This is a genomic window from Polaromonas jejuensis NBRC 106434 (genome assembly GCF_001598235.1).
GTDB lineage: Bacteria > Pseudomonadota > Gammaproteobacteria > Burkholderiales > Burkholderiaceae_C > Polaromonas > Polaromonas jejuensis.
The window spans coordinates 278156-333625 of sequence record NZ_BCYO01000003.1; the positions used below are offsets into that span (position 1 = coordinate 278156).

Genomic DNA, 55470 nt, shown 5'->3' on the forward strand with positions numbered 1-55470 from the left:
ATGCATGGAGAGGTTGCCACTGTTCCATTCGGATACCCAGAGGCGGCCGCGGCTGTCGGACCAGACGCGGCGCGCGCCCTGGCGCGGCGTGGGCGGCTCGACGATGCGCGACGCGCCGGTCTTGCGGTCTAACTGCGCAATGAAGGAGCCGGCCAGCGAGCACCACCACACGTCGCCCCTGGGCGTGGCGCACATGCCGTAGGGTCCGTGCCCGCGCGGCGACTCTTTCACGCTGACCACGCCGTTGCGCACGGCCACTTTGCCGACGTAGCCGCTTTGCCCGGTAAACCACAGGTCGCCGTCGCCATCAAAGGCGCAGGTGTTGAGGTTGGCGTTGGGCGTGCCGGCGGGCAGGGGAAAGAGCTTGACCGTGCGCGCCGGCCAGCTCACGCGCGCGATGGCGTTTTGCCCGCCGTCGGTCAGCCAGGCCGCGCCGTCGGGCCCGGCAATGACGCCGTGCGGCGACGAGCCGCTGCCTAAAGCAATCAGTTCCGACTTGCCCGTGCGCGGGTCAAACCAGCCCAGGTGCCCGCTGCGCTGCGCAGAGAACCACACCCCGCCATCGGGCGCGGGCGCCAGGTCGTGAATGCCTGCGGTGCGCGGCGTGTTGAGCGGCCAGGATTGCAAGTGGGCGGAGTTGAGCACCTGCGCGCGCCCGGCGCCGGGCCAGAGCAGGGCGGCGGACAGCGCGCCCAGCGTTGTGCGGCGGGTGGGTTGGGTGAGGTGGAACGGGTGAGCGTTTATCGGCAAGGTCATGGCCATAGCTCCTGCGCATATACGGCTGGATCATTCTGGCGGCAATGCGTGACGGCCTGCAAGGACGTACGCGCTTGCCGCGTTGCCACAAGGGGAAATGAAGGGATATGAGGGAGAAATAGCGCGGCCCCGCTGCTCCATGACGGCCAGGGCCCCCTCAGCCGGGTTTTATCGGGCGCTCATTTCCAGGCAAAGGCCGGCTGCTCGAAATGCGCCACGCGGGTGGGCCGGCCCTCGATGCAGACCTCACGAAACTGGTAGAGGATGGCTGCCGTCGGCGCCGCGATCCAGTGGTCGCCGACGGGCATGCGCAGCACGGGGTGTGCGCCGTGCCCTTCATGCGCCAGCATGGGTGCGTCGGCGCGCAGGAACTCGGCGACAGGGATGCGGTGAATGCTGGCCACCTCGGCCGGGTTGGGCCGGATGTGCTGCGCCGCGCCGGCCCAGACGACGACCGGGGTGATGACGAAACCCGAGCGGGTGACGAAATCATCGAGCCGGCCCAGGATGGCGCTGGCATCGAGTTCCAGGTGCACCTCTTCGGCCAGCTCGCGCAGGGCGGCGCGCTCCGCCGTTTCGCCGGCATCGATGCGCCCTCCGGGCAGCGCCCACTGCCCCGCATGCTTGCGCAGCTGGCCGGAGCGCCGCGTCAGCAGCAGGGCCGCTTGCGTGCTCCACGCCGCATGCTGCGGGAAACCCGGCAGTTCGGCGCCATGGCCTTCGTCGGTAATGACCACGGCCACCGCCGCCGCATGTTGCTGATCGCGCTCGGCCGCCTGCAGGGTGAAGGCGCGCAGCTTGTCCTGGATGAGCGTTCTGAGGTATTGGTCTCGCTGCATGAGAAAGCGTATGGCGGCTCAGCCCCCCAGCCCCTTGGCAATCTTGTCGATGCCGGCCTGGGCACAGGCTGCGTCCTTGTCACCCCCCGGGGCGCCGGAGATGCCGACGGAGCCCACCAGTTCCTTGCCCGCGAAGATCGGCAGGCCGCCTTCGAGGGTGGTGATGCGGTCCAGCAGCAGGAAGCCGGACAGGCCGGGCTGGGGGCGCTTGCCCATGTCCACGGACGGCGCACGCGTGGTGAATGCCGTGTAGGCCTTGCGCATGCTGTTCTCGACGGTGTGCGGATTGACCCCGTCGTCGCTCAGCACCACGGCGGTGCGCGCATGGCGGTTCAGCACCGTCACGGTCACCTTGTAGCCGTCGGCGCGGCAGCGCTCCAGGCCGGTCGTGGCCAACTCCATCGCCGCGTTCAGCGAAATGCTGCGTTCGCTGACCAGGCTTTGTGCGCCGGCCAGGCCGCACGCCAGGGCGGCAGCCAAAATCATGCTCATTTTCATTTTTGTCATGAGAGTCTCCGGTGGGTTGAAAAAATACAGAATGGCTTGTGCGGCATTCACCACTGGTTGCGCAGTTCCCGCAGCTTGATGAACACCGTCTTGGCATCGGGTTCGTCAGGCAGGTCGGGAAAGCTTTCGCGCAGCCTGGCGATCACGCTGGGGCTGGTCAGGCGGAAGAAGGTGTTGAATTGTTTTTCTTGCCGCAGTGTGGTGACGACCGATTTCGCGGGGTCGTGGTCGGCCACGGTGGGCAGCAGGGCTTTCGCGGCGGCGTTGTCCGGCTCACGCGCCAGGGTGAATCGGAGGTTGTTCTCGATGTAGTCGTGGCCGGGATAGACCCGGGTGTTGTCGGGCAGCCTGGCCAGTTGCTCCACGAAGGTCGCATACAGCGCGCTCACGTCGCCGCCGTTGTGCACATTGCCGGCGCCCGCGTTGAAGAGCGTGTCGCCCGAAAACAGCGCCGGCTGGTCGGTATGCGAGCGCAGGCAGATGTGGCACATCGTATGGCCGGGCGTGTCCATGCATTCAAGCTCGACGGTCTTGCCGACCTTGATCACGTCGCCGGCTTTCACGCCCCGGTCCACCCGGGCAATGCGCCCGCCGGCCTTGTGGTGGGCGATCAGCTTGGCGCCGGTGGCCGCGATCACGGCCTCGTTGCCGCCGGTGTGGTCGTAGTGCTCGTGGGTGTTGAGGACCTGGGTGATCTGCCAGCCCTTGACCCTGGCGGTGGCCAGCGTCTTTTCATGGTCCAGCGGGTCGATGGCGAGCGCTTCGCCGGTTTCGGGGCAGGCGATCAGGTAATTGAAGTTGCGGTAGGCGTTACCGGTCCAGATGCGTTCGACGATCATCGCGGGCTCCAGGGGCTTGCTGACGGTGAGAGGACCATTGTAGGACGCGTGTTCGAAGTGGATCCGCGGTTGTGAATCGGCCCTATGCCTGCGCTTTCAGCAAGCACTAGGCTTCGCACGCAACGCAGCATCACATCATTTTTCCTGTCACCTTTCCCGGCCTGCTTGCATCCAATGGACAGCAACAGGAGAAACCGCGATGTTCATCAGGCTCAGACAAGCCGAGCGGCCTCAGCGCCCGCCTCTCGTTGAGCTGAGTGATGACGTGGATCTGCTCAGGCGGACCGGCGCAAATGATTCCAGTGCTTTCGAGCGCATCAAGCGGCGCCACAACCGCCTGCCGTTTCGCCGCGTGCGCGGCGTCGTGGCAGGCGATGCCGAAGCCCAGGATGTGGTGCAGGAAACCTATTGGTGGGCCTTTGGCGCCCGGCCGTCGTTTCGCGGTGATGCCGGCCCGGGAACCTGGCTGGCCCGCAGGCGCGATGCGCAAGCCCATGCGCCGCCCACCTTTGTATTTGCCGGGGCATGCTGCGACGCGGTGGTAGGTCAGGTGTTTGCTGAATTGCCGGTGCGAGGGCTGTTCCGGCCGCCTTGATCTCAGCGTCATCGCATGCTCTCACGGCCTGCCAGCCGGACCAATCCCCTTGAAATCTGATGCAAAAACAAGGAGAAACCTCATGAAAGCTGAACATCCTCATCCCGCCGAGTTGCAGGGACTTGCTGCGCGCCGCCGGCTCGCGGCAAGTCCCCTGCGGTTCATGCTGATCGCGGGTACCGTGGGCGCCGCCGCGGCGGTGCTGGGTGCCTGTGGCGGCGGTGGTTCGGACAATGCGGCCACAGGCACCGCAAGCGCTGCGGAGCAGGCCGCCCTGGTTGCGCAGGGTCAGCAGATTTTCCGTTTCGACACCTTTGGCGACGAGGCGCAATGGACCGATACCCTGAGAATGCACGAGGTCATCAGTGCCGCGGTCGATCCCGTCACGGCGCTCTCCGTGGGACTCAAGGTCGACGCCGAGGCGCTGCCTGCGGCGGTGGTGGCCGGTATCCAGAACGGAACGGTCGACCTCAAGAGTCCGGCCACGACCGTGGCCTTGCTCAAGCTGAACGCGGTCGTTGGGGTCAAGGGCACGGTAGGGACCGTCAACGGTGTCGACAAGCTGACCCATGTCGGCATCACCTGTGCCCTGTGCCATTCGACGGTTGACAACTCCTTCGCGGCGGGCATCGGCAAGCGGCTTGATGGCTGGCCCAACCGGGACCTCAACCCCGGCGCCATCATTGCGCTGTCGCCGGCGCTGACGCCGGCGCAGAAGCTGGTCTACAACGCTTGGGGCAAGGGCAAATTCGATCCCCGCTTCAATGTGGACGGCCTCAGCAAACCGGTGGTCATTCCGCCGGCTTACGGCCTGAACGGCATCCATCGCATCACCTTTACCGGTGACGGGGATGAGATTGCCTACTGGAATCGCTATGTGTCGGTGGTGGAAATGGGCGGGCAGGGCAGCATGACGGAGCCTCGCCTCAACCTGAGCGTGACCCATGGCACGGTCGATCTGGTCAGCAGCAAGCTTCCCGCCTTGCAGGCCTATCAGCTGAGCCTCGCGGCACCGCCCGCTCCGGCCGGCAGCTTTGACGCCGTCGCCGCGGCGCGGGGGCAACTGGTTTTTGAAAGCGGGGGCAAATGTGCGAGCTGCCATAGCGGAGCAACGTTCACCGACGCCAACTCCCGGCTGCACCCACCGGGGGACTCGATGGCGGAGCCCGAAACCCCGAGCTACGCGTCGCGCTCGGCCACCAAGCAATACCGCACCTCCCCGTTGCGGGGCGTCTGGCAGCACGCGCCTTATTTTCACGATGGGTCTGCGGCCACCCTGGGTGACGTGGCGCAAACCTACAACACGAAGCTGCAGCTTGGTTTGACGGCCCAGGAAGTGGCCGACCTGGCCGAGTACCTGAAATCCCTGTGAACCACGGCTTGCCGCTGCCCGGCCGTGAGCGCCAAGTCGCCATGGTCCGGTGCGGTTATTCGTGAGGGCCCTCATTGGCCTGGCGGCCTTTGGCCAGTTCTTTTTTTCTGGCCACGTGCGGCATGAGGTCCTTCACGGGGCCGGGTCCCTGGTCGCGCCGGGACATTGGATGGAGACATCCTGTTTTTTTTTTGGGGGGGGATGGGCGGGCGGCGAAGTCGCGCTGCATTCAGATCGTTCTGCGGCGCTTTTCCTCGCGTTGCTGCTCGATCAGACGGATGGTTGTCGCGACCCCGGCCATGTTCGGGTTCACCCTGAGCGCACGTTCGAGGTAGGGCTGGGCGCGGTCGGGGTCACCCAGGGCCAGGTAGATCTGTCCGTAGCCCGAGAGCGCCCCGAAGTGCTTGCTGTTGCGTTTGAGGACTTCGTCGCAGTCTTTCATCGACAGCTCGTACTGGCCGAGCAGGTAGTAAATGGTGGCGCGCTTGTTCCAGCCTTCGGCAAAGGCCGGCTTTTTGCGGATGATTTCGGAAAACGTGGCCAAAGCCTCGGTCAGCTCCGACGCCGCCATCTGCTGGACGCCGCGCAGGAACAAGGCATCGATTGCGCGGTCGCCGGAGCGGCTCCAGATCTGCCACAGCGCGGCTTCGGCGAGCTGGCGTACCGGCGCGTCATCGTCCCGCAGGTGGGCGACCAGCCGGTCGGCATCCATCATGGCGCCGATTTCGCTCAGGCGCACGACGGCGGCGCGCCGCACGGCGGGATCAGGGTTCTCGATCGCCTTGAGCGCCTGCTGCCGCGTCGACGGCGGGCTGGCCGCAGGCAGCGGCTGCGCAGCCGTGATGGTGGCCAGCACGATGCAAAGGATGAGTGCACGCAACATGAACCCATCCTACGCGCCGTGGGCCGCGCCGGCAAATCACGCGCTGGCGCCCGCCCGGCGCTGGTTCACGGCCGCCGCCAGCTGCTCCAGCACGGCGACGGTCGCCTCCCAGCCTATGCAGGCGTCGGTAACGCTCTGCCCGTAGCGCAGGCCCTTGCGGCCCTCGACGATGTCCTGCCGGCCCTCGACCAGGTGGCTTTCAATCATCAGGCCGCAGATGCGGGTCGAGCCGCTGGCGACCTGCTGCGCGATGTCGGCCGCCACGGCCGGCTGCCTGGAATAGTCCTTGTTGCTGTTGCCGTGGCTGCAGTCAATCACCAGGCGGGGCGGCAGGCCGGATTTCTCCAGGGCTTCGGTGGCGCGCTTGACGCTGGCGGCGTCGTAGTTCGGCCCGTCGCTGGCGCCGCGCAGCACCAGGTGGCCATCGGGGTTGCCGGTGGTCGTGATGACCATGGCCCTGCCTTCGAGCGAGATGGTGGGAAAGCGGTGCGGCTGGGCCGCCACATGAATGGCGTCTATGGCCGCGCCCACGCTGCCGTTGGTGGCGTTCTTGAAACCCACGGGCGCTGACAGGGCAGACGCCATCTGCCGGTGCAGCGGGCTTTCCACGGTGCGGGCGCCGATCGCGCCCCAGGTCAGCAGCTCGGCGTAATACTGTGGCGTCACCAGATCCAGTATTTCAGAGGCCGCCGGCACGCCCAGGCGCGCGCATTCCAGCAAAATGCGCCGCGCATGGCGCAGGCCCTCGCCGATGTCGCCCTGGCCGTCCAGCCCCGGGTCATAGATCAGGCCCTTCCAGCCCATGCGCGTGCGCGGCTTTTCGAAGTAGACGCGCATCACCAGCAGCAGCGATTCGCCCAAGCGGTCTGCCACCTGGCGCAGCCGTGCGGCGTACTCCAGCGCCGACTCAGGCTCGTGGATGGAGCATGGCCCCACGACGACCAGCAGCCGGTCATCCAGGCCACCCAATATGTTGCGGGTGGCGGCGCGCGAAGCGGCGATGAATTCGGCTTCAGCCTCGCCCGCCGGCAGTTCGTCACGCAACAGCCGGGGTTCCGGCAGCGGGTCGGCCTGGGCGATGTGGATGTCCGAGATTTGGGTGGGCATGGCGTCTCCGTGATTCGCAATTGTTCTTCAGCCCTTCACTTTATAGCCCACGCATTAGTCAATCCCTATTTTTATAGTTTCGCGTGATAAAATAGGCCTCCAGCCCTTGCGAATAGTGTGTAGGTAGCTATCAAATGAATAGCAATTCGGATTTGCATGGCAGCACAACAACAAAACCGGTGCATTGGCGACTGGTTGACGGGCTGATCTGGCGGTGGGGCAGGGCGGCCCGGACAAAATCACATGGCCTGCTTTTGCGAACGGCACGTGGCCTTGTGCCCTTGAAGCGGGAGGGCTACCATGACTTGCCGCCACCGCACAGGGCGTGTCTGGCGATCAGCATCTCCTAAATTAGGGGGCCCTATGCCGCAGCTCATCGCATCCGTCGAAGGCGTCGAAATCAGGCACGTTTATCTGAAAAATGACAGAACGACGTTGGGCCGCAAGCTTCATAACGACATTGTGTTTGACAACATGATCGTGAGCGGCGAGCACTGTGTGTTTGAGCTCGAGGGTCTTGCCGATGTCTACATCGAAGACCTCGGCAGCACCAACGGCACCTACATCAACGGCCACATGATCAAGTCCAGGCAGCAGTTGGAAGACGGCGACATCATCGCGATCGGCAATTTCAGGGTTCAGTTCCTCGCCACATCAGCGCCTGAGCAGCCCGGTTTCCAGAAAGAGACTGCCGCCATGTCGCTCGATGCGCTCGGTTTTCCAGGCACCAGCGGCGCGCTGCAGGCCAGCCTCAAGGTGCTGTCGGGTTCCTTGGCCGGGCTGGAGGTTCCCGTGGTCAAGGCGGTGACTACTTTTGGCCAGCCGGGCGTTGCCGTTGCGGCCATTTCCCATAGGCGTGATGGCTACTATGTGGCCTACATGAAAGGCGAGACCCCGCCCACACTCAATGGCCAACCCATTGGGCCGGAGGCGATTGCGTTGGCCCACCATGATGTGCTGAATCTGGCCGGAACCGAGATGGAGTTTTTGCTGAAAAACTGATACTCATTGCACACCCAGTCAGTGCTGAGCAAACCGCTTGAATTTCTGCGCTTAATGGGCCTGCCGGCGCGGATGCGCCAGGAAAAACCGCACCATCTCGGCGCTGGCGTCAGGTCCGTGGGTGTCGGTGTACGAACCTTTTGCGCGGCCGCCTGACCAGGCATGCGGCGCGCCGTGCACCAGCCAGTGCTCGGCCACTACCGCGCCATCGCTTGCGCGGTGCACGCGGCGCGTGGTCGAGCGACCGCCGGCCCCTTTCAAGCGCTCGACTTCGACGCTTGTCGCCGTGCCAACGCTGGCTGCGATGACCTGCTCGCCGTTGCTCGGGTGCACCGTGGTATCGGCGTCGCCGTGAAAGACGATGGTCGCCACGCCGCTGGCGGCATCGCGGGTGTTAGTGCCGCCGCCTTTCATCGCGCCCAAGGCCGACGGCAGGTCTGTTGCGCTGCCTGCCGCAAGCCCCGAGTGCACGCCCACCGCGGCGTAGAGGTCCGGATAGGCGTCGCCCAGGATGGCGGCCATGGCGCCGCCCGCAGACAGGCCGGCGACATAAACACGGTTCGGGTCGATCGCATGGCGCGCCATCACCTCGCGCGTCATGCCGGCCAGCAGCGCCGGCTCCCCGCGCCCGCGGACCTGGTGGTTGTGTTTGAACCAGTTCCAGCATCGCTGCGGATTCATCTGCTGAGACTGCGCCGGGTACAGCACGAAGAAGCCCTGCGCCAGCGCTGCATCGTTCATGGCGGTGCCCGCCGCAAAATCATCCGGATTCTGGGTACAGCCGTGCAGCATCACGACCAGTGGTAGCGGGCGCTCGCCGGCGCCCGGCGGAATATAGAGCTTGAAGTCGCGGTGCCCCGTTGCATCGCCATGGCTGCCGGCGATAAAGCGGCCGGAGTCGTAGACGTTGCCGGCCGGCGCCGCTGGCGCCACGTCGTCAAATGCCCGTGCGAAGTCGGGCACCTCGCGCGCTTCGACATCGATCACGTCGCGCCTATCCGTTGAGGCTGCTGCGGCAGGCACGCCGCCACGCAGCGCGGCCTGGATCGCGGCGGTTGCGGCTTGCAGGTCGCCGACACGGGTGAGCCGGGTGGCGTTGTTCATCAGACGCTGGAAGATAGGGTTCATCAGGTTCTTTCGGTTCAATTCGGTTCAGTTCATTGATTAGCGGATGCGCTGCATGAGTGCGGCTTTCACGGCGGGGCTCGCGTGCAGGGCACCCAGCACGGTCAGCGATTCGATGGTGGCGAGCGCCAGCGCGGGCGTAACGTCGGGCGCGATCGACGCCAGCCCCAGCACGCGGATCTGCAACTTCTCCCCGGACGCCTGCACGGCCAGCAGGTCGGCCTCGGTGTAGTGCTGGATGCCCAGCACCAGCGTCTTGCGCAAGACGACCTGGCGCACGACTTCGCTGTGCGTGCTGAGCTGGTTGCGAATCGCCGTACGGATCATGTCGGTCCGGTTCGCGTAAAAGCCTTCCTGCACCAGCAAGTCAATCTGGCCGAGGTCGACACAGCCGAGGTTGATCGTGATCTTTTCGTCGACCGGCTTGGGCGTTGCGATCTGTGAGGTTTTGCTGGGTTTTGGCATTCAACCATCTTAACACCATCCAAGTGGATGTTTTATGGATGGGTATTTTGGGTCTCAGGCCTGTTTTACAAGCCAGTTTTCAAAGGCAATCCTTGCTTCAATCAAAGCCTTCTGCCTTGGTGCTTGCGTGCAATTCCACTGGCGATCGATGACCCGACGATGCTGGCCCATTGGGTTCTGCAGACTATAAAAATGATAGCTGCTTGCGCTCATTGTGTATGGGCTGGAGCCTGATTTGGCTCTTAATGGAAGCCAAAAGCAGGCTTCACCCATCTCGGCGCCCAAACCCCTCTCGGCGGCGGGTTGCCACTGCCGGTCAGCGCGTTGTCGTGAATGAGTTTGCCAAGCGCGCGATTAAAAAGGCGAGGCGTTTGTGCCGGGGGCGCCGTTTTATGCGAGCAATCCGGATGTGGGTACGCTGCGGCTTAGCTTTGCTACGGCGAGGTCTCGATGATTCCGGGGAATGCGGGGCGAAAAAAGGGGGTTAGATTGCCTGTGTTTGGCTCGACAAAATTGCGGGGCAGTGTGCCGCAATTGTCTGCCTTAGCCGCTGTTTATTGCGCTTCTGAATGCCTGACCCAAGGCCGTGTAGCTGTACAGGCGCGGCATATTCCCGTCGAGCGATGCTATCGTCCCGTAGGGTTTTTCACGTGCGAGGCCAGCGGACACCAAATAGGGCATGCAACGCGCAGTCCCGACCAGGTCAACGTTGTGCGAATCGAGGCTCAAGTATTCCAGGAGATCATCGGGAAAGGCAACGTTAATTGCAAGGGCCAAGCGGCGAAAGTCTTGATTGTTCAGGCGCTGCTCAAGATAAGCACAGAACAGCTTACCCAAGAGGCTGCACTTTTCCAGCGCCGTGTAGCTCTCCAACGTGAGCAGCAACGTCTCGCCCATTTGCTCCACTTCCGGTGAATCATTGAACGCTTCTAGCATCTCCTGAACTTGCTCCGGCGATTTGTCGCCCAAGCCTTCAAGAAATGATTGGAACTTGGCGGTCATCATCCGTGCACGGAAATCGTCCCAGCCCTTTAAAACGGCCACGGCCGTACCAAGTACTGGCACGCCATCCAGCACTGTTAAAACCGCGTCGATGACAGGCGCTGCGCCCTCTGCCATGACCGTGCGGAGCTTGGTTTTTTTCATGATGTCTGCTCTTTGTTTGTCTTGGCCACTACAGTGTGAAAAATCTCCCAGGCATCTGCGCGAGTCGAGCCATCGAGTGTATTTTTGAGAATCGAAAAGACCGGGATGCAGATTTGTTGGCCCATGGGCTGCCTCAAGTTGATCCACCTAGCCCACCTCTTAGAGATGCCATGCCAATCGACACTGTAGCTCAACCCCCCAGTATTCGCCGCTTGCTAACAGTGACCGAAACACGAGCGCAGGCGCTTGCCAAACTGCTGATCGATTGTGTGGACGGCGGCGCATCAGTGAGTTTTATGCACCCATTGCCCTTGTCCAAGGCGCAGGCGTTCTGGCATGGCGTGGCTGAAGGTGTAGCCCAGGGCGAACGTGCCCTGTTGGTGGCCGAAGACGCCGAAGGCATCGTGGGGACCGTGCAACTGGTGCTGGACCAACCCGACAACCAGCCGCACCGTGCCGACGTGTCGAAGATGCTGGTGCACCGCCGGGCGCGGCGCCAGGGCTTGGGCGCGGCACTGATGCAAGCTGCCGAGAACACTGCGCGCGAGTGTGGCAGGTCACTGCTGGTGCTTGATACCGCAAGCGGCGATGCCGAGCGGCTTTATGCGCGGCTGGGCTGGCAACGCTGCGGCGTGATTCCCGGCTACGCGCTGCTGCCGCATGGCGGGCTGTGCGACACCACTTACTTTTACCGGCTACTGAACAGCTGAGCACCAGCTGGCTGCTTGGACAGCAACCGTGTCAGCCTGGATCGACAGATAAAAGCTGGGACGCGCCGGCAGGATCGCACTACCCTTCGTCCGCCGACCACTCCGGGCTGTAGCCCCCCAGCGTCGGGTGGTACATCTCGTCGCCCGTGTGCTGGGTGAACTCCACGTTCAGCCGGTCTTCGCGCAGGCCCAGCACCTCGACGCAGTCGTTGATCAGTTGTTTGGCCAGCTCCATCCGCAGCTCGGGCGGGCGGCCCTTGCGGATGTCGCACATCAGCACAGAGACCGGCGTGGGCTCGCCGGCTATGGTGCGCCACACGCCACCGTCGCCGCATTCGCGGATGGCAATGCTGATGCGGCGGATGTCCACCTTCATCAGGGCGGCGTAGCTGTTGCACAGCTTGCGGGCCAGGGCCTTCTTCTGGTCCACCGGGTAGCGGCCGTTGACGTCAAGTTGCAGGTAGGGCATGACGGTTTTCCTTTCTCGCTGTGGGCGGCTGACGGTGCCAGTGCCGGCATTCTGGGAAAATCATACTTGTCCCGTCCAACGAAGTCTCTTATGCCACTGCCTGCACCCCAGCCCGATCCCAGAACGTGGCTGGGCTGGAGGAAAGCGATCGTAGATCGCTCCAGCCAAGACGCCTGAGTTTTCAGCGTGTGCGGCGCGCTGCACCCCTCCGTCGGTGACGAATCGGTTCAAGCATCCGCCGCCAGCCGCCCTTCTTTTCGCAGGCGCGTGCCGATGCGCTGAATCTCGGCCTCGCCCTGGGCTAGCGCCGCCTTGCTCGTGTGCACCGAGTAGTAGCCCATCACCAGCTCATGCGGATGCTTCACCGCCGAGCCCAGGACGAACGCCGCGTCGCCGTGGGCCACGAAGTCGATGGCCTCGCCGGATTCCTCGAACACCGCGAGCTCGCCCGTGCCGACCGGGCCGCCCGTACTGTCGCCCGCATCGAGCCGGCCCGCGTTGACCGCGACCCAGCCCACCGTGTGGCCGGCGGGCGGCGTGTAACGCCAGCGCTCGCCGTCTTTCAGGCGCACGGCCAGATAGTTCATCGACGCCGGCGCCGCAATGGCGCTTTGCGCCGCACCATAGCGCCCGAGCAGCACGCGCGCCGGGCCCTCCTGCGGCACTTGCGAAGGCGCGAGGTAAAGGCTTTGCGCCGGCGCGTTTTCTTCCGAAGCCGGCAGCGCCACCCAAAGCTGGAAGCCCAGCACCGGCGAATCGCTCACGGGCGCGCCGGTATGCCAGACGCCGTTGCCGGCGCGCATCCACTCCACGCCGCCGGCGGGCAGCACGCCCTTCTTGCCGGTCGTGTCTTCATAGCCCACGTCGCCTTCGATCATGAAGGTCAGCGTGGCGATTCCCGAGTGCGGGTGCATGCCGAAACCCTTGTGGCCGGCCGCGGGCTTGAAGCCGAAGAGGTCGAGGAACACGAATGGCTTCAGGAACTCGCCCAGGTCGCTCGGGCTCACAAGCCGCGTGATTGGCCCATGCGTGCTGCCGCGCGTGCGGTAGACGATGGCGCGTGCTTTGGTGGCGACGGCGGTGGTCATGGGGCTGCCCTCGCGATCTTGAGGGCCTTGGCCCACCAGGCCATGTCGTCGAGCAGCCCGTTGGCGGCCTGCGCCAAATGCGGGAAGTCTTCGAAGCTCTTGCCCTGCTGCCAGATACCAAGGAATTCCACCATACCGATGTGCACGGCATTGCGCACCGGTGCCATCTGCAGCTCGGTCGCCACCAGGCGCAGCTGCTCGACGGCACGCGCCGCGCCCACGCCGCCATAGCCCACGAAGCCGATCGGCTTGCGGATGAATTCCTTGTAGGCGTAGTCGAAGGCGTTCTTCAGCACCGCGCTCGGGCCGTGGTTGTACTCGGGCGTGACCACGATCAGGCCGTCCAGCGTGGCGAGCTTGTCGGCCCAGCGCTGCGCGGCCTCGTTCTTCACCGGCGCCCAGGCCGGCGACATTGGTTCATTGAAGAAGGGCAGCGGGTGATCGCGCAGGTCGATCAGCTCGAAGGCGAGGTCGGTGCGCCGTTTGGCGATCTCATGGATCCAGCGCGCGGGCTTTTCGCCGAAGCGGCCTTCGCGGGTCGAGCCGATGATGATGCCGATACGGGGTGGTTGTGAGGTCATGGGGTGCTCCTGAAAAGAGATCGAGTGAAAAGGGAAAGAAGATGCGCAGTGCGTCAGCCCGCCGTGGCCAAACGGGGCACCGGCCGCTGCCGCCAAGCCACAAAGGACGACAGCAGGCCCAGCACCGCTGCGGGCGCAGGATTGCCGCCAATCAGCACGAGATGCGTCGCCACCGCGCCGACCATGGTGACGGCCAGCAGCAGGCCGCCGAAGAAGCCAGTGGCTGGCACGAGCAGCAGCACGGCGCCAACGACTTCGACAGCACCCGTCAGGTAGCGAAACCACTGACCGAAGCCGATGGCATCGAACACCTGGACCATCTGCGGCACGCCGGCCAGCTTGGAGGCGCCTGCCGCGCCGAAAGCCAGCGCCAGAAGAATGCGAAGGCCCCAGACGATGCGGCGCTGCACAGGAGAAACAGAAAAAGAAACAGAAGAGGAAGAAGCCATGGGAAAGCGATGTCCTTGCGTGTGCCTTGCGGCGTTGAAGGGCTTTGCGGCCCTGATGCGCAGAAGTTTAGGATTGCATCCATTGCTTTACTAGATGGCACAATTGGATTGCACTCATCCATCCATAGAAGGAATTGCCTGCCATGTTCGACCTGAACGACATCGCCATGTTTGTGCAGGTGGTGCGCTGCGGCAGTTTTGCCGAGGCGGCGCGGCGGCTGGGCTTGCCCCCCAACACCGTGAGCCGGCGCATCCAGCAGCTCGAAGCTCAGCTCGGCACGCGGCTGATGCAGCGCTCCACCCGCAAGCTCACGCTGACCAGCGCCGGCCAGGCTTTCCACGAGCGCTGCGCGGGCGCGGTCGACGGGCTGCTTGAAGCCGGCCAGGAGTTGGTGACGGGCAGCCAGGAACCCAGTGGCCTGGTGCGCGTGGCGGCGCCAGCTGATTTCTTCGACTTCTTCCCGATGGAGTGGGTGGCCGAATTTCTGGCCGCGCATCCGCGGGTGCGGCTCGACTTCGTGCTCAGTGATGCCAAGGCCGATTTGATTGCCGAGCAGATCGACGTCGCGTTTCGCGGCGGCACGTTGCGCGATTCGGGCTACGTCGGCCGCCAGCTCCTCGGCACTCGCAGCGACGGCCTGGTGGCCAGCCCGGCCTACATCGCCGCGCGCGGCGCGCCCGGCACGCTGCAAGACCTGGCGAACCATGACTGCGTGACCTCCGCCCACCCCAGCGGCCACACCACCTGGCGCCTGGCCGGTCCGGATGGGGTGGAGGAGGAAGTGCAGGTCGCCGGCCGCTTCAGCGGCAACACCGCCCAGGCGCTGCGCAAAGCCACCTTGGCCGGCCTCGGCATCGCGCTGCTGCCGCCCGCCATGGCCAGGCTCGACGTTCAGGCCGGCCTGCTCGTGCCGGTGCTGCCGCAATACCAGCGCACGAGCCAGGGCCTGAGCGTGCTCTATCCGAGCCGGCGGCACCTGCCATTGGCGGTGTCGGCGTTTATTGGGTTGGTGATGGAGAAGCTGAGTGCGGCGGAGGCGCTGCCCGAGGTGCTTCGATCTGGGCGAAATTGACACGGGACGGATGCAGGAGGCCAATCAATGTCCGGCATTGGAGGGCCTTGAACACCGACGCGAGCAGGGTGTTCACCGAAGCGCTTCTGAAGAACGCGTTCAGCGCGTTCCTTGACCTGCTCTTTAGCCCGTTGATCGTTGTGGTGTAGCGTGTCATCTTTTATCGGTCCATCGACCGCTTTGGGCTGCGGTCGGTGAGCACGGCGTCAGAAGCAACCCATCTTGCCCATTTCTCCGCGACTGCCGGACCTATTTCTCGGCGAGGAATCCCTGGGAATTGCGCGAGGTCGGATCGCTCACCAAGTCTTTGAACCAGACATATCTCGAATATATCGAGGTAGTCCAGGGTGACTCGTGGTCTCCCGCGCACGAAGCTTTGCAGGATTCTTGCGGATGTTTGCATGATCCTCCGGGCGGAGTGCAGGAGTCGAGACAAGTGGCGGCGAGAGGCTTAAGCTTCGGTCCATGCTGACATCCACTCATCAAGCACGGCGCGACGACCGATCTGCCAATCAACTGCAGGCCACGGTCATGCGGGCCGAACTGGCCGCCCTGATCGACCGGTTTACCGGTACCGACGGCGCCCATGCGACTTTGATCCCGCGCCTCACCCTGGCCCGCATCTCCAATACCCAGCATCCGGTCCACACGGTCTACGAACCGGCTTTCTGCGTGCTGGCGCAAGGCAGCAAACGCGTTTTGCTCGGTGACGAGGTCTACGTGTACGACAGCAGCCACTACCTGGTGGTCGCGCAGAACCTGCCCGTGGCCGGCCAGGTGGTCGACGCATCGCCGGAGGCGCCGTACCTGAGCCTGCGGCTGTTCTTTGACGTCAAGGATATTGCCGCACTGGCGCTGGACCTCCAGCTCGGCCAAGCCTTTCCCATGCGGGCCTCGCAGCGCGGGATATTCACCGGCGAGCTGTCCGCCACGCTGCTGGACCCGCTGTTGCGCCTGGTCAGGCTGCTGGACTCGCCCGAGGACGTGCCCGCGCTGGCACCGCTGATCACCCGCGAGATCCTGTACCGCCTGCTGAAGTCGCCCGATGGCTGGCGGCTGGTCCAGATGGCCATGGTGGACAGCCATAGCCAGCGCATCGCCCAGGCCATCAATCTGCTTTCGCAGCGCTTCCAGGAACCGTTGCGGGTCGACGATCTCGCCAACGAGGTGCACATGAGCGTGTCCTCGCTGCACCACCACTTCAAGGCCGTCACCGCGATGAGCCCGCTGCAGTTCCAGAAGCAGCTGCGCCTGCAGGAGGCGCGGCGCATCATGATCAGCGAACACGTGGACGCCGCCGCTGCAGGCCACCGGGTCGGCTACGAGAGCCAGTCGCAGTTCAACCGCGAATACAGCCGCTTTTTCGGCTCGCCCCCGGTACGCGACGTCAAGCGTCTGCGTGAACTTCAGCTAGGCCGCATGAGCGACTGACCAGGCCGGGGCACCGGCGCATTGGCGCAGGCCCGGGCTACATCGAACCCCACCGTGACACCCGTGGCGCCGCTCAGCGGCATGCCAGCGGGGACGTTCGTCCCTGCGATTACCCCTTTCCAACCTCATCAGGAGTTAATTTATGAAAACACGCCAACTTGGCAACAGTGGTCTTGAAGTCTCGGCCATCGGCCTGGGCTGCATGGGCCTGAGCTTCGGCCTTGGCCCTGCAACGGACCGCAAGGAAGCGATAGCGGTGATCCGGTCGGCGGTGGACCGCGGCGTGACGCTGTTTGACACCGCAGAAGGCTACGGCCCGTTCATCCGATGAAGACACTACTCGCGGCAAAATTTGTTGCGGCAACGATGCTGATGTCCCTGCTGGGCCCGCTGCATGCGCAGACCGCCCCGCTGAGCATTCATGAACAAGGCAGCTTCGCCGTCGGCGGCAGCGTCACCAGTAGCGCTGGCACCTTTGATTCGTTGAAGCCCAGCCCTGAAGGGCAAACGCTTCACGGCGACCACGCCTATGTGTTCTACCAGGTGCCGGAAAACGCGCGCCGACTGCCGCTGGTGTTGTGGCACGGCGCCGGGCAGTCATCGAAGACATGGGAGACCACACCGGACGGCCGCGAGGGCTACCAGAACATCTTTCTGCGCCGGGGCTTTTCGGTTTACCTGATCGACCAGCCACGCCGCGGCAAGGCCGGACGCAGCACCGTGCCGCTGGCGCTCACGGCCAGCGCCGACGAGCAACAGTGGTTCAACCAGTTCCGGCTCGGCGTGTGGCCCAACCTGTTCCCAGGGGTGCAGTTCTCGCGCGACCCGCAGGCGCTGGACCAGTACTTCCGCCAGATGACGCCGAACACCGGTCCGTTCGACGTCGAGGTCGTATCGGATGCCACGGTCGCGCTGTTCAAGAAGATCGGCCCAGGCGTTCTGGTCACCCATTCGCAAGCCGGCGGCCCGGGCTGGGTGACGGCGATGAAGACGTCCAATGTGCGCGCCGTCGTGGCCTATGAGCCGGGCAGTGGCTTCGTCTTCCCGCAGGACGAGCTGCCTGCGCCGATGGCGAGTTCCGGCGGTCCGCTGGAGGCGGTTGGCGTGCCAATGGCCGAGTTCATGAAGCTCACGCGGATCCCGATCATCGTCTTCTACGGCGACAACATTCCGGAGAAACCGACGGCGAACCCCGCCGAGGATTCCTGGCGCGTCAGGCTGGCGATGGCGAGACTCTGGCGGGACGCCGTGAACCGCCGAGGTGGTGACGTCACGTTTGTGCATTTACCGGAGCTCGGCATTCGCGGCAACACCCACTTCCCATTCTCCGATCTGAACAGTCGCGAGATTGCCGATCTGCTGTCGGACTTCCTGAAGACGAAGCATCTGGACTAGCCAACCAAACCATTGAAGGAGAAAGCAAATGCAAAAGCGCAAACTTGGAAACAGCAACCTGGAAGTCTCGGCTCTCGGGCTGGGCTGCATGGGGATGAGCGCCAACTACGGCCCACCCGCGGACAAACAGCAGATGCTCGCCCTGATCCGGGCGGCCGTGGAGCGAGGTGTCACCTTCTTCGATACGGCCGAGGTCTATGGCCCGTTCGTCAACGAGGAACTGGTGGGCGAGGCGCTCGCCCCCTTCAAGGGCCAGGTGGTGATCGCCACCAAGTTCGGCTTCGACCTCGATAAGGTGACGGCGCAGCGCCGGGGCGGCCTGGACAGCCGGCCGGAGCACATCAAGGCGGTCGCGGAGGCCTCGCTCAAGCGCCTCAGGGTCGACGCGATCGATCTGTTCTACCAGCACCGTGTCGACCCCAACGTGCCCATCGAGGACGTGGCAGGTGCGGTCAAGGACCTGATCGCGCAAGGCAAGGTCAAGCACTTCGGCCTTTCCGAGCCCGGTGCCGCGACGGTCCGCCGCGCCCATGCCGTCCAGCCCGTGACGGCGGTTCAGAGCGAATACTCCCTCTTTTACCGAGGCCCGGAGGCGGACATCCTGCCGACGCTCGAAGAGCTCGGCATCGGCTTCGTGCCTTTCAGCCCACTGGGCGCGGGCTTCCTTACCGGCAAGATGGACGAGAACACCCGGTTCGACAGCTCCGATTTCCGCGCGCGCGTTCCCCGCCTGGCCCCCGAGGCGCTGAAGGTGAACCTGGCGCTGGTGGACCTGCTGCGCGGCGTGGCGCAACGCAAGAGCGCTACCCCCGCACAGATCGCACTCGCCTGGCTGCTGGCGCAAAGGCCGTGGATTGTGCCCATCCCGGGAACGACGAAGCTGCATCGCCTCGACGAGAACCTGGGCGCGGCGGCGGTCGAACTCAGCGCCGACGAGCTGCGGGAGATCGATGCCGCCGCGGCCAAGCTCAGCTTGCAGGGGGCACGGCTGCCCGAGGCCGTGCTGCGCATGACCGGTGGCTGAAGCAGACATGAAGCTCACACTCCCCGATCCGGGCGCGACAGCGCCTCACCGCGCGGACGCGTTCCGCCGAACCGCCGTTCTCGCGATCGTCCTCACCAGCTATCTGATGATCGTGCTCGACATCTCCATCGTGATCACGGCGCTGCCTAAGATCCGCGAGAGCCTGGGATTCACGGTCACCGGCCTGTCCTGGGTGCAGAGCGCCTACACGCTGGCCTTCGGCGGCCTGCTGCTGTCAGCCGCGCGCGCCGGCGACATCCTCGGGCGGCGCGCCATGTTCATCGCCGGGCTGGCGCTGTTCACGGCGGCGTCGCTGGCCATCGGACTGGCTGTCTCCCCCGCCTGGCTGGTGGGCGCACGTGCCGTGCAGGGCGTTGGCGCGGCCATCCTGGCACCGTCGACGCTGGCGCTGCTGTCGACCCATTTTGTGGAAGGGCCCGAGCGCACGCGCGCGCTTGGCTACTACGGCGCCACAGCCGGCATCAGTGCGAGCGTGGGCCTGGTGCTGGGCGGGTTGCTGGCCGACCTGATCTCCTGGCGCGTCGGCTTCTTCCTGAACCTGCCGATTGGCCTGGCCCTGATAGTGGCCACACGCAAGTTCATCGTCGAAACGCCTCGGCGCTCGGGCCGGCTGGACCTGGCCGGTGCGGCCAGCTCAACCATCGGCATGACCGCGCTCGTCTATGGCCTGGTGCGCGCCGCAGGCAGCGGCTGGGGCGACGCGCTCACGGTCGCTGCGCTGGCGGTCGGCGCCGTCTTGCTGGCGCTGTTCGTGCTGAACGAGTCCCGTGTGCCGCAGCCCCTCTTGCCCCTGCACCTGTTCGCCAGCCGCGAACGCACCGGCGCCTATGCGGGCCGCTTGCTGTTCCTGGGCGGGATGATCGGCTTCTGGTTCTACACGACCCAGTTCCTGCAGGGGGTGCTGGGCATGCGTCCGCTGCAGGCGGGATTGGCCTTCTTGCCCGCGACGCTGGTGAACTTCGCTGTGGCGCTGGCCGTGCCCAGGCTGACCCAGCGCTTTGGCAATGCCCGGCTGCTCGCTGCAGGACTGTTGATCTCGGTGATCGGCATGGCCTGGCTGGGCCAGGTCACGGCCGACACGGTCTACCTCACCGGCGTGGCCTTGCCGATGCTGCTGGTCGGTGCGGGGCAGGGCGCTGCGCTCAGCCCGCTTACGGTTGCGGGCGTTGCGGGGGTCACGGCGAAAGATGCAGGCGCTGCTTCGGGCCTGGTCAACGTCGCGCACCAGCTGGGCGGCTCGCTGGGCCTGGCCGTGCTGGTCGTGGTGTTTGCGGCCGCTGGCCCCAGCAGCGCCGATGCCCGGGCCGACCTGGCCCATCGCATCGCCACGGCGCTGTCTGCGGGCGCAGTCCTGCTCGCCCTTGCGCTGGCCGTCGTCCTGCTCTGCATTGTTCGGCGACCCGCACCAACCGCGTTGACCGGCGCGGATGGGGCACGCTGAGTTCAACCTTCGTGAAGAAGACGCCTGCCGGCATCTCTTCGGCATTTCTGAAAGCTTCAAAGGAACACACCATGACACCCTCTCAAGTCTCATCAGCATCCTCCCAGGCGGTCCGCGTCAGACGGTGCGGATCGCTACCATCCGCCGCCGGTCCGGCTGACTGGTTCACCGGCACTGTACGTGTCGACCCACTGTTTTCCCCGACGGACCCCGCGCGTGCCTCAGGCGCGCTGGTCACCTTCGAGCCGGGTGCGCGGACCGCCTGGCACACCCATCCGCTGGGCCAGACGCTGGTCGTCACGGCGGGCTGCGGCCGCGTACAGCAGTGGGGCGGTCCCGTCGAGGAGATCCGGCCCGGCGATGTCGTCGCTATCCCGCCGGGTGTCAGGCACTGGCACGGCGCGGCACCGTCCACCGCGATGTCGCACCTCGCCATCCAGGAACAACAGGACGGCAAGTCGGCCGACTGGTTCGAGAAGGTCTCCGACGAGCAGTTTCTGCGCTGATTGCGCTTGCAGCGCCGAGGCGGGCGCCACAGACCAGCACTTTCGATGGCAGCGACCTCAGCGTCCTGCCGCTGTTGGCTGGTAAGGAAGCTGCGCAAGACCGTGCTGCTTGGGCTTCACCCCGATTCGATCTTAAAAAAATAGGTCAAAGTTCAGCCAGTCTGGGCCAGGCGGTGCCGTCTATTCGCCACCACTCCAGTCTGCTTATAGCTTCTGCGGCGGCGCAGTTCCTGTCTTGCTGGGAAAATGGCCCATCTGACCTGAACAGAAATATCCCATGCCACTGCCCGCACCCCAAGCCCGTTCCCACCTGCACACGCGCGCCGTTGTCTTTCGCGGCTACCACCGCGAGGACGGCCTGTGGGACATCGAGGCCGAGTTGACCGACACCAAGACCTATGCGTTGGAGCGCTTCGAGCGGGGCGACATGCCGCCGGGCACGCCCATCCACGGCATGGCGATTCGTGCAACGGTGGACGACACCATGACCATTCGTGAGATCGCCACCTCCATGGACTACACGCCCTTTGGCGAATGCCAGCAGGGCACGGACCCGATGCAGCAGATGGTGGGCGTGACCATGGGGCCGGGCTGGCGCCAGGCCATCGAGCGGGCGCTGGGCGGCATCCGCGGCTGCACGCATCTGCGCGAATTGCTGTTCAACATGGCGACCGCGGCCTACCAGACCATTCCCACCTACCGCGACCGCCTGCGCAGGCAGGCCGGGCTGCCCGAGCCTGAAAGCACCACGCCGCCGCACCACCTGGGCAAATGCATCGCCTGGGATTTCGACGGCCCGGTGGTGCAGCGGCGCCATCCCAAGTTTGCGGGCTGGCAGCCGCTGAAGCGCAAAGCCTGAGCTGATGAAGCCGGCGGCTTGTGCCGCGATTCAGGATTTGCTGGCCTTCGGTGATTGCGTCGCAGGCGAGTTCTGTTTGCTATAAAAACGGTAGCTTCCTGCGCCCATTGCACCTGGGCTGAAACCAGATTTAACCTTGAAAGTTGGCAAAGTTACAACCTGGGCTGACCACCCCCTTAAACTCCGCCCATGACCCCGACCCTGCACCGCGCAGCCACTTTCGCCACTGAACAGTTTCGCCATCTCACGAGCGTCGTCAAACGGCATCCCGTGCGGGCGGCTTTGGTGCTGCCGGCGCTGATGCTGCTGTGCGTGCTGGTGCTGATTCCGTTCACGCCCGGCATTGGCGACTTGCGCAAGGCCAAGTCTGAAACGCCCTCGGTGCTGCTGGCTTCTGACGGCACGGTGCTGGCCGAGTACCGGCGCATCAACCGCCAGTGGGTGACGCTGGACAAGATTTCACCCAACGTCGTGAACGCCTTGATCGCCACCGAAGACCACCGGTTTTACGACCACCACGGCATTGACTTTCGCCGCACGGCGGGGGCGGTGTTCGCTACCCTGTCGGGCGACTTGCAGGGCGGCTCGACGATTACGCAGCAGCTGGCGCGCAATCTTTACCCTGAGGAGATTGGCCGCGCCACCAGCGTCACGCGCAAGGTCAAGGAAGCGATCACCGCGCTGAAGATCGAGGCGGTGTATTCCAAGCGCGAGATCCTTGAGACCTATCTCAACACCGTGCCCTTTTTGTACAACGCCTTCGGCATCGAAATGGCCGCGCGCACTTATTTCGACAAGTCGGCCGACAAGCTGGACCTGCTGGAGAGCGCCACGCTGATCGGCATGCTCAAGGGCACGAGCTACTACAACCCGGTGCTCAACCCTGAGCGCGCGGTGCAGCGCCGCAACCTGGTGCTGGCGCAGATGGCCAAACACGGCAAGCTCGACCCGGCCCGGCTTGAGGCACTGGCCAGGCGGCCGCTGCGGCTGGACTTTGAGCGGCAGACCGAGGCGCTGGGCCCGGCGCCGCACGTGGCCCAGCATCTGCGCAAATGGCTGATCGCCTGGGCCGACCGCAAGGGCTACAACATTCATACCGATGGCCTCAGGGTGCGTACCACGCTCGACGCCAAGATCCAGAAAGCGGCCAACCAGGCGGTGGCGCGGCAGATGGCGCAACTGCAAACCCTGGCAGACGCGCGGCGCAAGGCCGGCCAGGCGCGTGCCGTGTTGCAGGCCGGCTTTTTGGCGCTGGACCCGCGCAACGGCGCCGTGCGGGCCTGGGTGGGCAGCCGCGACTTTGCGCAGGAGCAGTTTGACCATGTGAGCCAGGCGCGGCGCCAGCCGGGCTCGACCTTCAAGCCCTTTGTGTATGGCGCGGCCTTCATGCTGGGCTTCGACCCCTTGGACACCCTGATCGACCAGCCCGTGGCCATTACCTCGCAAGGCGGCGGGGTGTGGACGCCCAGCGATGCGACGCCGCCCACCTACCAGCCCACCACGCTGCGCGACGGGCTGGCGTATTCGAAAAACACCATCACGGCCCAGTTGATGCAGAAGGTGGGGCCAGCCAAAGTAGGGGCGCTGGCGCAGGCCCTGGGGGTGCGGCAGAGCAAACTTGACCTGGTGCCATCACTCGCCCTGGGCACCAGCCCCGTCACGCTGATGGAGATGGTCGCGGCCTACGGCAGCATCGCCAATGGCGGCAGCTACATGCAGCCGGTGCTGGTGCTGAGCGTGGAAGACCGCAACGGCCAGCTGCTGGAACAGTTTGAGCCCGTCAGGGAGCGCGAGCCGGCCATGCCGCGTGCGCAAGCGCTGACCCTGGTGAACGCCATGCGCGGCGTGATTGACGAGGGCACGGGCAGGGCCATTCGCCAGCGCTACGGCATCCAGGCCGACGTGGCGGGCAAGACCGGCACCACGCAAGACAACACCGACGGCTGGTTCATCATGATGAACCCGCAGCTGGTGGCGGGGGCCTGGGTCGGCTTTAACGACAACAGCGTGACGATGGGCTCATGGGGGCAGGGCGCCCGCAGCGCGCTGCCCATGGTGGGTGAAGTTTTTCAGCAGGCATTTCGCAACCGCTGGCTCGACCAGAACGCTGAATTCGACATTCCCCGCCCGCGGCCACCGCCGCCGCCGGAGCAGCGCCGCGACGACCCGATCGGGGAGATCGTGAACGGTCTGCTGGGCAGGATCTTGCGGCAACTGCGGGCGAACTGACCGAAATTGCTACTAAAAACGTAGCTGTTTGCGCCCGTTTTTATTGGGCTGAAGGCCAATTTCGTTACAAACCAGCATCGTCGGCGACGCTTTCCGCGGGCACAGGCAATTCGTCCCGCACGGCGGCCCACTTCAGCAACGAGTCCAGGGTGGGGCACAAGGCCTGCCCCCACCGGGTCAGCGTGTATTCCACTTTTGGGGGGACTTCGGGGTAAATCACGCGGCGCACCATGCCGTCGGCTTCCATCTGGCGGAGTTGCTGGATCAGCATTTTTTGCGAGACGGCCGGAATGGCACGCTCGAGTTCTGAAAAGCGAAGCACCTTTCCGCCGAAGAGCTGAAAAAGGATGGAAAGCTTCCAGCGTCCCTCCAGCATTTTGAGAATCTTCTCGACCCGTGCAGCCGCGGAAATGGGGGTGAGTTCAGCTGGCTTACCTTCAGGTGCGTAGCTCACCTTTTCGTGCGTTCTTGTCATGGCACCAGCTTAGCCATATCTTCAGAGAGGCGCAAACAGGCGCTCCTGCCGACATCGGCCAACACCCAAGGTGAATGACATGAACACATCGAACCCCGCAACACCATTACCTTCCTCGCCACCGCACAACCTGCCTGCGGCCATTGCCGGCTACATCGCAGCCGCCAACGCAGGGGACACCGACGCCGTGGCGGCTTGCTTCACCGAGGACGCGATCGTCAAGGACGAGGGGCAGGAAAGGCGAGGCATTTCCGCCATCGTGGCCTGGAAAGAGGAGGTGACGCTCAAGTACAGCCCCATCACCCAGGTCATCCGTGCGGAAGTCGTCAACGGCATCAACGTCGTGACGGCCTCCGTGTCGGGCGACTTCCCTGGCAGCCCGGTAGAGCTGAAGTACGCCTTCACGATGGATGGCGACAAAATCGCGCGACTGGATATCACGGTATGAGCAGCACACAGTTCTCATGTGATCCGGACGAGTTTTCGGGTAAACGCGTCCTGGTCACGGGCGGCACCAAAGGCATGGGCGAGGCGATCGTACGGCGGCTGGCCCGTGGCGGCGCCAGGGTGGCCACAACGGCGCGCTCGCCGCTTCCGCAAGGGCAGGCGCCCGAGCTTTTCGTCCAGGCAGACATCAGCACGGCTGAGGGCGTCAAGTTGGTGGTTGAGGCCGTATTGGCGCGCTTTGGTGGCCTGGACATTCTTGTCAACAATGTCGGCGGCTCGTCGGCTCCCAGCGGGGGCGTTCTGGCACTCAGTGATGACGACTGGCAGCGCACGCTGGAGGCCAACCTCTTCGCCGCCGTACGCCTTGATCGGGGATTTCTGCCGGGCCTGATAGCGCAGGGCCGTGGCGTCATCATTCATGTCTCTTCCATTCAGCGGCGCCTGCCCTTGTTTGAGGCCACGTTGGCCTACGCGGCCGCGAAAGCGGCCCTGACGACTTACAGCAAAGGTCTCTCCAAAGAGCTTGGGCCCAAAGGCATACGCGTCAATACCGTGGCGCCGGGGTTCATTGAGACGACGGCTGCGCACGGCCTGATCATGCGCATTGCGGAGCAGGCAGGAACCGACGAAGCCGGTGCGCGGCAGAGCCTCATGAATTCGCTGGGCGGCATCCCGATCGGCAGGCCCGGCCGCCCTGAGGAGGTTGCAGAGCTGGTGGGCTTCCTCGTGTCCGACCGCGCGGCTTCCATTCACGGCAGCGAATATGTCATTGACGGCGGCACGGTTCCCGTCGTGTAGCGGAGTGCAGCCTGACAGGCATCTGCCAAAAAAACCGGCCGATGTGTCCAAGCGCTGCTGTGTTACTGTTTTGGCTTCTGACCTGCCGGAGCGCTCCATGCCACGCCCTTTTCTTGACGAAGCCCACATTCACCCTGCCATCCGCAGCAATATTGCGATGCATCAGCAGGCCATCGTGCAGGAGGTGATGACGGCGATCAGGGACAACGACGTGGTCGTGGTGGGAATGGGGATGAACCCTTTTCCCAGAATGGCGCGCAAGGCGCTGGACGATGCCGGGCAGGCTTACCGGTACCTGGAATACGGCAACTATCTGAATACCTGGCGCGAGCGCAATGCGCTCAAGATGTGGACCGGCTGGCCTACCTTTCCGATGGTGTTCGTCAAGGGCACTCTGGTGGGCGGCGCTGCGAATTTACAGGCGCTGATCGACAGCGGCGAGCTCAAAAAGATGCTGGCATAAACTTCGTCTGGCGCTCCGGCAGCATCCCGATACTGCGCGAGTCAGGGGGGGCCGACTACGCGGGCAACGGCCCCAGAAGCCAAGCCTGCGGCCGGCTCTGGCATTGACCGGGGGCGTGAATGCTATTAAAAATATAGCTGTTCGCGCCCGTGGCTGTTGGGCGGTGTCAAGTCCAGGTGCAGCAGCCGACGACAAAGCAAGTAATGTGTGAGCTTGAAATCAGAGCCAAAGTACCAGCCGCTTGCCCCGTAGCCACGCGCAGGGGCCGTCACCCAAAACCACCTTGTTCACCTTGCCCGGTGGCGGCCGCTTGCGTGCACAATGGCAACCCATGCTGATTCACCCTCACATCAATCCCGTCGCCCTGCAACTCGGGCCCCTGGCCATCCACTGGTATGGCCTGACTTACCTGGCCGCTTTCGGCCTGTTCTTTTTTCTGGCCACCCGGCGGCTTCGGCATGAGCCCTATGCCTCCATCACCGGGCCGGGCGCCTGGTCGCGCCAGGACATTGAAGACATGCTGTTTCTGGGCGTCATGGGGGTGGTGATTGGCGGGCGGCTGGGTTACTGCCTTTTCTACAAGCCGGGTTACTACCTTGCCCATCCGCTGGAGATTCTGGCGGTGTGGCAGGGCGGCATGAGCTTTCATGGCGGCATGCTGGGGGTGCTGGTCTCACAAGTCTGGTTTGCCCGTTCGCGCCAGCGGCCCTGGCTGCAGGTGATGGACTTCATTGCGCCTTGCGTGCCCACGGGGCTGGCGGCAGGGCGTGTCGGCAACTTCATCAATGGCGAGCTTTGGGGCCGTTTCAGCGATCCGGCGCTCCCGTGGGGCATGGTGTTTCCGGGCAGCGGCTCCACCTTGCCGCGCCATCCCTCGCAGATTTACCAATTCCTGCTGGAAGGCCTGTTGCTCTTTGTGCTGCTCTGGCTGTACGCCCGCAAGCCGCGCAAGATGGGACAGGTCTCGGGCGCGTTTTTGCTGGGTTATGGCGTGTTCCGTTTCATCGCCGAGTTTTTCCGCGAGCCTGATGATTTTCTCGGCATCCTCGCCCTGGGCATGAGCATGGGCCAATGGCTGTGCGTGCCCATGATCGTGGCCGGCGCCGGCCTTTGGTGGTGGGCTTCGCGGCAGGTTGCCTCGGCGCCAGCAGCGCGCGCCTGAGCGGGGCGAACCGTTCGTCTCCCGCGCTGCGCAAGAAGGCCGGCGCGACCGGTTTGCGCCGGCTGTTGCTTTTTGGGGCGCAGGGGGGCAGACTGATACGCGGTGTACCGATTTCGCCGCCCCTTGCCAGGGGGATGAAAGCGAGCGCAGCGATGAAAGAAAAAGAGCTTCGGTTGGCCATCGTTTTCTTCGGCGGCGTATCGCTGGCGATTTACCAGCACGGCATCAACCGCGAAATCCTCAATCTGGTCCGAGCATCCAAGATCTGCCACAGCGACAAGTCCTACGAAGGCGATGAGAAATCAGCGTCCGGCTTTCATGACTACTACCCTGATGAGCCGGCAAGCTCGACCGGAGACATCTACCTCGAATTTCTGGAAGCCCTTGGGCGGGACATGGATCTTCGGGTCATCGTCGACGTCATAGCGGGAGCCTCTGCGGGGGGCATCAACGGCGTGGCCCTGGCCACGGCGCTGGCCCATGACCTGAGTCTGGCGCCGGTCACCGACATGTGGCTGACCGAAGCCGACATGCTCAATCTGCTGGCGCCCGAGGGCAGGGCGCGACTCTGGAGCAAATGGTATTTCTTGCCGTTGGTGCGCCCCTTGCTGACCCGGCTCGACCGCGAAGGCTTGCTGCCCGGCAAAGCCGACGCCGAGATGAAGGAGCGAATCTCGGTTTTTCTGCGCTCTCGCTGGTTCAGGCCACCGCTGGACGGTCGCCGCATGACCATGCTGATGCTGGATGGCCTCACGGCGATGGGGAAGTCCGGCCTGGCTTCGGAATCGCTGTTGCCCACGGGGACAAGGCTTGACCTTCTGGTCACCGCGACCGATTTCAGGGGGCTCCAGCGACCGATTTTCATCCACGATCCGCCAGTCGCCCATGAAAGGGAGCATCGCCAACTTCTGCGCTTCAGCCTGGACCATCGCAGAACAGGGCATCTGGAGAGCGACTTCGACGTCGACAATCTCCCGTCTCTGGCCTTTGCATGCCGCGCTTCGGCTTCATATCCCGGGGCGTTTCCGCCGGCCCAGATCCGTGAGATCGACGACATTCTGGCCGAGTGCCACAGGCCGTGGCCGGCGCGCACCCACTTCCTGGATCGCAATTTCCGGCGCTACCGTGAGCAGGGCGAAAACCCCGAGGACGCGGTGCTGGTCGATGGCAGCGTTCTGGACAACAAGCCGATCACGGCCTGTGTGGAGGCCATCCGCACCCATGGGGCCTTCCGCGAAGTGGATCGCCGCCTGATCTACATAGACCCGCGTCCCAGTCGCGACAAAGTGGCGGCAGGCAGGGGCGTTCCGGGTTTTTTCGCCACTTTGCGCGGGGCGCTCTCGGACCTGCCTCGCCACGACCCCGTCTACAACGAACTGGCGGTGATCAGTCGCTACAACCGGCAGGCGCGGCGCTTGAAGGCTGCGATCCTCGACGCCCGATCCCATGTCGCGAAGATGATCGAAGACTTGACCAAGGGCGGTCTCAGGGGCAAGTTCACGATCGACGACGTGCGGCACTGGCGGCTCTCATCCACCCAGGTGCTGTCCGGCACGGCGATCGTCTATGACGCCTGGATGCGTTCTCTTATTCTCGAAGGCGTGGATTTCATCGTTCAGGTCATTGTCAGTGCCTGCCAGTACGCCACAGATTCGCGGGAAGCGCGCCGCGTCCAGGAGACCGTCGAGGCATGGGCCAGAAATCAGGGAATCATCGCCGCCAGCTACGCGATGCCGCAAGATATTTACGAGTATTCCGGGTTACCGCGGTTTGCGAGGGTCATTGGGGATTTTGGCGTTATCTACAAAAAGAGACGATTGAATTTTGTCCTGCATGAAATCAATGATCTCTATCAAGATATTCAGGCGAATGGTTCCGGTGCGGCCAATCCTGAATCGCTGGATCTTTTGAAGTTAAAGGTGCAAAAATGCCTTGACGACTTGTCGGTTTATGACGGTATCGGTTTTTTGAGTCGTCAGGCCGTTTCCATGTGCCGAAAGTTGTTCGTTGGGAGTTTTGCCGATGAAAAGGCAAACATGATTTCTGCCGATATCGATTTTCTTCGCCAGGACGACATCGATGAAATATCGAAACTGGTCGCAAGGCTGGGCGAGGAATGCGACATGGAGCGGTCCATGGACAATGCGGATGCCGTCATGGCATCTCCATTGCTTCTGAATCTCGGTGAGCGCAGTCGCATTGCGATACTCACCGGATACCTGGGCTATTTTTACTGGGACATCATCCTGCGTCCAACGGCCAGTGCCCTGTCATTGGACGCAGGCCCGATGGAGGAAATTCTGATCGACCGCATCAGCCCTGACGATGCAACCACCCTCACGCTTCGCGATCGCAAGAACGTTCTGCAAGGCGGGTCATTCGCCGGCTTTGGCGGTTTTCTCAGCCGGTCGATCCGTGAAAATGACTATTTGTGGGGCCGGCTCCACGCGGTGGACCGGCTCTTCGATATTCTGGCCAGCACGGTTCCGGCGAACAGGCGCGGCGATTTCGATATTGCCGCCCTGAAAAAACGTGCGTTCGGGAATGTGCTTGAGGAGGAGGCCAAGCGGCTCCGGTTCATCCCGGAGTTGATGGCCCAACTCAGGGCGGCCGTCGCGCAACTTTGACACTATCCATGGACGCCATCGCCGCCGGTTGTCGTCGGTCCACGTCTCGTCTGCTGGCGCCGGGTGGGGACAGGGTTTGTCCGGATGAAACAAGACTTGCGTCACGCGTCGGCTTATTCATAATTACGCGTAATTACTTGAAATTATGGCCGTGATTTGCGGCGGTGATGGGAAGTCAGCCCAGGTGACCTAAAGGAATCCATGCCATGCGTCTTGTCCAGAGTTCATTGCACCAGGAAGTCGCCGACACCTTGCGCGAGCAGATTTTTGCGGGCCAGTTCGCGCCGGGCAGCTTTCTGGATGAGGTCGCCCTGTGTGAGCGGCTGGAAATTTCCCGCACACCGCTGCGCGAGGCGCTCAAGGTCTTGACCGCCGAAGGGCTGCTGCGCCACGAGCCGCGGCGCGGCTGCTTCGTCAAAGAAGTGACCGAGCAGGACCTGGACGATATCTTCCCGGTGATTGCGCTGCTGGAAGGGCGCTGTGCCTATGAAGCGGCGCGCAATGCCAGCGATGCCGACCTGGCGGCGCTTACCACCTTGCATGAGCGGCTGGCCGGCCACGCGCAGGCCGGCCGCATCAACGACTATTACGCGGTGAACTTCGCGATTCACGAGGCCATTATCTTGCTGGCCAACAACCGCTGGCTGGCGCAGGCAATTGCCGACTTGCGCAAGATATTGAAGCTGGCACGCCTGCAGTCGCTGCAGGCGCCGGGCCGGCTGGCGCAAAGCCTGTCCGAGCACATGACCGTGTTTGCCGCGCTGAAAAGCCGCGACAGCGAAGGCGCCGAGGCCGCCATGCGCACGCATTTGACGCGTCAGCGCGAAGCCCTGCGCGAGCTGGCCCGCAACCAGCGTTCACGGGTGGCGTCATGAGCGCGGCCGACTGGCTTAACCGCAGCGTGTCGCGTCTGGCGGGTGAGAAAAAGGCACCGAAAGTGCCCGCAGCCCAGGCTGTCAATGCGCAGACTGCTCCTAAAAAGATAGTGACAGAAGCTTCGCCCGATGGCGCCGGCACAGGCCGTTCGACGCGCGAGCGCCTGAAAGCCACGCTGCGGCACAAGGAAGAAGCCCTGTCGCCGCGCGTCTTGCGCCGCACGCTGGAGGAGTTGAAGGCGATTGTGGACCCGCAGGTCAGCGAGGTCGAGGGCGGACGCCGGGCCAAGGGCGTCGCCGGCTGGTACGCCGGCGCCACCCTGGACGAGCGCCGCGACATGTGGCTGCTGATGAGCGAGCAGTTTGTTGCCGATGCGCACAAGGTCAAGCTGGCGCAAGCCCAGTTTGCCGCCGCGGTGGGCACGCCCGACGAAGCGGTGGCCGAGGTGCGCTACCGCCGCGCCACGGTGTCGCCGCGCCGGCGCCTTCTGCAGCGCTTCAGCGCCTTCCCCGAGGGCATCCGCTTCCTGGTGGACATGCGCGCCGACATGCTGCCTTACCTGAAGGCGGACAAGCGGCTGCAGGCGCTCGACGTCGAGATGGAGTACATGTTCTCGACCTGGTTTGACGTGGGTTTTCTGGACCTGCGCCGCATCAGCTGGGATTCGCCCGCGTCGCTGATTGAAAAGCTGATCAAGTACGAGGCGGTGCATGACATCAAGAGCTGGGCCGATGTGAAGAACCGGCTCGACAGCGACCGCCGCTGCTATGGTTTTTTTCATCCGCGCCTGCCCGACGATCCGCTGATTTTTGTGGAGGTCGCGCTGATCGACACGATGGCTCAGGGCATCACGCCCTTGCTCGACGAATCAGCTGACGCGGCCGATTTGAACAAGGCCACCACCGCGATTTTTTACTCCATCAGCAACACGCAGCTGGGCTTGCGCGGTGTGAGCTTCGGTGACTCCCTGATCAAGCGCGTGGTCGAAACGCTCAAGGAAGAGTTTCCAAGGCTCAAGACCTTTGCCACGCTGTCGCCGATTCCGGGCTTTCGCAGCTGGCTGGGCAAGCATGCGACCGCCATGCTGGAGAAGCTGGACGACAAGGCGCGTGCGGCGCTGGGTCGGGCGGTGGGGTTTGAGCCGCCCACCGCAGGGCATTTTCTGCGTGCCGCCGACGATGCGCTGAACCTGGCCGAGAAATCGCCCGTGCGCTTGATGCTGCTGCAATGCGCGGCGCATTACCTCGGGCAGGCACTGGAAGAGGGCAAGCCCATCGATCCGGTGGCGCGTTTTCACCTGGGCAACGGTGCGCGCGTCGAACGGCTCAACTGGGCCGGTGACCCCTCGCCCAAAGGCCTCAAGCAGTCTTACGGCCTGATGGTGAATTATCTTTACGACCTCAAGCGCCTGGACAAGCACCGGGCTCTGCTGGCACAGGGAAAAATACCGGTGTCCAGCAGCATCGGGGACTTGCTTTAGAACTTGGCCGTGCGCCTGGTGGGGTTCAGTGTGGTGTGATTTCGGTTTTTTGATTCAACAACGACAGGAGACAACAATGACATTCAGCTTTGAAGCAAAGGCTTCCCGGCGCGAGGTGCTGCGCGCTGGCGCGGCCGGCCTTGCCGTGCTTTCCCTGGGCAGCCAGGCCCAGTCGGGCTGGCCCGCCAGGCCGGTCACGGTCGTGGTGCCCTTCCCGGCGGGCGGCGGCACCGATGCTTTTGCCCGGCCGCTGTCCGCTCAGTTTGCAAAACTCGCCGGCAAGCCGCTCATCATCGACAACCGCGGCGGCGCCGGCGGCACGCTGGGGGCCAGCATTGCGGCCAAGGCGCCACCCGACGGCTACACCCTGTTCATGGGGGCGGTCCACCATGCCATTGCGCCGTCGATGTACCCCAGGCTGGACTACGACATCCAGAAAGATTTTGTGCCGCTGGCCCTGGTGGCCAACGTGCCGCAGGTCGTGGTGGTCAACCCGAAACGTGCCGAAGCGCAAAACATCAAGGCCTTTATCGACTACGCCCGCAAAAATCCGGGCAAGCTCAACTACGCCTCTGCCGGTGCCGGCACGTCGCACCATCTGGCCGGCGAGCTGTTCAAGCAGCAGACCAAAACCTTCATCACGCACATTCCCTACCGCGGTGCCGGCCCGGCCTTGCAGGACCTGATGTCCGGCAATGTCGACATGATGTTTGACGGCCTGGGCTCTTCCGCCGCTCACATCAAGAGTGGCCGCATCAAGGCCCTGATGGTGTCGGGCAGCAAGCGCAACCCGGCTTTCCCGGATGTACCCTGCGCCGCCGAGGTCGGCCTGCCGGAGTACACCGTGACCACCTGGTATGGCATGTGGGCCCCCAAGGGCACGCCGGCCGATGTTCAGGCGCGCGTCGTGGAAGAGTTGCGCAAGGCGGCCGCCACCGACGAGCTCAAGACCATCTGGGCCAGCAATGGCGCGGAGTTTGGCAACCTGACGCCGCAGCAGTTCGGGGCTTTTGTCGGCGCTGAAGTCAAGCGCTGGGCCGCCGTGGTCAAGGAATCCGGGGCCAAGCTGGAATGACGGGTCAGGTTCAGCTGACGACCGAAGGGCCGCTGGCCTTTGTCACCCTGTCGCATCCGGCCAGGTTCAACGCCATGTCGCGTGCGATGTGGCGTGAGCTGCGCACTGTGTTTGAGGCCCTCCCTCAAGACAGCGCGCTGCGCTGCGTGCTGGTCCGGGGTGAGGGCGGGCATTTTTGTGCCGGGGGCGACATCTCTGAATACGCCGGGTTTCGCTTTGATGAAGCCAGCCTGCGCGACTTTCACGAGGGCGACGTGTGGGGCGGCCTGCAGGCCATGCTGGACTGCGACCTGCCGATCGTGGCCCGGATCGAGGGCAACTGCATGGGCGCCGGGCTGGAGATCGCCAGCTGCTGCGACTTGCGGCTGGCCAGCGACCAGGCCTGTTTCGGTGCGCCGATTGCCAAACTGGGCTTTCCGATGGCGCCGCGCGAGGCGGCGCTGGTCCTGCGTGCCGTGGGCGAGCTGACGGCGCGCGAGATGCTGCTGGCGGCGGCCGTGCTGGATGCGGCCGAGATGAAGCGGCGCGGCTTTCTGAACCAGGTGCTGCCCGCGCCCGAGCTGGACGCTGCCCTGTGTGGCCTGGTCGAGCGCATCAGCCAGCTGGCACCCCGGGCGGCGCGTCTGAATAAAGAGGCATTCAGGGTGCTAGCCCCCGTCCTTGCTGCGCAAGCAGCTTCTGATTTAATAGCGGATGCCTACCGCTACGCGCCCTCGGCCGAACACCGTGAGGGGGTGACGGCCTTTATTGAAAAACGCAAACCGCAGTTTGCCGGCTGAGCGCCCTTTAATTTCTACCTATCTTTCGAGAGTCCCGACTGCCATGAAAAACCACAACCTGTTTGCCGCGCTGCGCGCCGCTTTCCCCGCCTCGCTGGACGAGGTGGCCATTGAAACCGACAACGGCCTGACTTACTCATGGCGTGACCTGGAACGCGCCACGGCCATGATGGCCAACCTGCTGCAGTCCTTGCAGCTGCCGGCCGGCGCCCGCGTGGCGGTGCAGGTTGAGAAATCGGTAGAGGCCATGATGCTTTACCTGGCGACCTTGCGCGCCGGCTATGTGTTTCTGCCGCTCAACACCGCCTACCAGAGCGCCGAGATCGAGTATTTCATCGGCAACGCCGAGCCGGCCGTGGTGGTGTGCAGCCCTAAAAACTTTGGCTGGGTCAGCAAGATCGCCTTCAAGGCCGGCACGCAGAACGTGTTCACGCTGGGCGACGACCGCAGCGGCTCCCTCCTGGACCGGGCTGGTCACTGCAGCGACCAGCATGAGGTGGCCATCAGGCAGGAAGACGACCTGGCCGCGATCCTGTACACCAGTGGCACGACCGGACGCAGCAAGGGCGCGATGCTCTCGCACGGCAATCTGCTGAGCAACGCGCTGGTGCTGAAAGACTACTGGGCCTGGAGAACGCCGCAAGAGGGCGGCGATGTGCTGATTCATGCGCTGCCCATTTTTCATGTGCACGGCCTGTTTGTGGCCATTCACGGCGCGCTGATCAACGGCAGCAAGATGATCTGGCTGTCGAAATTCGACCCCAGGCTGGTGCTTGAAAAGCTGCCCGAAGCGACCGTCTTCATGGGCGTGCCTACGCTTTATGTCCGCCTGCTGGCCGAGCCCGGGCTGAACCGCGAAGCCTGTCGCCACATGCGCCTTTTCATCGCGGGTTCGGCGCCCTTGCTGATCGAAACCTTCCATGAGTGGCAGGCGCGCACCGGCCACACCATCCTGGAGCGTTACGGCATGTCGGAAACCGCCATGCTCACCTCCAACCCCTACCAAGGCGGCGAGCGGCGTGGCGGCACGGTCGGGTTTGCGCTGCCGGGCGTGAGCCTGCGCGTGCAGGGCGAAGACCATCTGGATGGCGGCCCCTCCTTGCCGGCCGGCGAGATTGGCGGCATTCAGGTCAAGGGACCCAATGTCTTCAAGGGCTACTGGCGCATGCCCGAAAAGACCCGGGAGGAGTTCACCTCCGACGGCTATTTCAAGACCGGCGACGTGGGCAAGATTGACGAGCGCGGCTACATCACCATCGTGGGCCGCAGCAAGGACCTGATCATCAGCGGCGGCTACAACGTCTACCCGGCCGAGATTGAAGCCTATATCAACGAGATGCCCGGCGTGCTGGAGAGCGCGCTGGTCGGCGTGCCGCACCCGGACTTCGGCGAAGTGGGGGTGGCCATCGTCATTCCCAAACCCGGCGCCACGCTGCAGGCCGATGGCGTCGTGGCGGCGCTCAAGTCCAGGCTGGCCAACTTCAAGATTCCCAAGCAGTGCTTTGTGGCCACAGAACTGCCGCGTAACACCATGGGCAAGGTCCAGAAGAATCTGCTGCGCGAGAAATACCAGCGCCTGTTCGCCTGAACGGGCCGCCGCTTGCTATTGATTCAATAGCTGCTTGTGCAGGTGCTACAAGGGCTGGAGCCGAAAATTACCTCAATACCAGGACCGGGATGTGGGAGTGCGTCAAGACATGCATGGTTTCGCTGCCCAATAGCAGGCGCTTGAGCCCGCGGCGGCCATGCGAGGCCATCACGATCAGGTCGCACTTGTTTTTTTTGGCGGCGGCAATGATGGCCTCGGCAATCAGGTCAGAGCGGGTGGTCAGCGCCTTGACCTCGACCCCCTTGAGGGCGGCGCTGGCCTTGACGCCCTCCACAATGGCCTGGGCGCTTTCCGCCCATTGCTTTTCAACCCTGGCCACCTCGGTCGCCGGCACATTCATGCCGCCTTCGAAATAGCTGACCGGATAGCGTGGAATCACCTTGAGTGCCACCACCTCCGCGCCCGTGAGGGCCGCCAGCTTGATGCCGCTGGTGACGGCCTTGCGGGAGAGGTTGGATCCATCGGTGGCAATCAAGATGCGCTGGTACATGACGAAGCTCCTGTGGTGGAAGGTGATACACACCTTACCCAGGTTCACGCTGGTGTAACTGATGGATAACCCGGGGCTTGCTTCATCTCCAGGCTTGGGCGTCCTGTTTTGCCTTGCTTGCGATGGCGAAACCACATGAAATAGCTCTTACAATCCGGTTTTCCCCCGGATCAGCCTTGCGGCGCCGGGCGCCGGTTTCCCCCATTTTCAACCGACTTGAGGACATTATGGAAAAGCATTTGTGGTGTTTCGCGTTTTCAGCCATCGCGTTGGTCGCCTGCGGCAAGAAGGAGGAAACACCGGTGGCGGCCGTGACGCCGGCGCCTGCGGCCAGCGCCCCCGCGGCAGTTGCCAATACCGAGGAAAAGGTCCTCAACATCTATAACTGGCCGGACTACATCGCCAAGGACATGGTGGCGAACTTCGAGAAGGAAACCGGCATCAAGGTCAACTACCAGACCTTCGAGAACAACGAAGCCCTGCACGCCAAGCTGGTGGCCGGCAACACCGGTTACGACATCGTGGTGCCCGGCGCCGTGTTTGCCAAGCCGCAGATTGACGGCGGCCTGCTGATGAAGCTGGATAAATCCAAAATCAGCCACTACGGCAATCTGGATTCGGCCATCATGGCCAAGCTGGGCACCATTGACCCGGGCAATGCCTACCTGGTGCCCTGGGCCTGGAGCTTCACCACCGTGGGCATCAACAAGGCCAAGGTCACCAAGGCACTGGGGTCTACCCCCATGCCTGCAAACGCCTGGGAGCTGGTGTTCAACCCGGTCTATACCGCCAAGCTCAAATCCTGCGGCATTGCCTACCTCGACTCGCCGACCGAGGTGATTCCGCCGGCCATGCACTATCTGGGCAAGAACGCCTACTCGAACGATGCGGCCGACCACAAGGCGGCTGGCGAGATGCTGGCCAAGGTGCGTCCGCACATCCGCATGTTCTCCAGCACCATGATCGACGACCTGGCCGGCGGCAAGGCCTGCGTGGCGCTGGGCTGGGCGGGCGACATCAACATCGCCCGCGGTCGCGCCATCGAGAACAAGAGTGGCAACGAGGTGCAGGCGCTGCTGCCCAGCACCGGCGGCCTGATTTTCTTTGACACCCTGGCCATTCCCAAGGATGCCAAGCACCCCAACAATGCGCTGGCCTTTATTGACTACTACCTGCGCCCCGAGGTGTCGGCCTCGTTGACCAATGAGCTGGGCTACGCCACGGCGAACAAGGCCAGCCTGGCCAACGTCAAGCCTGAAATTGCCCAGGACAAGGCGGTCTTCCCCGACAGCGAGAATCTGCAAAAAATGGTTTCTCCGGCCAGCTTCAGCAACGAAGCCCGTGAATCCATGAGCAACGTTTTCACGACCTTCAAAAAAGGCAAGTAATACCCTTCCAGGTGAAGAGCTGATCTCAGCTTGAACCGGGCTGCGCATGCAATTTCTTGCGTGCGCAGCTTTTTTTCATTGTGGTTTTGACACCAGGACCTCTCCATCATGAACGTGCCCCTGTCGTCTGGCGACGGCTATTTGAGAACCGAACAACTGGTCAAGCGATTTGACGATGTGACGGCGGTGGACAAGGTGTCTCTGTCCATCAACAAGGGTGAAATCTTCGCCTTGCTGGGCAGCTCGGGGTGCGGCAAGTCGACCTTGCTGCGGATGCTGGCGGGTTTTGAAAAACCGACCTCGGGCGCGGTGATTCTGAACGGGGTGGACATTGCCTCCTTCCCGCCCTATGAGCGCCCCATCAACATGATGTTCCAGTCCTATGCGCTGTTCCCCCACCTCAACATCTGGGACAACATTGCGTTCGGGCTCAAGCGCGAAGGCCTGCCCAAGGCCCAGATTCAGGCCCGGGTGGATGAAATGCTCAACCTGGTCCAGTTGACAGCGCTGGCCAGGCGCAAGCCACACCAGCTCTCGGGCGGGCAGCAGCAGCGCGTGGCGCTGGCGCGCAGCCTGGCCAAAAAGCCGCAACTGCTGCTGCTCGATGAGCCTTTGGGGGCGCTGGACCGCAAGCTGCGCGAACGCACCCAGTTCGAGCTGGTCAACATCATCGAATCGGTGGGGGTGACCTGCGTGATGGTGACGCACGACCAGGAAGAGGCCATGACCATGGCCTCGCGCATTGCCGTCATGAGCCACGGCCGGGTGCTGCAAGTGGGGACGCCCAAGGAGATTTACGAATACCCCAATGGCCGCTTTGTCGCGGACTTCATTGGCAACGTCAACCTGTTTGAGGGCAAGCTGAGCCTGGACCAGGCGGACCGCTGCGAGGTGAGCACGGACCATGGCGTCGTGAGCGTGGGGCATGGCATCAGTGGCACGGCCGGCATGGCCGTGGCCGTGGCGGTCCGGCCCGAGAAAATTCACATTGCCAAAACGCGTCCCGCGGTGCATCAGAACCTGTTCACCGGCAAGGTGTGCGAGATCGCCTATTTCGGCAGCTACAACACCTTTATCGTGGAGATGGCCGGCGGGCGCACCGTGAAGGTCACCGAAGCCAACACCACGCGCCATGACGGCGCCGCCATCACCTGGGAGGACCCGGTGTTTTTCTGGTGGGATGACGCCGCCCCCGTCGTGCTCACGCAATAGGGCCGCGCCGTGAAGACCTTCTCCTGGTTCCCGTGGCCGCCGGGCCGGCGCTTCGTGATCGGCGTGCCTTACCTGTGGCTGATCGTTTTTTTCGTCCTGCCTTTTCTGATCCTGCTGCGCATCAGCGTCACAGACATGGGCGGTGGCGTGGATCCGTTTGCGCCGCTGATTGACTCCGCGTCGGGGGCCTGGCACCTGATCCTGAAATACGACAACTACGGATCGATTTTCAGGAGTGCGGAAGAGGGCGTCGCGGCGCTGTGGGGCAATACCATTTACATGGAGGCCTATGAGACGTCCCTGAAGTACGCGTTTCTGACCACGCTGCTGTGTCTGGCGATTGGCTACCCGTTTGCCTATTTCATTGCGCGTGCCAAACCTTCCATTCGTCCGGCGCTGCTGATGCTGGTGATGCTGCCGTTCTGGACTTCGTTTTTGCTGCGCGTGTACGCCTGGAAGGGGATTCTGGCCGACCAGGGCGTGCTCAACAACCTGCTGATGGCCCTGGGCATCATCCACGAGCCTCTGACCATGCTTTACACGCAGGTGTCCATGCTGGTCGGCATGACCTATGTGTATTGCCCCTTCATGATCCTGCCGCTGTATGCCAACCTGGTGAAGATGGATTTCCGCCTGCTGGAGGCCGCGCATGACCTCGGGGCCAGCCCCTGGAAGGCGTTCTGGCTGATCACGGTGCCGCTGAGCAAGTCCGGCATCATCGCCGGCGCCATGCTGGTGTTCATCCCCTGCGTGGGTGAGTTTGTCATTCCCTCGCTGCTGGGCGGCGCGGAAAACATCATGATTGGCCGGGTGGTCTGGGACGAAATGTTCAGCAGCAACAACTGGCCGCGTGCGGCGGCGCTGTCGGTGGTGATGATTCTGCTGATCCTGGTGCCGCTGGCCTTTTACTACCGATCCCGCAGCGATCGCGGCATGTACCAGGAGTCCTGAGGTGAAAAATCTGCTGCGCTTTGCCGAAAGGAATGTGGGCCGCCTCTGGCTGGGGCTGGTTTATCTGTTTCTCTATATCCCGCTGTTCTTCCTCATCGTTTTTTCCTTCAACAGCACCCGGCAGGACGGCGTGTTCACCGGCTTTTCGCTGCGCTGGTACCAGGCCCTGTTGAGCGACTCCCGGTTGGTGGACGGTTTTTTTCTGTCGCTGCGGGTGGCCTTGATCACCGGCACGCTGTCGGTGGTCCTGGGCTGCTTCGCCGCCTTTGTGCTGGTGCGCTACCGGCGCTTTAGCGGACGGACGCTGTTTTACGGCCTCGTGAACGCGCCGCTGGTGATGCCCGAGGTGATTATTGGGCTCTCCCTGCTGCTGCTGATGGTGGCCGTGCAGCGCGCCGTGGGCTGGCCCGACCGTGGCTTCATCACCATCGTGATGGGCCACACGCTGCTGGGCATGGCCTATGCCACGGTGGTGATCCAGTCGCGCCTGAGCGAGATGGATCGCGCCATCGAAGAGGCCGCCATGGACCTGGGCTGCCGACCCATGCAGGTGTTCTTTCTGGTGACCCTGCCCAATATCACGCCGTCCCTGGTGTCGGCCTGGTTGCTGGCCTTTACCCTGTCGTTCGATGACGTGGTGATCTCGGAGTTTCTGTCCGGGCCGGGCGTGACCACCTTGCCGCAGGTGATCTTCAGCTATGCCCGCCGCGGCGTGAACCCGTCCATCTATGCCGCAGCGACGATTCTGATCACGGTGGTGTCGCTGGGCATCATCAGCTACAGCATTTACATGCTGCGCCGGCAGAAACGGCTGGTCCGTGAGATCAGTGCGGCAATACAGCCGGAACCGACGCTTTCCGGCCCCGCTGGGGCAGGGTAGCCAGCACCACGCCGACGAGTGCAATGGCAAAGGCGCCTATCTGCGTGCCGTTCAGGGTTTCGCCCAGCACCAGCACGCCCACCGCTGCGGCGCTCACGGGCAGCATCACGGTGAACACCCCGGCCTGGTTGGCCGGGATGGTTTTCAGGCCGGTCATCCACAGCCAGACGGTCCACACGCTGGCGGCCAGCGCATAAAACAGCAGTAGCAGCCAGGCCGAGGGTGCCACGCGGGCAAAGTCAAAGCCCCAGGCCATCCACAGGCCCAGCGGCGTGACCAGGGCAAAGCCCCAGAGATTGATGAGCGCGGTGATGCGCTTGGGGCTGAGCGCGCCCGTGAGTTTTTTCCCGATCACGGCATAAGCCGCTTCGCACAGCACGGCACCCACCAGCAGCAGATTGCCCAGCCACGCGGTTTTTGATGCCAAATCGGCCCCCGGCCCAGTAGCTGCCGGCGCAGGCAGCTCATTTTTTGATAGCGAAACCAGGCCGATGCCGATGACCGCGCAGGCGACCGCCGCCCAGACCCGCAGGCCTATGCGTTCGCGCAGAAACAGCCAGCTCATCAGCGCCACCGCCGCTGGAATGGCGGCCATGATGACGCCGGCAGCCACCGCGCTGGTCATGCTCACGCCAAACAGCATGCAGATCGAAAACAGGAAATTGCCCAGAAACGATTCCAGGAACAGCAGTTTTCGGGTCTGCCCGCTGAGGGGCATTTCCATGGACGGTTTTTTTAGCCAGTGCAGCATGGCCAGCCCACCCAGGCCAAAGCGCAGCCAGGCGAGCAGAAAAACGGGCAGGGCGGCGACCAGGGGTTTGGACAGCGCCACATAGCTGCCGACCAGAGACATGCTGAGCGCGAGGCAGGCGTAGGCCATGAAGCGGTTCATTAAACTGGGGACTCCTGTTGCACCGGCCTTGCGGCCGGTCGGTTGACATGGCCGGCTTGACAGCCTGGCGCAGGCTGAAATCATGCCCTAATTTCAATCCTGGATGGAGCCCTGACATTGAAACCAGAAACCACGCCGCCGCTTCGCCATGTCTTCGTCTACGGCACCCTGCGCAGAGGGGAGGAGCGGGACATCAACCGCCTGCTGCCTGCGCCGCGCTGGGTCGGGCGTGCCAGCGTGGCCGGCGTCATGCATGACCTGGGCGCCTACCCTGGCCTGGTGCTGGGCGGGCCAGGGCGGGTGCTTGGTGAGGTGTATGAAATCAGCGCTGAACTCGAACAGCGTCTTGACGAGATCGAGGAAGTGTGGCCCCAGCCGAGCGGCGAATATGCCAAGCGCGAGGCGGCTGTGCAGCTTGATCGCAGCGCGTTTGTGCGCAGCGCTCAGCCGGGCCGGCCAGGCAGCGAAGCGGCCGGGGCGCCCGAGGTGCTGGTCTGCCTTCTTTATGAGCTTGCGCCCGCGCGGACTGTGGGCAAACCGGTCATTGCCAGCGGCGACTGGGTGCGGTACCGGGCTGGCCGCGCGGGTTGAACCTGCGCGAGCACACCCTGGCCTGGTGAGCTACGGGTCTATTCTGAAACCAACGCCCTGTTGAAGCCTGTGAGCTTCCATGGCCCGCCATGCGCATTCTTTTAAATTTCACAATCCAATAAATATATTTTTCAATATGAAATATTGAATTGCTGCAGTGCGCAAAAATTTCTCAATACGAGAGACTTAATTTTGCATCGCGATAAATATATGAAAGATCGTTGATTTTGTTCAAGTTAATTTTTATCTTATATAAGACATAAGAGCTTAACAAGGTCTTGTAGAAGACTTAAAGTTAGCCCATCAACTTCACCTTTTCTTTTCAACCTACGGAGTGCACCATGCCACAAACCCTCGCCGAACAATTGAGCCGCGACCAGCAAATCTCTGCCCTTGAGAAGGACTGGGCCACCAACCCACGCTGGAAAGGCATCAAGCGCGGTTACAGCGCCGCCGACGTGGTGCGTCTGCGCGGTTCCTTCCCTATCGAGTACACGCTGGCGCGCCGCGGTGCGGAAAAGCTCTGGGGTCTGGTCAACAACGAGCCCTACGTCAACTGCCTGGGTGCACTGACAGGCGGCCAGGCCATGCAGCAGGTCAAGGCCGGCGTCAAGGCGATCTACCTGTCGGGCTGGCAAGTCGCCGCCGACAACAACAGCTACGCCTCCATGTACCCGGACCAGTCGCTGTACCCGGTGGATTCGGTGCCTACCGTGGTGGAGCGCATCAACAACACCTTCCGCCGTGCCGACGAAATCCAGCACTCCAAGGGCATTGACGCCGGCGACAAGGGCTATATCGACAACTTCGCGCCCATCGTGGCCGATGCGGAAGCCGGTTTCGGCGGCGTGCTGAATGCGTTCGAACTGATGAAGGCCATGATCAAGGCCGGCGCTGCCGGCGTGCACTGGGAAGACCAGCTGGCTTCCGTCAAGAAATGCGGCCACATGGGCGGCAAGGTGCTGGTGCCGACCGCCGAAGCCTGCCAGAAGCTGATCGCTGCGCGCATGGCGGCCGACGTCTGCGGCGTGCCCACCCTGGTGATTGCCCGCACCGACGCCGAGGCGGCCGATTTGCTGACCAGCGACTACGACGCCAACGACAAGCCCTTCATCACGGGCGAGCGGACGTCCGAAGGTTTCTACAAAACCAAAAAAGGTCTGGACCAAGCCATCTCGCGCGCCATCGCCTATGCCCACTATGCCGATCTGGTGTGGTGCGAAACCGGCACGCCCGACCTGGCCTTCGCCAGGAAATTTGCCGACGCCGTGCACAAGGTGCATCCCGGCAAGATGCTGGCCTACAACTGCTCGCCATCCTTCAACTGGAAGAAAAACCTGGACGACGCGACCATCGCCAAGTTCCAGCGCGAACTCGGCGCCATGGGCTACAAGTACCAGTTCATCACGCTGGCCGGCATCCACTCCATGTGGTACAACATGTTCGACTTGGCCCAGGACTACGTCAAGCGCGGCATGTCGGCCTATGTCGAGAAGGTGCAGGAGCCCGAATTCGCGGCACGCGACCGCGGCTACACCTTTGTGTCGCACCAGCAGGAAGTCGGCACCGGCTACTTCGACGAGGTCACCACCGTGATCCAGGGCGGCAAGTCCAGCGTGACCGCGCTGACCGGCTCGACCGAAGAAGAGCAGTTCCACTGATCTGAACCTGCAGGTTTGATACCCAGACGCTGGCGTCCGAAAGGGCTCGGCTTTCAGCCCGGACAGGCTTTTGCAGGCCTGTTCGGGCTTTTTTGCGCGCGCGCTTTTCCTGCCGGATCAGCCGGCATGCGGCCTATCAATCCGCCGCGCCACGGCCCGCCCGACCTGCCGTAAAATAGCCGGATGCAATCAATCAAACTGGAAACAGGAAGGATCGTTCGGGTTATGACACCGCGAACTACGACCTCGTCCTCTTTTTGGAGTCACACTGGGCGCTAGTCCGCATGCCCTGGTGATTGATAGCTACAAATCTCATAGCTTGAATCCATAGATCCTCTCATCAAAGCGCGGCAGGTTCCGCGCTTTTTTGTTGTAAAGCCTGTTCAATAAAAGTCGTTCCCATGATTCAAATCACGCTCCCCGATGCCTCCCGGCGCGAATTCCCTCAAGCCGTCACGGTGGCCGATGTCGCCGCGTCGATCGGCGCCGGCCTGGCCAAGGCGGCCCTGGGCGGCAAGGTCGACGGCAAGGTGGTCGATACCAGCTTTCTGATCGAGAAGGACAGCGCGGTCTCCATCATCACCGCCAAAGATGCCGATGGTCTGGAGTTGATTCGCCACTCGACGGCCCACTTGCTGGCCTATGCGGTCAAGGAGCTGTTTCCCGAGGCGCAGGTGACCATAGGCCCGGTGATTGAAAACGGCTTTTACTACGACTTTTCCTACAAGCGCCCGTTCACGCCTGAAGACCTGGCGGCGATTGAGAAGCGCATGGCCGAGCTGGCCGCCAAGGACGAGCCGGTCACGCGCCGTGTCTTGCCGCGCGATGAGGCGGTGGCGTATTTCAAAAGCATTGGCGAGCATTACAAGGCCGAAATCATTGCCGGCATCCCGGCGGATCAGGATGTGTCGCTGTACCGCGAAGGCGCCTTCGAAGACCTGTGCCGTGGCCCTCACGTGCCCAGCACCGGCAAGCTGAAGTTCTTCAAGCTCATGAAGGTGGCCGGCGCCTACTGGCGCGGCGATCACCGCAATGAGATGCTGCAGCGCGTCTATGGCACGGCCTGGGCCAGCAAGGATGAGCTGCAGCAGTACCTGACCATGCTCGAAGAGGCCGAAAAGCGCGATCACCGCAAGCTGGGCCGCGAGCTGGACCTGTTCCACATCGACGACCACGCGCCCGGTCTCGTGTTCTGGCATCCCAAGGGCTGGACGGTCTGGCAGGGCGTGGAGCAGTACATGCGCCAGGTGTACCAGGACAACGGCTACCAGGAGGTCAAGGGCCCGCAGATCATCGACAAGACGCTGTGGGAAAAAACCGGGCACTGGGACAAGTACCGCGAGAACATGTTCACGACCGAAAGCGAGAAGCGCGAGTATGCGCTCAAGCCGATGAACTGCCCGGGCCACATCCTGATCTTCAAGCAGGGCATCAAGAGCTACCGCGACCTGCCGCTGCGCTACGGCGAATTCGGCCAGTGCCACCGCAACGAGCCTTCGGGCGGCCTGCACGGCATCATGCGGGTGCGCGGCTTCACGCAGGACGACGGCCACATCTTCTGCACCGAGGACCAGATCCTGCAAGAGTGCAGCGACTACACGACGCTGCTGCAGAAGGTCTACAAGGACTTTGGCTTCAACAACATCATCTACAAGGTGGCGACGCGTCCGGACAAGCGCATCGGCTCCGACGAGGTCTGGGACAAGGCCGAGCATGCATTGGTGGAGAGTCTGCGCGCCTCAGGTTGCGAATTCGAGATCTCGCCGGGTGAGGGCGCGTTTTATGGCCCCAAGATCGAGTACACGCTCAAGGATGCGATTGGCCGACAGTGGCAGTGCGGCACCATGCAGGTCGACTTTTCCATGCCGGAACGCCTGGATGCCGAATATGTGGGCGAAGACGGCGCGCGCCACCGCCCTGTGATGCTGCACCGGGCCATCGTCGGTAGTCTGGAGCGATTTATCGGCATATTGATCGAGGAACATGCCGGCGCGCTGCCCACCTGGCTGGCGCCGGTGCAGGTTTCGGTGCTCAATATCACCGATTCCCAGGCGGATTACGCCCGGGAAGTTGCCAAAACGCTGCAAAATCAAGGGCTTAGGGTCAACCTGGATCTGCGTAACGAGAAAATTACGTATAAAATACGGGAGCACTCCATGCAAAAGCTGCCTTACATCCTTGTCGTAGGCGACAAAGAGAAGGCCGCCGGAGCCGTTGCAGTGCGCGCCCGGGGTAACAAAGACCTTGGAGTGATGTCCCTGGAGGCGTTTGCCCAGCAGATTGCCTCCGACATTGCACAAAAAGCCTGAACCGCTGACAAATTTAAGGCAAGTTTGTTGGTGTTAAAGCTTCTCGTCCTAGTGGGACGGGCGCAAGCCGCTATAGCTTTTATAGCAAGCATTAAAGGACAAAAACCATCGCTACTGAATTTCGTGACCGCCGTCACCGCGAAGAACGCAAGCACCGCTTGAACCGTGAAATCATGGCCCCTGAAGTACGTCTGTCAGGGCCTGACAACGAGCCCCTGGGCATTGTCAGCTTGATGGAGGCCTTGCGCCTTGCGGGTGAAGCCGACGTAGATCTGGTTGAGATTTCTCCCACGGCGGTTCCGCCGGTGTGCAGGCTCATGGACTACGGCAAGTTCAAATACGCCGAGCAGAAGAAGGCGGCGGAAGCGAAGTCCAAGCAAAAGGTCATCGAGGTCAAGGAAATCAAGTTCCGGCCTGGTACTGACGATGGCGACTACAACATCAAATTGCGCAATATCAAGCGCTTTTTGGAAGATGGCGACAAGTGCAAGATTACCCTGCGCTTTCGCGGCCGTGAAATCACGCACCAGGAATTGGGCTTGGCCCTGCTGGCGCGGATTCGGGATGAGCTGGCTGATCTGATCATCGTGGAGCAGTTTCCCAAGCTCGAAGGCCGGCAAATGGTCATGATGATCGCGCCGGGCAAGAAGAAGGTGGCAGCCAAGCCTGCGGCATCCGCTGCAGATGCGGCGCCCGCTGCGCCGACAAACGCCTGAAGGCGCTTGTCGCAAAAAGACAATGTTTGCCTGCAGGCGTGATCGCCGGCAGGTTTTCAGGGGAATGCCTTCAGCATTCCCTGTGAAGGCGGATTTGTTCCGCTTTCCGAAGGTGGCGATGTCAAAGTCGCTGCCGCGGGCGGGAGATCGAAAGATGATCCGCCTGAATAAGTGGCAGGTGTAAAAACTCGCCACTAACAAGTGGCTCGGGGCCATCAAGTCTGCGGAAGGTTCGCAGCGCCTCACGAGCACAAATGAAAAGGAGCATTGATATGCCCAAAATGAAGACCAAGAGCAGCGCGAAAAAACGTTTCCGCGTTCGTCCGGGTGGCACCGTCAAGCGCGGTCAAGCCTTCAAGCGTCACATTCTGACCAAGAAGACCACCAAAAATAAACGCCAACTGCGTGGATCAACAGCTGTTCATGAGACCAATATGGGTCACATGGCACAGATGCTGCCAGGCCGTGGTATTTAATTAACGACGAACAAGGAGTACTCACATGCCTCGCGTCAAACGTGGTGTAACGGCTCGCGCCCGCCACAAAAAAGTTCTCGCCCTTGCAAAAGGTTTCCGCGGCCGCCGCGGTAACGTCTTCCGTATCGCCAAAGAAGCGGTAATGAAGGCTGGGCAGTATGCCTACCGTGACCGTCGTAACAAGAAACGTGTGTTCCGCCAGTTGTGGATCGCCCGTATCAATGCTGCCAGCCGTTCATTTGGCATGACCTACAGCCAGTTTGCCAATGGCCTGAAGAAAGCCGGCATCGAGATTGACCGCAAGGTTCTGTCCGATATGGCCATCCATGACAGCGCTGCTTTCGGCGCTATCGTTGAACAGGTGAAAGCCAAGCTGGCTGCCTGATTTTCGGGGCAAGGGTTGCTATTAAAATAATAGCTTCTCGCGCAAGAAAATAAAGGGCTGGAGCTTGAAAAGGCTCTGGCCCTTTTCCATGGTGCTGTGTCCGGGCTGGGTAGCCCAAGGCACCGTCGCTGTTTCCGTATTCCGCACAAGAGAATTTATGAACGAACTCGACGCCCTCAACGAACTGGTAAACGCTGCCAAGGCCAGTTTTGGGCAGGCGCAGACCCCCGCCGACCTGGAAAACGCCAAGGCGCAGTATCTCGGAAAATCAGGGCGCGTCACCGAGTTGATGAAGGGCATGGCGGCGCTCAGCGTGGAAGAGAAAAAATCCCGTGGTGCCGCCATCAACCTGGCCAAGCAGGCCATCGAGGCCGCGCTGAACGAGCGCCGCCAGGCCCTGGCCGATGCCGAGCTTGAAAAGCAGCTCAAAGCCGAAGCGCTTGACGTGAGCCTGCCGGGCCGCAAGCGCGCGCAAGGCTGCCTGCACCCCGTCTCGCTGACGCTGGAACGCATCGAAGCCATTTTCGGCTCCATGGGGTTTGATGTGGCGCAGGGGCCGGAAATTGAAACCGACTGGTTCAATTTCACCGCGCTCAATACGCCGGAGGACCATCCCGCGCGCTCCATGCACGACACGTTTTATGTCGAGGGCGGCACCGAAGTGGCGCCGAATTTGCTGCGCACCCACACCAGCCCGATGCAGATCCGCTACGCGGTGCAGCATGTCAAAAAGCACCGCGCATTGATAGATGCCGGTGGCCGCATGCCCGAGATCCGTGTCATTGCACCGGGCCGCACCTACCGCGTCGACAGCGATGCCACCCATTCGCCCATGTTCCACCAGTGCGAAGGCCTGTGGATTGGCGAGAACGTGAGCTTCAAGGATCTGAAGTATGTGTTCACCGATTTTTGCCGCACCTTCTTTGAAAGCGACGATCTGGTGCTGCGCTTTCGACCCAGCTTCTTCCCGTTCACCGAGCCCAGTGCCGAGATCGACATCCAGTTCCAGACCGGGCCCTTGGCGGGGCGTTGGCTTGAAGTGGCGGGCTCCGGTCAGGTGCACCCGAACGTGGTGCGCAACATGGGGCTGGACCCCGAGAAATACATTGGTTTTGCCTTCGGCATGGGGCCGGACCGCCTGACCATGCTGCGTTACGGCGTGAATGACCTGCGGCTGTTCTTCGATGGCGACATCCGCTTTCTGTCCCAGTTCCAGTCATAACAAGAACAACAAGCCATAGCACAAGGTCACACCATGCAATTTCCTGAATCCTGGTTGCGCGAATTCTGCAACCCTTCGCTCAGCACCGAGCAGCTCGCTGAAACCCTGACCATGGCCGGACTTGAGGTGGAAGAACTCAAGTCTGTCGCACCGCCCTTTAGCGGTATCGTGGTCGGCGAAATCAAGGAAGCCGTGCAACACCCGAATGCCGATCGCCTGCGCGTGTGCCAGGTTGATGTGGGCCAGGGCAGTCTGCTCAACATCGTTTGCGGCGCACCCAATGCCCGTGTCGGCATCAAGATCCCCTGCGCGATGGTGGGCGCCGAATTGCCCCCCGGCGAAGATGGCAAACCTTTCCTGATCAAGGTCGGCCAGTTGCGCGGCGTTGAAAGCCAGGGCATGTTGTGCTCGGCCCGTGAACTCAAATTGTCCGAAGAGCACGGCGGCTTGCTGGAGCTGCCGGCAGACGCACCGTTGGGTCAGAACATTCGCGAGTATCTGCAGCTCGACGACACGCTGTTCACCCTCAAGCTCACGCCCAATCTGGCGCATGCCTTAAGCGTTTACGGCGTGGCCCGGGAAGTCGCCGCCTTGACGGGGGCGCCCTTGAAAGCTCCGTCTTTCCCGGCCGTGGCCTTGGGCCACCAGGACAAATTGGCCGTCAAAGTCAGCGCGCCGGATTTGTGCGGCCGTTTCTCGGGCCGCATTGTGCGCAACGTCAACACCCAGGCCGCCACGCCGCAATGGATGGTGGACCGCCTGGCGCGCTGCGGCCAGCGCAGTGTCACGGCGCTGGTGGACATTTCCAACTATGTGATGTTCGAGCTGGGCCGCCCCTCGCACATCTTTGACCTCGACAAGATTCATGGTGGACTCGAGGTTCGCTGGGGCAAGCCCGGCGAGACGCTGAAGCTCTTGAATGGCAACACCGTGACCGTCGATGAAAAAGTCGGCGTGATTGCCGACGCTGTGCAGGTTGAGTCGCTGGCAGGCATCATGGGGGGCGATGCCACCTCGGTGTCTGATGACACGAAACATGTTTATGTCGAAGCGGCGTTCTGGTGGCCCAAGGCCATTGCCGGTCGTTCACGTCGCTACAACTTTGCGACCGATGCCGGTCACCGCTTCGAGCGAGGCGTTGATCCCGGTCAAACCGTGGAGCACATCGAGCGCATCACGCAATTGATCATTGACATCTGCGGCACGCCAGAAACGCTGTGCGGCCCGATTGACGATACACAGATCAACCTGCCCAAGCCCGCCCCGGTGACCTTGCGTGTGGCGCGCGCCGTCAAAGTGATCGGCATGCCGCTCACGCAGGCGCAGTGCCTGGAGGCCCTTCAGCGTTTGAAGCTGCAAGTCAGCGAAGGCGAGGGCACGCTCACGGTGACGCCGCCCAGCTACCGCTTTGATTTGCAGATCGAAGAAGACCTCATTGAAGAGGTGGTGCGCATGGTGGGCTACAGGCAGTTGCCCGACACACCGCCACTGGCACCCATCACGGCCAAGGTTCGCACCGAGGCCGAGCGCGGTCCGTTTGCGGTGCGCCGTGCGCTAGCCGGTTTGGGTTACCAGGAAACCATCAACTTCAGCTTTGTCGAAGAGCGCTGGGAGCATGAGCTGGCCGGCAACCCCAATCCGATCAAGCTCTTGAACCCCATTGCCAGCCAGATGAGCGTGATGCGCTCATCGCTGATAGGTTCGTTGTTGCAGGTGCTCAAGTTCAACCTGGACCGCAAGGCGCCGCGCGTGAATGTTTTCGAGTTGGGTCGTGTGTTCCTGCGCGACGCACAAAGCCAGAACACCGACACCACGGTGGCCGGCTTCAAGCAGCCCATGCGCGTGGCCGGCCTGGCCTATGGCCCGCGGGCGGCGCTGCATTGGGGCCAGCCCGACAAGGCAGTGGATTTCTTCGATGTCAAGGGCGATGTTGAGGCCTTGCTGGCTCCCCTGAAAGCGGTCTTTGCGCCGGCAGCCCATCCTGCCATGCACCCCGGCCGTTGCGCCAGTGTGTCGGTGGCGGGCCAGCAGATTGGCTACGTCGGCGAACTGCACCCGCAATGGCGGCAAGGCTACGACCTGGCCCAGGCACCCATCCTGTTTGAACTGGAGCTTGACGCCGTGCTGCAGCGCCAGGTGCCGGTCTTCAGGGCAGTCAGCAAGCTACAGCCCGTGGAGCGTGACATTGCCGTGATCGTGCCGGAAAGTGTGACGCACGCCGCACTGATGGCCGCGATTTACGGGGCGAACACGCAAGGCCTGCTCAAGGGCGCGACGCTGTTCGACGTCTATCGTCCGCAGCAAGGCAGTGCCAGCATGCAACTGGGCGAGAAAAGCCTCGCCGTGCGCCTGGTGATTTCCAGTGATGCCGCCACGCTGAACGATGAAGCCATTGAGGCGGCCGTCCAGGCGGTGCTTGCCCATCTGCAGAACCAGTTGCAGGCGCGCCTGCGTGCCTGATGCTTCAAAAATCCCTACAAAAACAACAGCCGCCCGGAGGTGCACCGCCCATGGAATTTTCCGTTGAAAGCCTGGAAACCCCGGCGCTGACCAAAGCGCATTTGGCCGAATTGCTGTTTGAGCAGATCGGGCTTAACAAACGCGAGTCGAAAGACATGATTGACGCGTTTTTTGACCTGATTTCCGACAGCCTGGTGGATGGAAAGGATGTGAAGATTTCAGGCTTTGGCAATTTCCAGATCCGTACCAAGGCGCCCCGCCCAGGCCGCAACCCGCGCACGGGGGAGGCCATTCCCATTCAGGCGCGCCGGGTCGTGACGTTCCACGCCAGCCACAAGCTCAAGGACCAGATACAAGGCGATACCTCCGCTGAGTGAAAAAGTAGGAGGAAGGGCGCTTCTGCGTGCGAACCAAGCGAGCACCGCTGTGGCTGCGGGTAACTCAATGTTTTATTCGTTACAAAACAACACATTCGAAAAAGGCGTTGCTACCCCTTTGCGCTAAATTTCTACTTAGAGTAGATTTGAAGGTTCCCTTCTTAGCGCATTGATTTAATTGGAGAAAACTCTTCCTTCCATCCCGGCAAAGCGCTACTTCACCATCGGTGAGGTCAGCGATTTGTGCGGCGTCAAACCTCACGTGCTCCGTTATTGGGAGCAGGAGTTCACGCAGCTGCGTCCCATGAAAAGGCGCGGTAACCGCCGTTATTACCAGCACCAGGAAGTGCTGATGATTCGCCGGATCCGTGATCTGTTGTACGACCAGGGCTTCACCATCAGCGGCGCGCGCAACAAGCTGCATGAGATCGTCCAGATAGAACGCGACAAGCGGCGCAACGGTGAAGTCATGCTGGAAGGCCTGGATGTGCTGGAGGCCAGCAATTCGGTCCTTGAAGATTTTGAGGACTCCGTGGATTTTGTGGACAGCGAGCCCGAAGACTCCGATTTGCCAACAGGAATTGCTGCACAACAGCGCCTGCAACTGGTGCGCCGCGAACTGTTCGAAATTCGCGATCTGCTCAGCCCCAATTTCTGAGAACAGCTCCGCGCCGGGTTATAATTTAAAGCTTCGGTGTGTGGCGCAGCCTGGTAGCGCACTTGCATGGGGTGCAAGGGGTCGAAGGTTCGAATCCTTTCACACCGACCAATAGAATCAAGGGGTTACAGATTTCGATCTGTAACCCCTTTTGTTTTTTCATCATCCGTGTCCGGCAGGTGTCCGGATTATCGGCAACTCGCTCGACAGAAATGGGCACAAAGTTTCTGTTGAATTTTCATCATCGAACGTTTGCAAGCAGTCTGAAGGCGGTAAGCAATAGATCAATGTCCGCTAGCTTCTGACTGGGCGAGGTTCAGGTCAGTCTTTACTTGCCTGATTGAGGCTTTGCCGGCGGTGGCGCAGGGGCCGGTGCGGTGATGTGTGGGGGAACACCAGTAGTTGGCTTGCCACGCTGCGCTGGCGGTGCAGCTTCGCACCCGGCAAACTCGCTGACGGCCCGATCAGTGGGCGCAATTCGGTGACCGAGTGGCCAAAGTCGCTAAAGCCGTGAAGGAAGTCTCCGTAGGTGTCGGTGTTCTTGAGCGCGTCAGTTAGCGTTCCGAGCGTCAGCGAGATGCTGATTGGCCGGGAGCCCGATAGGCAGGGAGGACAGAAACGCCACGATCCGGGCCCGCTCTTCAGGGCTCGGCCGGTGGTATCGGCAGTTCCGATGCCGGTGCGGCGGTCGGTCTGAATCCGTACAAATCCCAGCTGGAGCTCTGGATGGAAAAGACCGGCAAAGACGCCGGGCTCCCCAAAACCGACCCGAACGACGAGACCAGCCCGATGTACTGGGGCACCTTGTTGGAGCCCATTGTGGCGGCGCATTACACCAAGCGGACGGGAAACAAGGTCAGGCGAGTCAACGCCGTACTACAGCATCCCAGCGAGCCCTGGATGCGTGCCAACCTGGACCGGGAGATAGTCGGCGCACCCGATGTCCAGATTCTGGAGTGCAAGACGGCAGGGATGAATGGCGCCCGGCTCTGGAAAGAGGGCGTGCCGGAATACATCCAGCTGCAGGTCATGCACCAGCTGGCCGTCACCGGCAAGCAGGCGGCGGACGTGGCGGTGCTCATTTGCGGCCAGGAGCTGCAGGTGCATCGGATTGAACGGGACGAGCCCATGATCGCCCAATTGATCGAGCTGGAACGGTATTTCTGGCGCTTCGTCGAACTGGACCTGGCACCACCGGCCGATGGCTCGGATTCCGCGGAGGTGGCCTTGCGGGCGCTCTATCCCAGCGACAACGGGCAGAGCCTGGATCTGGTCCACGACTTGGAGATGTCGACAGCGTTCTCGGACCTACTGGCTGTCCGGCAGTTGCTGACAACGCAAACCCAGCTGGAAGCCCAGCTCAAGCAGCGTATCGCAGTTCTGTTCGTGCCCGGCGCGACTCAGAAAAGCGTTAACACTCGCAGCAACCGGGGGAGGTCTTCGGACAGATCTGCCCAGGAACACTGAAGCGGCAAACCGCTCAATGTCGAAAGTTGCCGGGGCGGCAATTACCCGGTCGATGCCGGGTGCCAGGTCATTTCGTTGCGCGCGACGATTGCGGCGAGAAGCAGTGTTCCGTCCGGCGCGGGCCCGGCGTTGGCAGCCGCTCGTTTTCCGGCGGCTCTTCGCTTTCCACATAGCCTTGAGTCAGCTCCCGTTGCAGCATCTCGCGGTCGCATGCTTTCTCCCAGATGGAGACGACAATGCATGCAACCGCATTGCTGACGGTGCTGGTGAGCGCCCGCGCCTCGGACATGAAGCGGTCGATGCCGACGATCAGCGCCACGCCCGCCACTGGCAGGTCGGGCATGACCGTCAGAGTGGCCACTAACGCGACAAAGCCGCTGCCCGTGACGCCGGCCGCCCCCTTGGACGTCAGCAGCATCAGACCCAGCATGGCGGCGATTTGACCCCAGGACAGATGGATATCGCAGGCCTGCGCAATGAACATCGAGGCCAGTGTCAGATAGATCGCCGTGCCGTCGAGGTTGAACGAGTAGCCGGTTGGAAGCACCAGTCCGACCACGCCCTTCCTGCAGCCCAGGCGCTCCAGCTTGATCAGCAGGCGCGGCAGCACGGGCTCGCTGGACGAGGTTCCCAGCACCACCAGCAGTTCTTCACGGATGTAGCGCATAAGCTGCCATAGCTTGAAACCATGCAGGCGCGCCAGCACGCCGAGCACCACCGCGACAAAGAAGATGCAGGCGATGTAGAAGGTGCTGATCAGCAAGCCCAGCGAGCCGATTGACTTGATGCCATAGCGCCCGACCGTGAAGGCCATAGCGCCAAATGCTCCCAGCGGCGCCAGCCGCATGATGAAGCCGAAGGCGGCGAACAGCATGTGCGCAAAGCTGTCGATACCTGCGAGCATGGTTTGCCCCGCGCGGCCGATGCGCGTCAGCCCGAAGCCGCATAGCACCGCGAGCAACAGGACCGGCAACACCTCGCCCTCCGAAAAGGCACCAAAAAACGACGCGGGAATGATGTGCAGCACGAATTCGACAAAACCACGCGGTGGCACCTGGCCAGCAAATTTCGCGGCGACAGTCCCGTCGAGCAGCTTGGGATCGATGTGCATGCCTGCGCCCGGTTGCATCAGGAATACCGACGCCAGGCCGGTGAGCAGCGCGAGGATCGTCAGCGCGTAGAACAGGCCCATGGCTTTCAGCAGTGTCTTGCCAATCTCCCGGTATTCACCCAGCGAGGTAATGCCGCTGACGATGGTGCAAAAGACAATGGGCGCGATCATCATCTTGACGAGCTTGACGAAACCGTCACCCAGCGGTTTGAGCGCAGCGCCAAACTCCGGCCAGTAGTGACCGACGGCAATGCCGAGCACGAGCCCGATCAGAACCTGTATATAAAGCAGCTTGGATAGCCTGGCGGGTTTCATGGTTCGTCTCCGGTGATGGGCATTGATGGCCCGCCAGTCTTTGCTGGTTTTGGCTTTGGGATGTACAGGCCGAGGGTGTTCAGCGCAGCGAAGCGAGCACCCTGTCTACCATCACGCCGGCTTGTCCCAGGTTGTTCATGGGGTCGCAAAAAACGGCGAGTTGTTCACGCGTGACGTGTTGTTTGATCTCGGGGTGCTCTGCCAGC

General features: G+C 62.6%; 55 protein-coding genes, 1 tRNA gene and 2 pseudogenes (2 of these 58 only partly in view). 39 read left to right on the top strand and 19 right to left on the bottom strand.

The window, feature by feature from the left end:
- From PJE01S_RS05820 to PJE01S_RS05835, 4 genes are all read right to left on the bottom strand, one after another.
- Nucleotides 1-756 carry the 5' portion of a Vgb family protein gene (locus tag PJE01S_RS05820; protein WP_157090242.1) on the bottom strand. Its footprint begins 282 nt before the window's first position, so 756 of the gene's 1038 nt are visible here — the first part of the coding sequence; the start codon lies at nucleotides 754-756; its stop codon lies beyond the left edge, outside the window.
- 179 nt (nucleotides 757-935) lie between these two features.
- Nucleotides 936-1595: an NUDIX hydrolase gene (locus PJE01S_RS05825; RefSeq protein ID WP_068832208.1), complete on the bottom strand. Its 660-nt coding sequence runs from the start codon at nucleotides 1593-1595 to the stop codon at nucleotides 936-938.
- A gap of 18 nt (nucleotides 1596-1613) precedes the next feature.
- Nucleotides 1614-2102, bottom strand: a complete 489-nt coding sequence (locus PJE01S_RS05830) for a GlcG/HbpS family heme-binding protein (protein ID WP_157090243.1) — start codon at nucleotides 2100-2102, stop codon at nucleotides 1614-1616.
- Nucleotides 2103-2149: 47 nt separating this feature from the next.
- On the bottom strand, nucleotides 2150-2941 hold the full coding sequence (locus PJE01S_RS05835; RefSeq protein ID WP_068832210.1) for a hydroxyacylglutathione hydrolase: 792 nt from the start codon (nucleotides 2939-2941) through the stop codon (nucleotides 2150-2152).
- A gap of 199 nt (nucleotides 2942-3140) precedes the next feature.
- On the opposite strand from PJE01S_RS05835, the gene PJE01S_RS05840 reads away from it, so the two are divergent.
- Both PJE01S_RS05840 and PJE01S_RS05845 read left to right on the top strand, forming a co-directional pair.
- Entirely contained in the window at nucleotides 3141-3536 is a 396-nt protein-coding gene (locus PJE01S_RS05840) for a sigma factor (protein ID WP_068832211.1), read from the top strand.
- 82 nt (nucleotides 3537-3618) lie between these two features.
- Nucleotides 3619-4908 (top strand): c-type cytochrome, encoded by a 1290-nt coding sequence (locus PJE01S_RS05845; RefSeq protein ID WP_068832212.1) that lies wholly within the window; start codon nucleotides 3619-3621, stop codon nucleotides 4906-4908.
- 229 nt (nucleotides 4909-5137) lie between these two features.
- On the opposite strand, the gene PJE01S_RS05850 is transcribed toward PJE01S_RS05845, so the two are convergent.
- Both PJE01S_RS05850 and PJE01S_RS05855 read right to left on the bottom strand, forming a co-directional pair.
- Nucleotides 5138-5791 (bottom strand): tetratricopeptide repeat protein, encoded by a 654-nt coding sequence (locus PJE01S_RS05850; protein WP_068832213.1) that lies wholly within the window; start codon nucleotides 5789-5791, stop codon nucleotides 5138-5140.
- A gap of 36 nt (nucleotides 5792-5827) precedes the next feature.
- Nucleotides 5828-6898 (bottom strand): 3-deoxy-7-phosphoheptulonate synthase, encoded by a 1071-nt coding sequence (locus PJE01S_RS05855; RefSeq protein ID WP_068832214.1) that lies wholly within the window; start codon nucleotides 6896-6898, stop codon nucleotides 5828-5830.
- Between the two features lie 363 nt (nucleotides 6899-7261).
- Here PJE01S_RS05855 and PJE01S_RS05860 point away from each other — a divergent pair, with 363 nt between their 5' ends.
- Nucleotides 7262-7900, top strand: coding sequence for an FHA domain-containing protein (locus tag PJE01S_RS05860; RefSeq protein WP_068832215.1), 639 nt, complete (start codon nucleotides 7262-7264; stop codon nucleotides 7898-7900).
- A gap of 51 nt (nucleotides 7901-7951) precedes the next feature.
- Here the strand turns inward: PJE01S_RS05860 and PJE01S_RS05865 are convergent, their stop codons facing one another.
- The 4 genes from PJE01S_RS05865 to PJE01S_RS05875 form a co-directional block, all read right to left on the bottom strand.
- Entirely contained in the window at nucleotides 7952-9028 is a 1077-nt protein-coding gene (locus PJE01S_RS05865) for an extracellular catalytic domain type 1 short-chain-length polyhydroxyalkanoate depolymerase (protein WP_068832216.1), read from the bottom strand.
- Nucleotides 9029-9064: 36 nt separating this feature from the next.
- Nucleotides 9065-9490 (bottom strand): ribbon-helix-helix domain-containing protein, encoded by a 426-nt coding sequence (locus PJE01S_RS05870; protein ID WP_068832217.1) that lies wholly within the window; start codon nucleotides 9488-9490, stop codon nucleotides 9065-9067.
- 54 nt (nucleotides 9491-9544) lie between these two features.
- Complete coding sequence (locus tag PJE01S_RS25725; protein WP_157090244.1) at nucleotides 9545-9703, bottom strand: hypothetical protein; 159 nt, start codon at nucleotides 9701-9703, stop codon at nucleotides 9545-9547.
- Between the two features lie 330 nt (nucleotides 9704-10033).
- Nucleotides 10034-10636, bottom strand: coding sequence for a hypothetical protein (locus tag PJE01S_RS05875; RefSeq protein ID WP_068832218.1), 603 nt, complete (start codon nucleotides 10634-10636; stop codon nucleotides 10034-10036).
- A gap of 170 nt (nucleotides 10637-10806) precedes the next feature.
- Between PJE01S_RS05875 and PJE01S_RS05880 the strand changes: the two genes are divergently transcribed.
- Nucleotides 10807-11346 carry a GNAT family N-acetyltransferase gene (locus PJE01S_RS05880; protein ID WP_068832219.1) on the top strand — a complete coding sequence of 180 codons (540 nt, stop codon included), beginning with the start codon at nucleotides 10807-10809 and terminating at the stop codon, nucleotides 11344-11346.
- A 79-nt stretch (nucleotides 11347-11425) separates the two neighbouring features.
- On the opposite strand, the gene PJE01S_RS05885 is transcribed toward PJE01S_RS05880, so the two are convergent.
- The 4 genes from PJE01S_RS05885 to PJE01S_RS05900 all read right to left on the bottom strand — a co-directional run bounded on the left by PJE01S_RS05885 (nucleotide 11426) and on the right by PJE01S_RS05900 (nucleotide 13933).
- A complete protein-coding gene (locus PJE01S_RS05885; RefSeq protein WP_068832220.1) occupies nucleotides 11426-11815 on the bottom strand; it encodes a tautomerase family protein in 390 nt (129 codons plus the stop codon).
- Nucleotides 11816-12042: 227 nt separating this feature from the next.
- The gene (locus tag PJE01S_RS05890) at nucleotides 12043-12903 is read right to left on the bottom strand and encodes a pirin family protein (RefSeq protein ID WP_068832221.1); all 861 of its coding nucleotides are present in this window, start codon (nucleotides 12901-12903) and stop codon (nucleotides 12043-12045) included.
- Nucleotides 12900-13484 carry an NADPH-dependent FMN reductase gene (locus tag PJE01S_RS05895; protein WP_068832222.1) on the bottom strand — a complete coding sequence of 195 codons (585 nt, stop codon included), beginning with the start codon at nucleotides 13482-13484 and terminating at the stop codon, nucleotides 12900-12902. Before PJE01S_RS05895 ends, PJE01S_RS05890 begins: the two co-directional genes overlap by 4 nt.
- A gap of 53 nt (nucleotides 13485-13537) precedes the next feature.
- Nucleotides 13538-13933 (bottom strand): DoxX family protein, encoded by a 396-nt coding sequence (locus PJE01S_RS05900; protein WP_068832223.1) that lies wholly within the window; start codon nucleotides 13931-13933, stop codon nucleotides 13538-13540.
- Nucleotides 13934-14076: 143 nt separating this feature from the next.
- Here PJE01S_RS05900 and PJE01S_RS05905 point away from each other — a divergent pair, with 143 nt between their 5' ends.
- The 9 genes and pseudogenes from PJE01S_RS05905 (at nucleotide 14077) to PJE01S_RS05945 (ending at nucleotide 23912) form a co-directional block, all read left to right on the top strand.
- Nucleotides 14077-15006, top strand: coding sequence for a LysR family transcriptional regulator (locus PJE01S_RS05905; protein ID WP_068832224.1), 930 nt, complete (start codon nucleotides 14077-14079; stop codon nucleotides 15004-15006).
- Nucleotides 15007-15471: 465 nt separating this feature from the next.
- Nucleotides 15472-16437, top strand: a complete 966-nt coding sequence (locus PJE01S_RS05910) for an AraC family transcriptional regulator (RefSeq protein WP_084389381.1) — start codon at nucleotides 15472-15474, stop codon at nucleotides 16435-16437.
- A 142-nt stretch (nucleotides 16438-16579) separates the two neighbouring features.
- Nucleotides 16580-16762 (top strand): annotated as a pseudogene (locus PJE01S_RS05915) (aldo/keto reductase); the annotation flags it as partial.
- Nucleotides 16763-16764: 2 nt separating this feature from the next.
- Nucleotides 16765-17832 carry an alpha/beta hydrolase gene (locus PJE01S_RS05920; protein WP_068832226.1) on the top strand — a complete coding sequence of 356 codons (1068 nt, stop codon included), beginning with the start codon at nucleotides 16765-16767 and terminating at the stop codon, nucleotides 17830-17832.
- Between the two features lie 28 nt (nucleotides 17833-17860).
- On the top strand, nucleotides 17861-18856 hold the full coding sequence (locus PJE01S_RS05925; protein ID WP_068832227.1) for an aldo/keto reductase: 996 nt from the start codon (nucleotides 17861-17863) through the stop codon (nucleotides 18854-18856).
- Between the two features lie 7 nt (nucleotides 18857-18863).
- Nucleotides 18864-20318, top strand: a complete 1455-nt coding sequence (locus PJE01S_RS05930; protein WP_068832228.1) for an MFS transporter — start codon at nucleotides 18864-18866, stop codon at nucleotides 20316-20318.
- Between the two features lie 71 nt (nucleotides 20319-20389).
- Complete coding sequence (locus PJE01S_RS05935) at nucleotides 20390-20824, top strand: (R)-mandelonitrile lyase (RefSeq protein ID WP_068832229.1); 435 nt, start codon at nucleotides 20390-20392, stop codon at nucleotides 20822-20824.
- A gap of 277 nt (nucleotides 20825-21101) precedes the next feature.
- Nucleotides 21102-21683: a DUF2889 domain-containing protein gene (locus PJE01S_RS05940; protein WP_068832230.1), complete on the top strand. Its 582-nt coding sequence runs from the start codon at nucleotides 21102-21104 to the stop codon at nucleotides 21681-21683.
- A 189-nt stretch (nucleotides 21684-21872) separates the two neighbouring features.
- Complete coding sequence (locus PJE01S_RS05945; RefSeq protein ID WP_068832231.1) at nucleotides 21873-23912, top strand: penicillin-binding protein 1A; 2040 nt, start codon at nucleotides 21873-21875, stop codon at nucleotides 23910-23912.
- Between the two features lie 64 nt (nucleotides 23913-23976).
- On the opposite strand, the gene PJE01S_RS05950 is transcribed toward PJE01S_RS05945, so the two are convergent.
- On the bottom strand, nucleotides 23977-24288 hold the full coding sequence (locus tag PJE01S_RS05950; protein WP_245660649.1) for a winged helix-turn-helix transcriptional regulator: 312 nt from the start codon (nucleotides 24286-24288) through the stop codon (nucleotides 23977-23979).
- Between the two features lie 178 nt (nucleotides 24289-24466).
- Between PJE01S_RS05950 and PJE01S_RS05955 the strand changes: the two genes are divergently transcribed.
- The 10 genes from PJE01S_RS05955 (at nucleotide 24467) to PJE01S_RS06000 (ending at nucleotide 35682) form a co-directional block, all read left to right on the top strand.
- On the top strand, nucleotides 24467-24835 hold the full coding sequence (locus PJE01S_RS05955; protein WP_068832233.1) for a nuclear transport factor 2 family protein: 369 nt from the start codon (nucleotides 24467-24469) through the stop codon (nucleotides 24833-24835).
- Entirely contained in the window at nucleotides 24832-25632 is an 801-nt protein-coding gene (locus PJE01S_RS05960) for an SDR family oxidoreductase (RefSeq protein ID WP_068832234.1), read from the top strand. Before PJE01S_RS05955 ends, PJE01S_RS05960 begins: the two co-directional genes overlap by 4 nt.
- Before the next feature lie 97 nt (nucleotides 25633-25729).
- Nucleotides 25730-26095, top strand: a complete 366-nt coding sequence (locus tag PJE01S_RS05965) for a glutaredoxin domain-containing protein (RefSeq protein WP_068832235.1) — start codon at nucleotides 25730-25732, stop codon at nucleotides 26093-26095.
- Nucleotides 26096-26426: 331 nt separating this feature from the next.
- Nucleotides 26427-27257 (top strand): prolipoprotein diacylglyceryl transferase, encoded by an 831-nt coding sequence (gene lgt, locus PJE01S_RS05970; RefSeq protein ID WP_068832236.1) that lies wholly within the window; start codon nucleotides 26427-26429, stop codon nucleotides 27255-27257.
- A complete protein-coding gene (locus PJE01S_RS05975; RefSeq protein ID WP_245660639.1) occupies nucleotides 27167-29884 on the top strand; it encodes a patatin-like protein in 2718 nt (905 codons plus the stop codon). Before lgt ends, PJE01S_RS05975 begins: the two co-directional genes overlap by 91 nt.
- A 206-nt stretch (nucleotides 29885-30090) precedes the next feature.
- Nucleotides 30091-30759 (top strand): GntR family transcriptional regulator, encoded by a 669-nt coding sequence (locus PJE01S_RS05980; RefSeq protein WP_068832237.1) that lies wholly within the window; start codon nucleotides 30091-30093, stop codon nucleotides 30757-30759.
- On the top strand, nucleotides 30756-32240 hold the full coding sequence (locus tag PJE01S_RS05985) for a malonyl-CoA decarboxylase (protein WP_068832238.1): 1485 nt from the start codon (nucleotides 30756-30758) through the stop codon (nucleotides 32238-32240). The genes PJE01S_RS05980 and PJE01S_RS05985 overlap by 4 nt, the downstream gene beginning before the upstream one ends.
- Before the next feature lie 76 nt (nucleotides 32241-32316).
- The gene (locus PJE01S_RS05990; protein WP_068832239.1) at nucleotides 32317-33315 is read left to right on the top strand and encodes a Bug family tripartite tricarboxylate transporter substrate binding protein; all 999 of its coding nucleotides are present in this window, start codon (nucleotides 32317-32319) and stop codon (nucleotides 33313-33315) included.
- Nucleotides 33312-34094 carry an enoyl-CoA hydratase/isomerase family protein gene (locus PJE01S_RS05995; protein ID WP_068832240.1) on the top strand — a complete coding sequence of 261 codons (783 nt, stop codon included), beginning with the start codon at nucleotides 33312-33314 and terminating at the stop codon, nucleotides 34092-34094. Before PJE01S_RS05990 ends, PJE01S_RS05995 begins: the two co-directional genes overlap by 4 nt.
- Nucleotides 34095-34137: 43 nt before the next feature.
- Complete coding sequence (locus PJE01S_RS06000) at nucleotides 34138-35682, top strand: malonate--CoA ligase (RefSeq protein WP_068832241.1); 1545 nt, start codon at nucleotides 34138-34140, stop codon at nucleotides 35680-35682.
- Nucleotides 35683-35749: 67 nt separating this feature from the next.
- Here PJE01S_RS06000 and PJE01S_RS06005 read toward each other — a convergent pair whose 3' ends face one another.
- Nucleotides 35750-36193 (bottom strand): universal stress protein, encoded by a 444-nt coding sequence (locus PJE01S_RS06005; RefSeq protein ID WP_068832242.1) that lies wholly within the window; start codon nucleotides 36191-36193, stop codon nucleotides 35750-35752.
- Nucleotides 36194-36420: 227 nt separating this feature from the next.
- On the opposite strand from PJE01S_RS06005, the gene PJE01S_RS06010 reads away from it, so the two are divergent.
- From PJE01S_RS06010 to PJE01S_RS06025, 4 genes are all read left to right on the top strand, one after another.
- Entirely contained in the window at nucleotides 36421-37581 is a 1161-nt protein-coding gene (locus PJE01S_RS06010) for an extracellular solute-binding protein (RefSeq protein ID WP_068832243.1), read from the top strand.
- Between the two features lie 108 nt (nucleotides 37582-37689).
- On the top strand, nucleotides 37690-38793 hold the full coding sequence (locus PJE01S_RS06015; protein WP_068832244.1) for an ABC transporter ATP-binding protein: 1104 nt from the start codon (nucleotides 37690-37692) through the stop codon (nucleotides 38791-38793).
- A 9-nt stretch (nucleotides 38794-38802) separates the two neighbouring features.
- On the top strand, nucleotides 38803-39744 hold the full coding sequence (locus PJE01S_RS06020) for an ABC transporter permease (protein ID WP_068832245.1): 942 nt from the start codon (nucleotides 38803-38805) through the stop codon (nucleotides 39742-39744).
- Nucleotide 39745: 1 nt separating this feature from the next.
- A complete protein-coding gene (locus PJE01S_RS06025; protein WP_068832246.1) occupies nucleotides 39746-40624 on the top strand; it encodes an ABC transporter permease in 879 nt (292 codons plus the stop codon).
- On the opposite strand, the gene PJE01S_RS06030 is transcribed toward PJE01S_RS06025, so the two are convergent.
- Nucleotides 40569-41516, bottom strand: a complete 948-nt coding sequence (locus PJE01S_RS06030) for a DMT family transporter (RefSeq protein ID WP_068832247.1) — start codon at nucleotides 41514-41516, stop codon at nucleotides 40569-40571. The genes PJE01S_RS06025 and PJE01S_RS06030 overlap by 56 nt on opposite strands.
- Nucleotides 41517-41633: 117 nt before the next feature.
- Here PJE01S_RS06030 and PJE01S_RS06035 point away from each other — a divergent pair, with 117 nt between their 5' ends.
- The 12 genes and pseudogenes from PJE01S_RS06035 to PJE01S_RS06090 all read left to right on the top strand — a co-directional run.
- Nucleotides 41634-42107, top strand: a complete 474-nt coding sequence (locus tag PJE01S_RS06035) for a gamma-glutamylcyclotransferase family protein (protein WP_068832248.1) — start codon at nucleotides 41634-41636, stop codon at nucleotides 42105-42107.
- A 341-nt stretch (nucleotides 42108-42448) separates the two neighbouring features.
- Entirely contained in the window at nucleotides 42449-43768 is a 1320-nt protein-coding gene (gene aceA, locus PJE01S_RS06040; protein WP_068832249.1) for an isocitrate lyase, read from the top strand.
- A 401-nt stretch (nucleotides 43769-44169) separates the two neighbouring features.
- Nucleotides 44170-46077 (top strand): threonine--tRNA ligase, encoded by a 1908-nt coding sequence (gene thrS, locus PJE01S_RS06045; RefSeq protein WP_068832250.1) that lies wholly within the window; start codon nucleotides 44170-44172, stop codon nucleotides 46075-46077.
- A gap of 107 nt (nucleotides 46078-46184) precedes the next feature.
- Nucleotides 46185-46793 carry a translation initiation factor IF-3 gene (gene infC / locus PJE01S_RS06050; RefSeq protein WP_084389382.1) on the top strand — a complete coding sequence of 203 codons (609 nt, stop codon included), beginning with the start codon at nucleotides 46185-46187 and terminating at the stop codon, nucleotides 46791-46793.
- A 272-nt stretch (nucleotides 46794-47065) separates the two neighbouring features.
- On the top strand, nucleotides 47066-47269 hold the full coding sequence (gene rpmI / locus PJE01S_RS06055) for a 50S ribosomal protein L35 (RefSeq protein ID WP_068832252.1): 204 nt from the start codon (nucleotides 47066-47068) through the stop codon (nucleotides 47267-47269).
- Nucleotides 47270-47294: 25 nt separating this feature from the next.
- The gene (gene rplT, locus PJE01S_RS06060) at nucleotides 47295-47654 is read left to right on the top strand and encodes a 50S ribosomal protein L20 (RefSeq protein ID WP_068832253.1); all 360 of its coding nucleotides are present in this window, start codon (nucleotides 47295-47297) and stop codon (nucleotides 47652-47654) included.
- A 157-nt stretch (nucleotides 47655-47811) separates the two neighbouring features.
- Nucleotides 47812-48876: a phenylalanine--tRNA ligase subunit alpha gene (gene pheS / locus PJE01S_RS06065; protein ID WP_068832254.1), complete on the top strand. Its 1065-nt coding sequence runs from the start codon at nucleotides 47812-47814 to the stop codon at nucleotides 48874-48876.
- 33 nt (nucleotides 48877-48909) lie between these two features.
- The gene (gene pheT, locus PJE01S_RS06070) at nucleotides 48910-51336 is read left to right on the top strand and encodes a phenylalanine--tRNA ligase subunit beta (protein WP_068832255.1); all 2427 of its coding nucleotides are present in this window, start codon (nucleotides 48910-48912) and stop codon (nucleotides 51334-51336) included.
- Nucleotides 51336-51713, top strand: coding sequence for an integration host factor subunit alpha (locus tag PJE01S_RS06075; RefSeq protein ID WP_084389383.1), 378 nt, complete (start codon nucleotides 51336-51338; stop codon nucleotides 51711-51713). The genes pheT and PJE01S_RS06075 overlap by 1 nt, the downstream gene beginning before the upstream one ends.
- Nucleotides 51714-51891: 178 nt before the next feature.
- On the top strand, nucleotides 51892-52371 hold the full coding sequence (locus PJE01S_RS06080) for a MerR family transcriptional regulator (RefSeq protein WP_068832257.1): 480 nt from the start codon (nucleotides 51892-51894) through the stop codon (nucleotides 52369-52371).
- A 34-nt stretch (nucleotides 52372-52405) separates the two neighbouring features.
- Nucleotides 52406-52482 (top strand) — tRNA-Pro (locus PJE01S_RS06085).
- Between the two features lie 546 nt (nucleotides 52483-53028).
- A pseudogene (locus PJE01S_RS06090) lies at nucleotides 53029-53745 on the top strand (YqaJ viral recombinase family nuclease); the annotation flags it as partial.
- A 160-nt stretch (nucleotides 53746-53905) separates the two neighbouring features.
- Here PJE01S_RS06090 and dctA read toward each other — a convergent pair.
- Together dctA and PJE01S_RS06100 are read right to left on the bottom strand one after the other, a co-directional pair.
- Complete coding sequence (gene dctA, locus PJE01S_RS06095) at nucleotides 53906-55264, bottom strand: C4-dicarboxylate transporter DctA (RefSeq protein WP_084389385.1); 1359 nt, start codon at nucleotides 55262-55264, stop codon at nucleotides 53906-53908.
- 79 nt (nucleotides 55265-55343) lie between these two features.
- Nucleotides 55344-55470, bottom strand: the end of a protein-coding gene (locus PJE01S_RS06100) for a class-II fumarase/aspartase family protein (protein ID WP_068832258.1). The gene runs 1220 nt beyond the window's last position; only the last 127 of its 1347 coding nucleotides appear in the window; the start codon falls outside the window, past its right edge — the gene reads right to left on this strand; its stop codon occupies nucleotides 55344-55346.

Excerpts from the sequence above, each read along its gene's own strand:
- PJE01S_RS05855 (WP_068832214.1), bottom strand. The coding sequence starts at position 6,898 with ATGCCCACCCAAATCTCGGACATCCACATCGCCCAGGCCGACCCGCTG.
- thrS (WP_068832250.1), top strand. The coding sequence starts at position 44,170 with ATGATTCAAATCACGCTCCCCGATGCCTCCCGGCGCGAATTCCCTCAA.
- rpmI (WP_068832252.1), top strand. The coding sequence starts at position 47,066 with ATGCCCAAAATGAAGACCAAGAGCAGCGCGAAAAAACGTTTCCGCGTT.
- PJE01S_RS05940 (WP_068832230.1), top strand. The coding sequence starts at position 21,102 with ATGCCACTGCCCGCACCCCAAGCCCGTTCCCACCTGCACACGCGCGCC.
- PJE01S_RS05950 (WP_245660649.1), bottom strand. The coding sequence starts at position 24,288 with ATGCTGGAGGGACGCTGGAAGCTTTCCATCCTTTTTCAGCTCTTCGGC.
- PJE01S_RS05885 (WP_068832220.1), bottom strand. The coding sequence starts at position 11,815 with ATGCCCTACCTGCAACTTGACGTCAACGGCCGCTACCCGGTGGACCAG.
- PJE01S_RS05860 (WP_068832215.1), top strand. The coding sequence starts at position 7,262 with ATGCCGCAGCTCATCGCATCCGTCGAAGGCGTCGAAATCAGGCACGTT.
- PJE01S_RS25725 (WP_157090244.1), bottom strand. The coding sequence starts at position 9,703 with ATGAGCGCAAGCAGCTATCATTTTTATAGTCTGCAGAACCCAATGGGC.
- PJE01S_RS06005 (WP_068832242.1), bottom strand. The coding sequence starts at position 36,193 with ATGTACCAGCGCATCTTGATTGCCACCGATGGATCCAACCTCTCCCGC.
- pheS (WP_068832254.1), top strand. The coding sequence starts at position 47,812 with ATGAACGAACTCGACGCCCTCAACGAACTGGTAAACGCTGCCAAGGCC.
- PJE01S_RS05910 (WP_084389381.1), top strand. The coding sequence starts at position 15,472 with ATGCTGACATCCACTCATCAAGCACGGCGCGACGACCGATCTGCCAAT.
- aceA (WP_068832249.1), top strand. The coding sequence starts at position 42,449 with ATGCCACAAACCCTCGCCGAACAATTGAGCCGCGACCAGCAAATCTCT.
- PJE01S_RS05920 (WP_068832226.1), top strand. The coding sequence starts at position 16,765 with ATGAAGACACTACTCGCGGCAAAATTTGTTGCGGCAACGATGCTGATG.
- PJE01S_RS05905 (WP_068832224.1), top strand. The coding sequence starts at position 14,077 with ATGTTCGACCTGAACGACATCGCCATGTTTGTGCAGGTGGTGCGCTGC.
- PJE01S_RS05925 (WP_068832227.1), top strand. The coding sequence starts at position 17,861 with ATGCAAAAGCGCAAACTTGGAAACAGCAACCTGGAAGTCTCGGCTCTC.
- PJE01S_RS05830 (WP_157090243.1), bottom strand. The coding sequence starts at position 2,102 with ATGACAAAAATGAAAATGAGCATGATTTTGGCTGCCGCCCTGGCGTGC.
- PJE01S_RS05840 (WP_068832211.1), top strand. The coding sequence starts at position 3,141 with ATGTTCATCAGGCTCAGACAAGCCGAGCGGCCTCAGCGCCCGCCTCTC.
- rplT (WP_068832253.1), top strand. The coding sequence starts at position 47,295 with ATGCCTCGCGTCAAACGTGGTGTAACGGCTCGCGCCCGCCACAAAAAA.
- PJE01S_RS05825 (WP_068832208.1), bottom strand. The coding sequence starts at position 1,595 with ATGCAGCGAGACCAATACCTCAGAACGCTCATCCAGGACAAGCTGCGC.
- PJE01S_RS05945 (WP_068832231.1), top strand. The coding sequence starts at position 21,873 with ATGACCCCGACCCTGCACCGCGCAGCCACTTTCGCCACTGAACAGTTT.
- PJE01S_RS05895 (WP_068832222.1), bottom strand. The coding sequence starts at position 13,484 with ATGACCTCACAACCACCCCGTATCGGCATCATCATCGGCTCGACCCGC.
- PJE01S_RS05835 (WP_068832210.1), bottom strand. The coding sequence starts at position 2,941 with ATGATCGTCGAACGCATCTGGACCGGTAACGCCTACCGCAACTTCAAT.
- PJE01S_RS05845 (WP_068832212.1), top strand. The coding sequence starts at position 3,619 with ATGAAAGCTGAACATCCTCATCCCGCCGAGTTGCAGGGACTTGCTGCG.
- PJE01S_RS06015 (WP_068832244.1), top strand. The coding sequence starts at position 37,690 with ATGAACGTGCCCCTGTCGTCTGGCGACGGCTATTTGAGAACCGAACAA.
- pheT (WP_068832255.1), top strand. The coding sequence starts at position 48,910 with ATGCAATTTCCTGAATCCTGGTTGCGCGAATTCTGCAACCCTTCGCTC.
- PJE01S_RS05880 (WP_068832219.1), top strand. The coding sequence starts at position 10,807 with ATGCCAATCGACACTGTAGCTCAACCCCCCAGTATTCGCCGCTTGCTA.
- PJE01S_RS05975 (WP_245660639.1), top strand. The coding sequence starts at position 27,167 with ATGGCTGTGCGTGCCCATGATCGTGGCCGGCGCCGGCCTTTGGTGGTG.
- PJE01S_RS05865 (WP_068832216.1), bottom strand. The coding sequence starts at position 9,028 with ATGAACCCTATCTTCCAGCGTCTGATGAACAACGCCACCCGGCTCACC.
- PJE01S_RS05955 (WP_068832233.1), top strand. The coding sequence starts at position 24,467 with ATGAACACATCGAACCCCGCAACACCATTACCTTCCTCGCCACCGCAC.
- PJE01S_RS05965 (WP_068832235.1), top strand. The coding sequence starts at position 25,730 with ATGCCACGCCCTTTTCTTGACGAAGCCCACATTCACCCTGCCATCCGC.
- PJE01S_RS05875 (WP_068832218.1), bottom strand. The coding sequence starts at position 10,636 with ATGAAAAAAACCAAGCTCCGCACGGTCATGGCAGAGGGCGCAGCGCCT.
- PJE01S_RS05890 (WP_068832221.1), bottom strand. The coding sequence starts at position 12,903 with ATGACCACCGCCGTCGCCACCAAAGCACGCGCCATCGTCTACCGCACG.
- PJE01S_RS05990 (WP_068832239.1), top strand. The coding sequence starts at position 32,317 with ATGACATTCAGCTTTGAAGCAAAGGCTTCCCGGCGCGAGGTGCTGCGC.
- PJE01S_RS05850 (WP_068832213.1), bottom strand. The coding sequence starts at position 5,791 with ATGTTGCGTGCACTCATCCTTTGCATCGTGCTGGCCACCATCACGGCT.
- PJE01S_RS06075 (WP_084389383.1), top strand. The coding sequence starts at position 51,336 with ATGCTTCAAAAATCCCTACAAAAACAACAGCCGCCCGGAGGTGCACCG.
- PJE01S_RS05935 (WP_068832229.1), top strand. The coding sequence starts at position 20,390 with ATGACACCCTCTCAAGTCTCATCAGCATCCTCCCAGGCGGTCCGCGTC.
- PJE01S_RS06030 (WP_068832247.1), bottom strand. The coding sequence starts at position 41,516 with ATGAACCGCTTCATGGCCTACGCCTGCCTCGCGCTCAGCATGTCTCTG.
- PJE01S_RS05980 (WP_068832237.1), top strand. The coding sequence starts at position 30,091 with ATGCGTCTTGTCCAGAGTTCATTGCACCAGGAAGTCGCCGACACCTTG.
- PJE01S_RS05930 (WP_068832228.1), top strand. The coding sequence starts at position 18,864 with ATGAAGCTCACACTCCCCGATCCGGGCGCGACAGCGCCTCACCGCGCG.
- PJE01S_RS05900 (WP_068832223.1), bottom strand. The coding sequence starts at position 13,933 with ATGGCTTCTTCCTCTTCTGTTTCTTTTTCTGTTTCTCCTGTGCAGCGC.
- PJE01S_RS05960 (WP_068832234.1), top strand. The coding sequence starts at position 24,832 with ATGAGCAGCACACAGTTCTCATGTGATCCGGACGAGTTTTCGGGTAAA.
- lgt (WP_068832236.1), top strand. The coding sequence starts at position 26,427 with ATGCTGATTCACCCTCACATCAATCCCGTCGCCCTGCAACTCGGGCCC.
- PJE01S_RS05870 (WP_068832217.1), bottom strand. The coding sequence starts at position 9,490 with ATGCCAAAACCCAGCAAAACCTCACAGATCGCAACGCCCAAGCCGGTC.
- dctA (WP_084389385.1), bottom strand. The coding sequence starts at position 55,264 with ATGAAACCCGCCAGGCTATCCAAGCTGCTTTATATACAGGTTCTGATC.
- PJE01S_RS05995 (WP_068832240.1), top strand. The coding sequence starts at position 33,312 with ATGACGGGTCAGGTTCAGCTGACGACCGAAGGGCCGCTGGCCTTTGTC.
- PJE01S_RS05985 (WP_068832238.1), top strand. The coding sequence starts at position 30,756 with ATGAGCGCGGCCGACTGGCTTAACCGCAGCGTGTCGCGTCTGGCGGGT.
- PJE01S_RS06010 (WP_068832243.1), top strand. The coding sequence starts at position 36,421 with ATGGAAAAGCATTTGTGGTGTTTCGCGTTTTCAGCCATCGCGTTGGTC.
- PJE01S_RS06000 (WP_068832241.1), top strand. The coding sequence starts at position 34,138 with ATGAAAAACCACAACCTGTTTGCCGCGCTGCGCGCCGCTTTCCCCGCC.